Consider the following 55,753-nt stretch of genomic DNA (forward strand, 5'->3'; position numbering starts at 1 on the left):
TTTCATCCGTATGATGGGAAGTTGACACCAAAAACATCCTGCCATTTGTTAATGGACGCTCTGTGGTTATTTTGACTTTCGTAATTACGGGCTTCCGTTGCTTTTCCTTGGTCAAGATAACAGCGGATAGATATCTTTAATTTATCATCATAACTAAGGTTGTTTATGTTTCCTTGTATGCCTTTGTGATCGTATACCGGACTAAATATAGCAGAGGCTAAGTAACCTAAAACATTGACAATCTCTAAATCGACCCATTGATAACATTCTGATCGACCGTTGAAGTAGTTAAGTAGCATTGTCTCTAACAAGTAACTACTCATTGAAGGCATGGTGGGACGTTTTTGCCAATATTTTATTACACGAATGACATTTAACATGTTTCCTGAGAGTTTAACATTAAGATCAGTAACTTTTTGCTTGTCAATTCGTGGATCTGTCTTCTTCCAATGACCATTCCCATCTGGTATTAAATAATATGTCTTGCCAAATGAATCTGGAGTAGTAATGAATGCAGGAACTATATCAAAATTCCAGTCATAGGATTTTAGCTTCAGAGTAGCTGCTTCCTGATTTCTTTTTACATCAGCCTTATCATACTGCGGAATTTGATTTAGGCTTGAGATAAAACTGTTTATTATTTTTCTAGAGTTAATAAAATTTGTGCCATCATGCTTATAGTATTTTAAACGAACGGTTCCTTCACGCGCAGTGATTATTATTTTTCCATCACTCTCGCTGTATACACAATCATCACCATCGAGACCAAACATAAGATCTATATCATCTAAAGGGCGAATTTTTGTGCGTCTAGCAAAGGAACCAAAACCTGTATGTATATCAGGGTATATTATGGGGAAATAAACATCATTATTTGGAAAAGTGTTCATTCTGCCCAATAACCAATCTCTACTGGCTCTGGCTCGATCAGTCTGAGAGCTATCTAGATTTACAATATTGCGCTGAAACTCGTTAAACGCAGCAGTCACCGTAAGAGCCATAGCATCCCTCTTCTAACAGCTAAAAGCTAATTTTACCATTAGGTTATAGGCTGTCTCCACATGAATTTACTTCTGCAATCTACTGAGTATTGGAGGACATTTGAACTTTGCCCTGCCCCGGACATCTTAACTTAGCCTTGACAAACATGTGTTAGGACCATTTAGTAATGTCACTTTTTATCCAGATAGAAACGTCACCTTAGAGTAAGCTAAACTGAATGCAATTCTAAGGGACTCAACGGATGTTGGTCACCATGTCAGATAAAGAGATCCACCGTTTGCCGGTAATACAGGCAGTTTGCGAAAAGCGTCTACGGCGTCGCGATGCAGCTTCACAGCTTGGCATCTCGGAACGTCAGGCGCAACGGCTTATCAATCGTTACCGGGTTTCTGGTGCTGAAGGACTTGTCAGCCGTAAACGCGGCCAGCCAAGCAACCGCCGGTTGACCGAATCGCTTAAACTACGCGTCCTCAAACTGATACGTGAAAACTACAGTGACTTTGGACCCACGCTGGCCGCTGAAAAACTCAGGGAACGCCATGATATCCGGCTTTCAATCGAGACCGTCCGCAACTGGATGACGTCTGACGGACTCTGGGTCCCGCATGCTCGTCGCAAGTCACGGGTTTATCAGCCCCGACATCGTCGTGATTGTCTCGGAGAGCTTGTCCAGATAGACGGCTCCCATCATGACTGGTTTGAAGGTCGTGCGCCGAAATGCTGCCTGCTTGTATTTATAGATGACGCTACTGGCCGCCTGATGCATTTGCGGTTCAGCGAGTCAGAAACAGCCTTTGATTACATGCTGGCAACCTGGGAATACATTGAGCAGCATGGGAAGCCGGTATCGCTGTACAGTGACAAACACGCAATATTTCGTGTCAGCGGTCCGGAGAACCGCAATACCACCGTTACCCAGTTCGGACGTGTGCTTTATGACATGGCAATTGAGCTCATTTGTGCCAACAGCTCGGAAGCTAAAGGCCGCGTGGAACGTGCTAATCAGACACTTCAGGATCGACTGATCAAGGAAATGCGCCTTGAAGGCATTACCGGCATTGAAGCCGCAAATGCCTGGCTTTCGAATTTCATCGAAGACTTCAACCGTCGTTTTTCGCGTCCGCCAAAGTTCCCCAAAGATTTGCATCGTCCGGTACAGGAAAGCCCCGATGAGTTAAGAGACATCTTTGCCTGGCATGATGTCCGTACCGTGTCGAAATCACTGACATTCCAGTACGATAAGATCCTTTATCTCATGGACCCAACAGAAGAAAATAGCCGTCTTGCCGGTGAAAAAATTAAAGTACTGGATTATCCCGATGGCACCCTCGCCTTCCACTATGGACACCGGATCCTCAAGTGCCAGGCATTTGATAAGCTGGCCTGTGTCGACCAGGGGCAGATTGTCGATAACAAACGTCTCGGGACTGTACTCAGACTGGCTCAGGTAAAACAGGATGAGCGGGAAAGCGAAGGCAAACGGGAACGAAGCAAAAAATCGCCCAGCCGTAAGGCTCAGGTGCGCGTCCAGGAACAGCTCCGGGCTATCAATCCCGTTCTGGCAGACCCGAGCTTGTTTGTGGCAAGTTCAAAGCGGTAGAATCGACCATCAGTGCTACAAAGTACCGGAACAGTGAGCACCCAAAAGGATACTTGAGATGATTAAATTCCCGACTAAAAAGCGCATTGATTTGTATAAAAATGCTGTCAGTTCTGAGCAATTACAGCTGGATCTGGCTGCGGCTCAGGAGTTTATGTTCGATGCCTGGGAAACTGATGACCTGGACGTTGTGCTGAAACTCATCAGAAAAGCTATCAAGAAATCCCCGCTCTGTGCTGACGCATACTCATTCTACTGCGAGATATCTCAAGAACCTCCTGAGTCAAAAATCGTTAATCTGGAGACGGCTTTGTACGCAGCCAGCATTGCTCTGGGCGAGGATTTTCAGGAATTCGCAGGCCGTTTCTGGAGATGTGTCGAAACACGCCCATATATGAGAGCAAAAGCTGCTTTGGCTGATGCCTTGTGGGTGTCAGGTAACTTCCACCCGGCCATGGCTCACTGTCGCGAAATGCTTAAGCTCAACCCAAACGATAACCAGGGGATTCGTCATTTATTAGCGAACTATTACCTTGAGCTTGAAATGGTGGATGATCTGGCCTTCCTTTTAGACGATTATCCTAGGGATATGCGACCGTTCTTTCAGTATACACGCGCCCTACTCGCCTACCGACAGTCATCCCAAGATGCTGATGATATCGCTAAAGCTGCAATTGATTCTAATAGACACATCCCGGGGTTGTTATCGAAGTGCAGATTGCAGCCCAAATCTAACAGTGGATTTATCACGTTAGGTGGAATGGATGAAGCCATTTATTACGTGAATAATAATATAAAGCCTTGGATTCGCACTCCTGGTGCAATTGAGTGGATAGTTGGATATTAACAACTGGAGCGAAAGAGGGCGTTGCTAATGACAGAGTTGGAGGTGTCGCTAAATCGGATTTATCAAAGTTTTTGGATAATGGAAGGCCTCATTGAAGAAACCGAATCCCTAATCAATAAATCCTTGCGCGACTTCGAAAAATCAGGCCCGAGAATATGCTCTTACGACCACGACTTTGGTAGTGATGAGTATTATAAATTTCGAGGTTTTGCAAGTTATAATTTTGACGAGGTTGTTGAAAATTACGCTACCTTAATGCCAAGCAGGCTTAGAGCCTCAGCATTTTTAACAATGTTTGGAATGTTTGAGTGTAATATTGAATCACTCACACAAGCGATTTTAAAATTCAACGATCAAATTTGGAGAGTTTCGGATTTTAACCAAAAGGGCTTAGAACGTTGTAACTTAATTTTAAAAAAGTTACTTCCCATCACTCATTCAGAATCAAGAAACTTGATATCTTGTATTGTTAAATTAAGAAACCTATGTGCACATAACAATCGGTATGTAAGTGATCATATTTTAAAGGATGGGAACATAAAACGGTTAATTTCAGAAAGCGGATGTATTGATACAAAAAGGTTAAATGGAGAGCATGAGTTGATTTTTAAGAGAAGCTCGCTTCACTTTATTTTAGAATGTTTCATAAACTTTCATAATGAAGTAATTAATTCTTTGAATGGCCCCGGATTTATAATGAACTATAAATTCAGACAGCTTTAAAAAATTAATTTTTAAATGGATATGCTATAAAAGGTTAGATTATGAATAATAAATTCAACCGTGCAATTGAGCACTTGATTAAATCAACTTCCTCAGAAGAGGTCATCAATGCAATTCAGGCAGTGGAAGATCTTTTTAGTTTAGCATGGCTGAGTAAACAAGAAGGACATAGACTACAAAAGTTATGGGCCAGGCGGGATGTCCTGTCCACATCTGAATTATACTCTTTAGGGAAATCTATAATTAATTTGAGTGTTAACAATAAGAAATGGCTTGATGGAACTGCTAAAGAGATAAAGAAGGATACTGATAGTTCACATGGTTTGCTTACCGAAATGATAATAATCGGGTCTTTGTCAACAAGCAACGGGACAGTTTCCCCTTGTCCTAAATCATTTAAAATATACGATTATACAGTTGATTTTGAAACTGGATTTAGACATAAGGTCTCTATAAAAAATTATGACATAACCAAACATGAAAAAGACTTCAATACAAGAAGTGAAGTAATTCGGTCCACGTTCAAAAATCATCTTAAAGCTAGGAGGTTGTCTGGAAGATTAACGATTCTACTAGAGCATGATATCCTAACAGATGAACTTACAAGAGAAATATGCTTTTTCATTGCATTTCAAATGAAAGATTATGGTTTTTACCCATTTAGTAATGGAAGCGGAGGTATTGGATTCCATGAAATAACTGAGTTTGATAAGAACAGACTAGTTAGTCCTTCCGATACAATACTTATCATTGCAAAGCACCACTTCAATGAACAGAGGAATATCATCGATAAAATAGATGAAGCAAATGACAAACTCTTATCTGACCCAGACGACTCAAAATCATTAAAACAATTAGTAATTCGGTTGGGTTCGACAGCTAACATAGAAATGATCAATGACCACTTGACCAACTTAGGGGCTGATTGGGAGAGATGTGGGTTTGACATGTACTTTCTGTTTCAACCTCAGGTTGTATCCGATATTGAAAAAAATAGCACAATGATCACGACATCAATTAAGAGTGGGGTCAAAGGTTTTTTTCCTTCAACCTCAGATATTAAAAATAAGCTTGAAAATATGAAATGTCTAAAAATGGAATTTGGCATTGGTGCAATAAGCTCTGAAAGTTCACCCATGATTCTAATGATTAATGATACTCAAACAAATGTTTCGATACAATCACACTATGTATTTCAGAAAGGTGATGTATATCTCCGGGCAGAAAAAAAAGGAAGCGGTTATGAAGGCAGTCTAGCTAAGATGGCTCCAGGTATTATCACACATGCTGTATTTGATAATATGACAATATCTCCAATTTGTTACTCACAAGATGATAGAGTATTAATCATATAAACGAATGTTATGTAACAACAAAAATTAATACTTATTGACAGCGATTTGTGAATAGACGACTTCCAATCTTTAGCAAAGTGCCACTTCTATCTTGCAAATATAGGTGACACTTTAAAACCGCATTGACATATTGATTTATAAGGGTAAGTTGCTCATTTTTACATGAAATACGCACTAATGAATGCGTTTTGAGTGATTGCAGGAAGGCACCTAAAACCTAATAAAATAGCCCAGCCATAAGGCTCAGGCACACGTCCAGAACATAAATCCCGGTCGCAGACCCTGGTTTGTTTGAGGCAAGTTCAAAGCGGTAGAATCGACCATCAGTGCTACAAAGAACTGGGTACACTAAAATTTAAGAGCAATGAATCCGGCCATTGTTAATCTAAGTGCCAGTATGATTAAAATTTACTCGCATGGATAACATCCATTATAAATACAACTAAAGTATGAGATGCATTAACTGCGAGTCTAGCTTCGGCAACTACTATCTGCGGAGGATTTTGACCACGCCCATGAGCACTCCCTATATGTGACCGGAATGCGCCAATACCGTCGATTAGTGATGAAATTCCTTTTAAAATTTTGTGCTGGTCACCCGCTAAAGTGGGATCGGAATTAAGGTCCAAGTCTGGCTGTACGACAGACCAAAGTGGTGCAACATTCAATTTTTGTGGCATAGGTAAATTGAATTTTTCTATGTAGCATTTTAATGCAGATTCAATTATAGCGCATGCGGCAGTGACTGATGCATGTGGATCGGTTTGAATATTCTCCACTGCACGAAGAAACTCATTTTCAATGGATGAATAGTCACCAGACTTTAGATAATCCTCTAACGTCTTAGAAATCGGAGTAGACCCAGACTTAGTTATAAATCCATTGAGTCTGTAGACTAATTGGTTCTTGGATAAAGCATCAATTATTCTTTTTTGTCCACTTTCGACTGTAGACCCAGCTCCTGCCCTAGAGAATGAATTTGGAGGTAAATCCATATATTTTTGGATAATTATCCCCAGTACTGAAATTGCATCTACTGAGTCATCTTCATTGCAAGCTTTAAGCCAATTGCTGCATTTTGTTTCACAGTTTCCTAGAGGCACCTCACCAGGTGCGCCCGATTCCATAAACAGTGAATTTAAAGTTGAATGGCTAAAATAATGCTCACCCAGTACTGAAGACACCGCGCCAATTACATTGTTAGGTATTTTATTATTCATTCTTTCCTACGGGATTATTCTATTGTTAATTTCAATTAATTATTATAACCGAAAAATGAGGTACGATAAATGCCTGGTTTTTTACATAACCACATTGGCAAGCTGTTCCTGATAATTAATGCTCTGGACAAGTCCGATTGTCAGGTGGGGTTTGAGTACCTGGGCAGTCATATGACCGCCCAGGATTTGTTTAGAGATAGCCGAGGTACTTCGTAACAAGAGTCAAAAGACCAGTAATGGACACAATGACCGCCGCTACATCCACTTTTATCTCAATTTTCAGATCGATATTCATCGCTTATGCTCTGATATGATCTGGGGCCCCAGACACGTAATATCTGGCGTATTTATACTGCCGCAGCCTTGGACAGTTCGTGGTTTACATAACCGGTATTGTTCCCACGTTCCGAGTTTCCTGAAACGCTCTTTAACCCTCACCATCAGCCCTGCCAATGATAAGTTTGCCCACAGGGCAGTCTCCGAACGTCTTTTCGACCCATCAGCAACTTATGCCTAAGTCACCGGAGGCGTGCGAGCCACACATTGAACATTACAGATCTATTAGCAGCTTGTCACCGGGTGAAGATGTAAAGGTTTTGTATTAGTTCGAAGAAGAGGTTTTGATCATGAAAAGATTGGTGGCTGGCGAGGACTCGAACCTCACATCCCCTTCCAATAGATTCAGTACCTAAACCTATTGGAAGGCCCTTCAAAATTGCTTATGAAGGGACCCAGGGAGCTCTACCAACTAAGCTAACCAGCCATTAAATGCATTCCGGATTCTATCAACCTCATCTTTATCTTGCAAGTAATTGTTGATTAATGTCTTTGTGATTGCATTGTCTTTACGAGGACCAGTAAGGTGTTTATATTTTATGCAAAGTGATTTTGCGATTTTTTCAATGTCCAACATTTTTTGGCAGATATGGTGGGCGACCTGTTGGCATACCTGAGAATACAGAATTACATCACGTATTGTTAATTCAGCTTCTTTATTAACTTCATGCTTGTATTTTTTACGCATTTTAATTAAGTCAGATTCTGAAAACATTTCTTCCCAAAGATTAGTGTTTTCTCGGCTATGTGCGTTAATATTACGAACAAGTCTAAAGTAATCCAATAATTTTAAATCAAGTTCATCTATGTAAATTGACAACTCATTATGGTTTAATTTAGGATGCGTAATCTTACCATTTATTTTGTTCACATGAGCATGGTGAATTGCTCTACGTAGTATGTCTACATTATCAATATTGAATGACCGTTCATCACTATATATTTTTTTTGACAAGGAAATGTAGTCTTTCAAAAATGATTCTAGGCAGCTATATATAAATGCAATGTGACTTTGTGTTACGTAGAGAGATGTTTTGTAAATCTCTAAATGTGCAACTTTTAGTTTTGCATTTTTATGCTTTTTAGTTACGTCTTCAATTCGATTAATGTTAATGCGGCCAGATTCATCTTTGCAAAGGAGTTCCTTTACTGCTACATCAATCAGAATTAAATGTGGGTTTACTGTCCCTAAAAGTTTTCTGAATTTTGTCTCAATAGATCGTGGCTGCATATCTTCTGTCATAGGTAACGCCTCCTGTGTTGAGATTGATTTTATAAAATACACGGCAAAGATTAACTATCACTTTGATAGTCAGAGACCGTTTAAGCGAGTTGTGGGCTAAAGATAAATTATTAATGGTCTGAATCCTCAGGCCATTAATATTCAACGATATCTTGCTTCACGGAACTTAAATCAATCTCTGGCTGTAAAATCAGGACAGTATAACCCATACTCACAGGCAATTTCTCAGTTTTGAGCCCGCACTGCTCCAATAATGGAAATATCCCGTCTGGAACGCCAGTTACACGCACCTCAAGTGGCAATATAAGATTTCCTGATTCTGTAAATGAGCTATGGAGTTGAGATTTCTGTGTATACACAGCCGATACATCTGTACCGCATTTCCAACCATCCTGCCACTCGGTATCGGATAATAGGTGATCCTGCCAGCCCATTGAACGTAGCGTGTCAATCATGCAGGTGAATCTAAACAGCGTGCTCTGATTGGCTAACTCACCAGAGCTTGCCAGCCAGATATACTCCACCTTGCTGTAAAGCCGTGCTGATGGCCCTTTCAGTTTCCCTTGTTCCTGTAACCAGATTATGTCAGGCGCCAGAGATTTAGGAAAAACCTTGCGTTTCTGAGCTGTTGAAAGCCACTGCATTATGAACATGTGTGTTTGAAGAGACGTGAGAGATCTTCCCTCTTTCCGTGCAAGCTTTACCGCTACGATGATGCACCAGGCGAGATGAGCTAGTTCAGTATCAGGGCGCTTAGTAGTTAGCTCAGTCAATACTTTCTCCACGACTGTTAAGGAAAATTTTAAGGCCGGAGATTATCATGAAATTGGTTGTTGGCGAACCGGCGAAATGAGGTCAAGTTTCGAGTTTCGAAGTAGGTAGGGATGAGGTGTATGAAGCCAAACCGGCGCGTCTTCATCATTACCTGGTATGTCTAACCCAAAATCTATTTTTGGTTGTTTGACGTGGCCATGATGTAGGAGTTATTCAGTTGCCTGAGCTGTAGATCTGCCCGGTTGAGCAGGTCTCGGGACAGCGGTTGATCCTGCGGGGAATTTTGCAGTTGCCGGATTAATTCTTCAACTGGCACGCTTTCGTTTAAGGACTTTGATATAGAGAACACAGCCGTTTTAAGCTCACTAACGGTCAGGTATTTGCCCTTCTTCTCATCGAGTTGATTAAGTCTGTCCTGAAGCGTCTGAAGCTCAGATACTCCCCTGTACCAACCTGAGATGGTGGCATTGGGCAAACTGTTGGCTTGCAGCTTTGATCGCCAGTCCGCCGACAACTCCTCTGCAAATTTGGCGTTAGGGTAAAGATGGCGAGTTTGTTCTACCAACTGATTACCGTATTGCAATGGCCAATACGGTGAAAGAGTGCTCAGTTCGTTCAGACGGGAAGTTAATTGTTTGGCGTAGGTATCACTGGATTCAAGCCACGTCGGAGCGTCCTGGCGTAGCTGATCGACAGCCGGAAGAGGCATGCTGGTCGGTAAAGCTGCGAGAGAGTTGTTCAACGCATCTTCTCCGGGGTGGCTGAATACTATTGGCGTGAAAATATAGGTGACTATGCCCAGTACGGCAGCTGTTAAAATACCGCCGAAATAAGCCACTAATGGAGTGACCCTTGAGGCTGATTTTCTGATTACTTCAACTTCAACTGCTGGTTCAGAATTCACCACATATACCCAGCGCTGACTATTCTGCCTTTCTGCCTTAACCGGTAGTGCTACGTCAGTTAGATTGCTATCCGTCTGGCTTGACGTGACATCACTATTTTCCAGCCTGATAATTGTGTTTTGCAGCATCTGACGAAGCGGCTCAAAACCACTTGCTCTGTGCAGTTCGAGCCGTTGCAAGGCTTCACCAGTTGAGCTCAAAAGCCTTATTCCCTGGTTCAGGCCTAAATAGCTGCGCGGAATAGTAGATCACTGAAAGGGAACTCAGCCCGGATTGCGCGATCTGATCATTCGCCAAACCAACCAAAACCACCAACCGGACTGAGCGATGCCGATCATAGCACCAATACCCCGTGGCGAACGACGCCTGATGCAGAAAGCTATTCATAAAACGCGCGATAAAAATCATGCCCGCAGACTCACGGCCATGCTGATGCTTCATCGGGGTGAACGGGTCAGCGATGTTGCCAGAACTCTCTGTTGTGCCCGTTCATCCGTTGGTCGCTGGATTAACTGGTTTACGCACTCAGGTATTGAAGGCCTGAAATCCTTACCCGCAGGGCGCTCCCGACGCTGGCCTTTTGAACATATCTGCACCCTGTTACGTGAGCTGATAAAGCATTCTCCCGGCGATTTTGGTTATCAACGTTCACGCTGGAGCACCGAATTACTGGCAATAAAAATCAATGAGATAACCGGTTGCCAGTTACATGCAGGAACCGTTCGCCGCTGGTTGCCATCTGCGGGGCTTGTATGGCGCAGGGCCGCGCCAACTCTGCGCATCCGTGACCCACATAAAGATGAAAAGATGGCGGTAATCCACAAAGCGCTGGATGAATGCAACGCAGAGCATCCGGTATTTTATGAAGATGAAGTGGATATTCACCTTAATCCTAAAATCGGTGCGGACTGGCAGTTGCGCGGACAGCAGAAACGGGTAGTGACGCCGGGGCAGAACGAAAAATACTATCTGGCCGGCGCACTGCACAGTGGCACGGGTAAAGTCAGCTACGTGGGCGGCAACAGCAAAGTTCAGCGCTGTTTATCGCTCTGCTGAAGCACCTGAAAGCCACTTACCGGCGGGCGAAAACAATCACGCTGATCGTTGATAACTACATTATCCATAAAAGCCGCGAAACACAGCGCTGGTTGAAAGCAAATCCCAAGTTCAGGGTAATTTACCAGCCGGTTTACTCGCCGTGGGTGAATCATGTGGAACGGCTATGGCAGGCACTTCATGACACGATAACCCGTAATCATCAGTGCCGCTCAATGTGGCAGTTACTGAAAAAGGTCCGCCATTTTATGGAAACCGCCAGCCCATTCCCCGGAGGAAAACATGGTCAGGCAAAAGTGTAGCGGTATTAGGCGCAGCTATTTAGTAAATCCGCCCTATGGAGGGATAAAGTCCGGAACAGCTGCTGAAGACGCTTACTCAGGCTGCTGAGTATTTCTATTCTGGCATGTGCAGAAGCGGGCCACATTGCTGACCATTGATAGCGTATCAGGGCATCCAGAATCGCCATACCTTCATTGAAACCCTGTATACCTGCCTGTTGTGCCCTTGCCAAGGTATACCACGCCGCCGTCTGAAGCTCGACCCCATTGATATCGAAAAGGTTTAACGCCAGTTTTTCAACATTCCCCCAGTTCACATCCGGACGGGCAGGATGGGTGAGTTTAGCTAGTTCTTCACGTAATGATGAATAATCAGGCATTGAGCGCGGATCGTTTCCAGTCTTAAGATGGCGTTCGGTAGTGTAGGACATTGTGAAATCCGTATCGAATGAGGGTATGAGTTGATTAGATAAATTGATGGTTTTCCAGATGCTGCTGTTGTTTCAAGTGCCTGATCATCACTTTTCCCTCTGGCATAAACTCGGTCCCATACCGTACAAGTCCAATACCTCTCAGTTCCGCATCGATGGCGTAACGCAACTCACCTGGTACTTGCTGTTCAAGTAGGGTCACATTGAGTGACTGCAAACGAGGTTCATACTTGAGCAGGACACCGGCCAGCATTTCGATCAGCTCGTGGGCTGTCCCGGGCATGCCTTGCAGAATTTTGGTCATATCCGGCAAACCATAATCTGGTAGATGGGATACGGTACCGGCCCGGGCGTTCAAAATTCGCTGGATGTTATCCAGTACAGATAAAATGACCGGGTCTTCTTCGTTTACAACTTCAAGGGGAAGATCTCCTGTAAAGTTGCCAGTAAGAATTTCATATAATGAAGGTGATTTTCGGTCCATATTGATTTTTTTCCACACTCTATGCTGGTAATGGATAAGGCAAATCAATTTCGGGTGCGTCTGGTAACCAACGGCCTGATTTTTTCATTAAATACCCCAAAATCTCATCATTAGTTAAATTGACGTCAGACATTGAATCAATTTTGAACCAGTATTCAGGATAGTAGAATAGGTCTGAGGCACGTGGCTCTGAGAAATTCAACTCTATCAGGCTAAGAGCATAACCTTGTATCCTCGATGTCTTCAACGATGACTTTGGCATCGCGAAGCGGGTGTGAAGCCTGGAGATCATCGCCCGGATCGGTCATCTCGGTCACCAGACCTTTCACCCAGGTATTGAGCTCCAGCTCAAGCAGGCGACGGTCTTTGGTGGTACCGATATTTTCACGCTGGATGAGCTTCAGGTAGTGCGCGATACGTGACAACAGGAAGATGTATGGCAGACGGGAATTGATGCGGCTGTTGGCGGTCGCATCCGCAGTGTCGTACAACGCAGGCTTCTGGGCGGAGTTTGCGCTAAAGAAACAGGAATAATCTCTGTTTTTATAATAGCTTAGCGGAATGAATCCCAGATTCGAGAATTCAAACTCACGGGTTTCCGGTATCATCACTTCGGACGGGATTTTTACCTGATTACCGGTACCGAGGTCGTACAGATGGATAGGCAGATCCTGAACTGCACCGCCAGCCTGAGGGCCACGAATCTGGACGCACCAGCCATTATTGATAAAACTTTTCACCATATTGGCAGCAAAGGCAAAGGATGCATTCGTCCATAAATACTTCTCGTGATCAGGTCCCTTCACTTCCTCCACATAATTGAAACTGCGCACCGGGACGGTATCCGGACCATACGGCAAACGGCCCAACACACGTGGCATAGTCAGCCCAATGTAGCGGGAGTCCTCAGAGTCACGGAACGCTTTCCATTTGATATATTCAGCTCTGTCAAAATAGTTACCGATGTCTTTGATGGCCGCGACTTCTTCCATGCTGGATTTATGGAAGAATTTTGGTCCTACAGAACCAATAAACGGCATATGAGCGGCAGCTGAAACTTTTGATATATTACGGAGTAACGCTACATCCTGAGCGGAGGAATCGAACTCATACGACGAAATGATTGCGGCAATGGGCTCTCCGCCCGGTTGATCGTATTCCATCGAATAAGTATGGTGATAAAGACCGCTCTGGATAATCTCCGGAGCGTCTTCAAAATCCTGACGCAGATCGTCTTTAGAAACATCAAGTATTTCTATTTTTACATTCTGGCGGAAATCTGTGCGATCAACCGTGTGCTTAAGCCCGCGCCAGAGTGATTCTACGCGTTGAAACTCCGGGTGGTGCATAACTTCATCGAGCTGGCGACTGATTTGATAATCAAGCTCTGCGATATGCGAATCAAGCAATGATTTATCAAGCTTCTCAACTTTTTGGCCTGATTTTGAAATAACCTGCATAAAAACCTGAATGGCTGCGGTCACTCGCTCATCTGCCGAGGCATCGGCCATGACGCTGTCGTCTTGATATTCAGTAATGTCACCCAGGCGAGAAACTGGATTCAGATTAATTTTTTCAAACAGCGAGGCATACACGCTGTCTGGGTTATTCTCAAGTACAGTAGTGTTCCCCTGCACCGATTGTGTTTCAGTATTCACAGACATCAGCATCCTCTCTGTTAATCCATTAAAAAAACATTTTGCTGTTATTCGGCGGGTGCAAGGGCATTCAGCTCTTGTCTTAATTCTTCGCTCAGAGCCGGGTCTTTCAGTATGGTTTCAAGAGATCTGCGGAACTCGGCGTTATCCAGGAGGTTAGACTTTAGGTCTCTAAGGAGATTGCGCATGGCTAACATGGCACGAAGTTGAGGAATTTGCTTTGCTATTGCTTCAGGCTCGAAATCTTTCATTTCAGAAAAGCTGAGTTTGATATTTTCTTCAGAACCATCACCTCTCAGGGTGTTAGCAACATCAATGCTGACCTCTGGGTTAAGCTCGGACAGAACGCTATTAAAGTTGTTTTTGGAAATATTTAACTTACTGCGTTCAGAAAGCGGGAGGGTTTCTTTGCCGTTACTGAAGTCTCCCAACGCGAGAAGTTTTAAGGGCAACTCGACTTTCTTTTGGGCGGAACCCGTGTGCAGGTCAAGCTGGATGTTGACACGTGCTTTTGGCACTTCATTCTGGAAGCTGGAATCTGCCATATCATTCCCTTTGTTGGACAGTGGTGATAGTTACCACAAGGTATCTTTACAAAGCGATGATAGAACATATTGCTCACATAGATCAACTTTGCAGATCAAAGATCTGCAATTGGAATTTTATTAAGAGTTTTCCTCTGTTTTGTAACAGGGTGCACCTCTAGGAATTGGGGAAAAAGTGATCTTGACCCGCCATTTCCGGACAGCTTTTGTATCTTAAGTTAACGATGCCCGCTGCCGCCGGTATTCTCTCGGAGAGTGATATCCCAGCGCACTATGCGGGTGATTTTCATTGTAATGCGTGAACGCCGCTGCAAGGTTTCGCAGGGCTGTTCTCACATCCGGTTTCGGCATGAACGCGATATAGTCTTCCTTCATCGTCTTCACGAACCGTTCGGCCATGCCATTGCTCTGCGGGCTGCTCACCGCTGTTGTACATGGCTCCAGATTCAGCTCTTTGGCGAACCTCCGCGTTTCATGCGCGGTATATGCTGAACCGTTGTCCGTCAGCCACTGCACCGCTGTGTCGGGCAGCCTGTCGCCGAAGCGCTTTTCCACCGACCTCAGCATCACATCCTGCACGGTCGAACTGTCATAGCCTCCCGTGCTTGCTGCCCAGTCTATGGCCTCACGGTCGCAGCAGTCCAGCGCGAACGTTACCCGCAGTTTTTCGCCGTTGTCGCAGCCGAACTCGAAGCCATCTGAACACCAGCGCATATCGCTTTCTGCCACCGCTATCTTGCCCTTATGTTCACGCTTCGGTCGCTCTGGTTTGTGATGCAACAACAACAGGTTATGCTCGCTCATTATCCTGTAAAGCCGTTTGGCATTCACAGGTGGCTGTCCCTCTGTGCGACGTTGCTTGCGCAGGATGCCCCACACGCGTCGATAACCATAACTCGGCATATCGCTGATAATGTTGAGGATAGCCGACAGTATTTCTGCGTCTGCTTCTTCATTACGCCGGTTACAGCGCCTGTCCTGCCAGTCGGCAGAACGGTTAATCCGCAGTGACAGTTGCGCACGCGACACGCCCATGGTCCGGCTGACCATGGCTATTCCCCGTCCTTTGGCAACAAGGGCGCGTGCGCTATCCATTTTCGCGACTGACCGTACTCCACGGCTTCTTTCAGGATCTCAACTTCCATCGTCTTCTTGCCCAGAAGGCGCTGAAGCTCCCGGACCTGCTTCAGAGCAGCAGTAAGCTCAGAAGCAGGAACGACTTCCTCTCCAGCCGCAACGGCGGTGAGGCTGCCTTCCTGATATTGCTTCTTCCACTTAAACAGCAGGCTGGGCTGGATACCATGCAGGCGGGCGACATGGGAGACATTCATACCCGGCTCCATCGTCTGCTGGATAATGGCGATCTTCTCCTGAGGAGTTTTACGTTTACGGACTTCTTGCCCTAACAGGATCCCGGTCATCTCAAAATTGGTGTTAGTGTTAGACATATATTCAAGCCTATCTCTTATCTGGAGATACAGCTACTGTCTGGTGTTTCAGGGGGCTACATCAGAATTGGGGAAAAAGTTGTTTTGTTAACTGCTTATGTCGTCATTTGCAGGGCTATTAACTATAAGTAACTGTCCTGATGGTTGAATGTTGCATATGTGATCTTTTATTGACTTAGATCAATGCAATTGGTGTGGTCCCCACCTGGTGCGGATGTGTGCATTTGTACTGATAACTAACTGTAACAGTTACATTTTTTGTTACATGTCGGTGTGATGAAAAGTCCGAAAACTGACTTATAGGAAAAACATTTTAAGTAATGGAGTGGGCTTTATTTTAAAGATAATTAAGTGTTAAGAGTTGTCTGTCTAACTACCCATGGGTTTTGGCGAACAAAATCACGTACTCCACTTATACATGCGCTTGAGATGATGTCAAAATTCGGGTGATTTGATGAGACCATATTCCCGGTATTATCAAGAAGCATAATAGTACCCAAAGACCGAACCAGTTGATATTCATTAAACTTATGCTTTAGCATAGTTTGTAATCTATAAATTGTTTCACCTGAACTGTTACCTTCTATACCTACAACGGAAACAGTGCAGTTAAGTTCCGCACTATCAGATTGATTGTCGTACCAGAAATTATCGTTATAATTGGTTTTCTTTGCTAAGTCGAGTTTACCAGGCCATTTTACCCAAGCAGAAGAATTATTTTTTGACCGGAAGATTTGCTTCAACTGTTCTATTGGTGCGATCTGTTCAACAGACCATGAAGAATTAAATTCGTTAAGCAATAACTCTGGATCAATAACAGCAATAAAATCAAATTCCTCTTTAGTAATAGAGCTAGCTCGATCTTTAAGATAAAAAAGGCCCAGTTTATAACCCTTGTCACTTTTCCAGTTTGCCCCTACAGGCTGATAGTCTGTATTTATAAATGGCTTAAATGTGTGTGTATCAGGAGAAAAAATCACTGATGGTGCCAGAGTTCGCCCTCGGTTTCGGATTGGACTTACATAAATTTTTTCTCCATCACTTAACATTTCTATGATTGCTTTTGTCACAACTACTGAAATAGAAGGAACACATTTAGTTTGATTTTCGTGCCCGACATGCGACAACCTTCCATCCTCACTCTTCAGTACCTTTGCAAGGCAAGTCGGGCAATACTGTTGGTCTCTATCATGAACAGGCATAGCAAGACGACCGGAATCGTTAAGTACCAACTGAAGTAACGGATGATCCTCTTTCATCATGGTCATTTCTTCTCTTTCACCTTTCTGGGCTTTTCGTTTAACTGTCTCCATTGCCATGGAGGGACAGGGTTGGGGTCTGCCCATAACCCCTTTGCATCCTTGCGTGCTGCGGATTCATACTTGAGGTAGCTCGGGACAATGGCGTTATCTTCGAACCGATATACCCACGCATATCCGCTGTCCACCATAGAAGCGTTAATGTCATAACCATCTAACCAAATGGTCCCTAACATTCGGCCATAGATATCTACACCATGGTCGTTCACGGTAATGATTTTGGTTGCAATAGCTGTGGTTAAGGCCTGCTTTGCTTTTTGCCCAAAAGCTTGTTTGGATTCAGGAGCGTCTATACCATACATCCGTATTTTGATGGTTGTATTTTGAGCATCCAGCGCAGTTATGGTGTCACCGTCAACAATCTTAACCACCTTTGCCTCAAATGTTGTTGAGTTCCCCCAGGACGCCGCAGGGAATACAACGATCATGATTGGCAAAAGTAACTTTTTTAGATAACCCATCATTTCACCTGAATTTGTTGAGTGCAGACATGTATACACAAGGCAATTCACAGGCACTATTTTAACAAGTCATAAATTCCTGGACGGGCTAAAAACATATCATTTTGCAACTTAAAGCCAGAAAAATCACAATGAATTTAGAACCTGTACCAAAAAACAATCCAAATTAAGAGTGTTAATCTATCTCAAAGATATTATTCCTGAGAGAGTTTGGATGAAACGTAACACTCATGATCAAGAAAAAGACCTGAAAGATGTGGGTAAAGCTCCATCTTTGATCCACAAAACATTGTTAATAGCATCGACCATTTATGATCTTAAATATCTGGCTCAGGTTTTAAATGATGAAAATGGCAGTAATTGGTCCCGTGCCTCGCTTAAGCGTCAGGTTAAAGGAAAGCCTGAGCATTGTGAGCTGAGTATCACTGATGGACGTTATCTACAGTCTTTAATTCCTTCCCGACCTACTAATTACGAGGACAGGAAATTTAGCTTTATCGATTTGTTTGCAGGGATAGGTGGACTACGAAGCGGATTCGATGCCATCGGTGGAAAATGTCTTTTCACGAGTGAATGGAATACTTATTCCAGCCGTACTTACCGGGCGAACTGGTATTGCGATGAGAACGAGCACCGCTTCAATTCAGATATCCGTGACATCACGCTTAGCAACCGGCCCGAAGTTTCTGATGAAGAGGCATACAAGTTTATCGATACATCTATCCCGGATCATGATGTACTTCTTGCGGGGTTTCCGTGTCAGCCATTCAGCATTGCCGGTGTCAGTAAAAAGAACTCTTTGGGACGCAAACACGGTTTCGAGTGCGACACTCAGGGTACGCTCTTCTTTGATGTGGCCAGGATCATCCGGGCAAAACAACCGGCAATTTTTGTTCTGGAAAACGTTAAAAATCTGAAGAGTCACGATAAGGGTAATACTTTTAACATCATCATGAAAACGCTGGAAGAGCTTGGCTACGACGTCGCAAACAGCGAAAGCATGGGCGCGGATGATCCTAAAGTCATCGACGGCCGTCATTTCCGACCCCAGCACCGTGAGCGTATCGTCCTTATTGGTTTTCGCCGCGACCTGCGCCTGAAAGACGGTTTTTCTCTAAGAGACATTAAAGACTTTTATCCGGACAAGCGCCCTTCTCTCTCCGATTTACTGGAACCGACGGTAGATAGTAAATACATCCTCTCCCCTAAACTCTGGGAGTACTTATACAACTATGCAAAGAAACATGCTAGACTGGCCCCCTGAATCTCCAGACAGTTGGTATCACTTAAGTTAGTGATAGTCTTAATACTAGTTTTTAGACTAGTCGTTGGAGTCCGAATGATTGATGTTTTAGGTCCAGAGAAGCGCAGACGGCGAAGTGTTCAGGAAAAAATCGCCATTGTTCAGCAGAGTTTTGAGCCCGGAATGACCGTGTCGCTGGTCGCCCGTCAGCATGGCGTTGCTGCCAGTCAGCTGTTCCTGTGGCGTAAGCAGTATCAGGAAGGCAGCCTTACAGCCGTTGCCGCAGGAGAACAGGTTGTGCCCGCGTCGGAGCTGGCATCTGCGATGAAGCAAATTAAAGAGCTGCAGCGCCTGTTGGGCAAGAAAACCATGGAAAACGAGCTGCTAAAAGAAGCCGTTGAATATGGCCGACAAAAAAAGTGGATAGCGCACGTGCCCTTGTTGCCGGAGGATGGCGAATAAGCCTTGTCAGTCGTTGCCTCCGGGTCTCACGTGCGCAACTGCATGCCATGGCCCGTCGGTCGAAGGACTGGCAGGATCGTCGGTGCAAGCGCAAGCCTGATGATACTGACGCGCTGGCCCGTATCCATACCGTTATCGGCGATCTGCCCACCTATGGTTATCGTCGGGTATGGGCACTGCTGCGCAGACAATCAGAAACTGACGACATGGCGGTGATCAATGCCAAACGCGTATACCGCATCATGCGTCAGAATGCGCTGCTGCTTGAGCGTAAACCGGAAATACCGCCATCGAAGCGGGCGCATACAGGGAAAGTGGCCGTTGGAGAAAGTAACCAGCGGTGGTGCTCTGACGGCTTCGAGTTCAGCTGTGATAACGGTGAAAAACTGCGGGTCACGTTCGCTCTGGACTGTTGCGATCGCGAGGCACTTTACTGGGCGGCCAGTAACGGTGGATATGACAGTGAAACCGTGCAGGACGTCATGCTGGGTGCCGTGGAGCGTCGCTTCGGTAACAGCCTGCCGACATCCCCAGTTGAGTGGCTGACAGACAACGGTTCAGCCTACCGTTCTTATCAGACGCGTCAGTTCGCCAGAATGGTAGGACTGGAGCCTAAACATACGGCGGTACGTAGCCCGGAAAGCAACGGGATGGCAGAGAGCTTCGTGAAAACGATGAAGCGCGATTACATCAGCATCATGCCGAAACCCGACGGGTTAACAGCGGTAAAGAACCTTGCGGAGGCCTTCGAACATTACAACGAATGGCATCCGCATAGTGCACTGGGGTATCGTTCGCCACGGGAATATCTGCGGCGACGAACCAGTCATGGGTTAAGTGATAAAAAGTGTATGGAAATATAGGGGCCAATCCACATGCAGCAAAAGGCAATGGTTTTGGTTTTGGGCTTGTAGATCCTTCCAATGTTAATAGTGTCACCAGAACCCTCTCAAGCCGCTATATGAAAGACGGATCTGAAATTCTTATTGATCGGGGTTGGTCCCATGAGCTGGGAGAGTCTGATTTCCATAACCCGGACAATATGGATCGTCGGCCACGCATGCTAACGCCACGTGAATGCAGCAGGCTTATGGGCTTCGATAAACCCGGGGAAAGTGTTTTCCGTATACCTGTGTCCAATACACAGGCTTACAGACAGTTTGGGAACTCAGTGATAGTTGATGTCTTTGCAGCCGTCGCTAAATTGTTGAAGTCACGAATTGATTATGTTGCTTCCTTGCGATTGCGGAAGTCATACGATGAAGTGTGCTGAACTAAGCTCATTTATCAATTTAAATGCTTAAGATTGTTGTAATAATGTCAGAGGTCAACCATGACGTATTTCGAATCAGCTGAAGGTGAGACGGTATCTAAAGAACGAGCATTACAAGAACTGTCCAGGCATTGCGTTCCCGAAACAGATTTCGAAGAATTCTTTAGCGACATGGGCGTAAAGGAACAGTATGACGCTCAGGAAGTGTTGCTCTGGTTGGGATATTAAACTTCCTGTTTAGGAGACTACTATGAGCCAAAAATTCGCAGTGATGATTGCTTACGACGACGATCCAAACGTCAAAAGGTATTCACCTGACTTTCAAACGCAGGATGAGTTTGCTAAAGGGTGGCAGTCGGCTCTTAAAAAAGCACACCACACCTCAGGTCAAAAATCAGTCATCACCTGCGGATGTCGTGGAAAAGGAGAAAAGCGACTTTATGTTCGTGCTTTACCGAACGGTGATGCCTTTATTCTCGTCAAAGCCGCTAACACGGGCATTGAGCATGATCCTTCCTGTGTATTCTTCTCCCTTGATGCCCGGCATACCGGCCTGAAAGGATATGCGAGTGGTGTGGTCCGGATTACAACCGAAGGTGATATGGCTGTAAGGCTCGGTATCGGTATGACAGAGAAAGATCCTCCTGAAAAATCAGAAGTGCCTCCCCTGCCCCATCTTCAGCGACCAGAAGGTGGTCAGGCCTCAATGACCCTCCTGGGCTTGCTTAGTCTTTTGTGGACAGAGTCTGGTCTGAATGTCTGGTACCCGAAAATGGCAGGGAAACGTAACGATTCACTGGTACGGTATCGTCTGCTTGAAACCGCTAAACAAATTCGTACCGGCAGAGCCTGCATAGGTGACCATTTATTCATTGGTGTACCTGACCCGAAACAACCTGTCGCTCAGTCGCAGATTCAGCGTCTTTCATCACAGGCGATGAGTGATAAACGTCTCATGCTCCTGTCAGTTTTACCTCGCTACGATGCTGAAAAGCATGAGAAGCCACTTAAATTTTTACCCCTGCGGAATTTTGGGGGGCTACCGCTGATTTTTTTCAATTCAGAAGGCCATTGGGACAGCGTAAAGAAACGATTTTCATCGGAGTACGCAGCATGGAAATCCGGAGCGAAAATAGTTGTCTTTGCGTTGACGTCACCAGCTGCGGTAACCGGCAGAGGCCCTTCTGTAAGAGCTCATCAAATTGTGCTGATGCACGTTAGCGAGAACTGGATACCTCTGGACTCCTCCTATGAGGCGGTTGTTGCAGAAAAGCTGGATGCAGAGCACCGGCAGTACGTTAAGCCCATGCGTTATGATGCGAGTATTAGTGAGGTGTTCCCTGACTTCTACCTGCTCGACACAAAAAGCGATAAGCCGTTCCCGATGGAAGTATTTGGTATGGCCACTCCTGCTTATCTGGCCCGAAAGCAACTCAAAAAAGATTATTACAACCGTGAATATGGGCCTTATGGATGGTGGCACTGGGATGCGACCACAGCATCTGAAACTATGGTGCTGCCTCATTTTCCAGATTCACGCAAACCTCTTTCAACTGACACACCTGCTTAAAATGGAGAAAAAATGTCCTACATGCTTTCGCTAAGCGAACAGACAAAACTGAACGCTTTCCTGTCAGGGATCCTAGATGATTACAAGACTGGGGTTATCACTCAGATACAAGCTGTTGGTAAAATCGGTAACGTGTTTTCTGCTCTGGAAAGTGGAGACTCAAAAAAGGTAGTGCATTTGTTGACTGAAGGACGAAAACTCCTGCCGACGGGCTGAATGTCCGCAGAAGTTCTACTGTGCCAGGGGATACAGAGAAGTGTATCAACCTGGCTTCATTTATCATGATGTTTTTCTGCTACGCGGCTGTTTTGACTTTCCAGTACCTCCCCCTGCCATTGCACCAGTCAATGTATCAATGGTGCCTTTTAGGGATTCTGAGATTGTTTTCTCCGCCTCCAGGGAAGCTTCCAGCTTCATTACTTTGGCCTGGAGCGTTTTGAGTTCATTGATTTGTTCAGCCACTTCCGCTTCATAGCCCTGGCTGACCAAAGTTACTTTATTCAGGTCGGCGCTCAGCGACTCGTTTAGTTTATGGAGTTCAGTAAGCTCGGCATTCACCGCCACCAGGTCACCCTCCTTCCCGGATAGTGCACTTTTCAGCTCAGAACAAAGGGTCTGTGCAGCAATAAATTCCTGTTCAAACCTGTCCCTCTCTGCCTTTGTATCTGACACTGTCTGACTTAACTGGTCGCATTGTCTTAAAAGACCAGCATTATCAGAACGCTGAGAGTTGATCTCTTCGTTCAGTTTTTTTTGATATTCAAGGTGACCAGCGATCTCTGTTTTACGTTCAGCCAGTTGCTGGGAGAGTGAGTCATTAGACTGCTGTGCGAGGCTTAATTCATGCCGTGTGCTATCTAACTGGTGATGGCAGGTTTCGAGTTCTGCTTCGGCAACATTCAGCCTTGTTTCTAACTCCTTGACGGTACTGTCCCGGATCTCTAATCGACCCTGTAGCGCCTGATTCTCAAGTTTCAGCTCATCCATATCGGTAGCGCTTTGCTCAAGCCGCTGTAACAGCTGCGTTACCTCCTCCTCCAGCTGCATGCTACGTGCTTCAGCTTTTTTAACACTATCATTCTGTATTGCGGTATAGCTTCTACGGTAGTGCCAGGTGATGTACGAGATAATATCGCCGAGTGCAACCTTTACCTCATCGGGTATATCCAGGTAACGGGCCTCTTCAGGAACCTCTTTAACATACTTCTGGTACTCCGCGAACATCTCCTGTGACCTTGCAAACGAGCCGCCAACAGCGTTTCTGAGCCAGTGAACTTTGAAGCTCAGATCGATATTTTCCGGGTTAATTTCTTTCTCTTTGCACAGACGTTCGATTGCATTGAAGTAATCGATCATCGCGATAGATGAGTGCCTTGAACGACCCATTTCCTTTGATTTTTCAGTGGATTCGCTGCGGATGTCATTCTGCACCTCTGGCGGGGTAGCATCGTTCAGGCTTTTTTCTTTATCATTTTCGATCATCATTTTTTTCCTGCGGCCGGAAGCTGGTTTGCAAAATAAATGCTGATAAGATCGTTCAGAGCATTCAGAAGCGAGATACTGTCGATGCAAATGTGAACGTTTCCATTCTCAAACAGGCGACACCGCCAGCCATTCTCATCACTGACCTCGCCTGTGAATTCTGTATTTCTCATGGCCGTCAGCCTGTCGACCATACTCAGCCCACCGCCGGTTGCAGGTGTTGGAGTATCAGAACAGATGCATACAATATTCTCAAAGTCGCGTAAACAAAAGTGATTGTCCTGCGAGAAACCGTTGTACCTCAGCACTTTCACACCAGGAAAAATCCCCCGAAGAACAAGCTTTTTTGGCATTGTATATTGCCTGGCATTGCTTTTGAAACTTCGGTCTAGCTTGTTGAGAACATCAACGAAACCTTCTGCAAGCGTGTCTCGTCTGTTAGCCAGTGCATGCTGTAATGTTCCCTTAACAATCTCCAGGGAAGCGACGGGCGGATCCGTACGTAGGGATTCGTTAAAGGCTTCTTTTTGCTTATGGTTCCAGTACCGGTCCATACCTGTTTCTTCAAAGAGCCTTTTCCACGTTTTACGGTCAATTTCCTTACGCCCCTCCTCGATGGTGCGATCCAGTGACGACGGAAGACCAAATGCGTTGGGCTGCATAATTCTGCTGGTGAAGAGAGAGAAACCGCACAGTTCCGACGCTTCCGAGATTAACCGCATCCCTTCTTCGAATTTCTGCATGGCCATATCCCGGGCGCTGATGAGCCGCCCTGTCCGGCTCGCCGGTACTGGCTCAGAACCCTGGTTATGAGTCATTTTACACTCCATTTTGGTATGTTAGAACAATTTGAATTGAGCAAAGGTAGTTACCCTCTAAAACCTATAGAATTTACGTAGAAACGCGTTTAGTAAAGTCTTTACTAATTACTAATGACTAACATATTAGCACTTTCAGATATGCCAGCAACAACCCCAGCCAGTGAAATAATGTGATGAGCCCATTAAATGGGTGTAATCATTCTATCTGGTTGATATTTAAAGTTTTTAATTGTCAGCTTTATGTATGCCTGTGGGATTTACTCCTAATTAAATCCCATAGTATGAAAATTAGGCATTTGTAGGCTTTTACGACGTGACGTTGTCACGTATATCAATGGAATTTAGTCACTAGTAAAGAGTTAACTAGTGACAATCTGTCTGATCGGTGTGCTTGAACGGTGCACTCCAGGCCGGATATAAAAATTGATGAGAGATATACAGAAAATGATGGACTGGCTTAATAAGCCAACCTTTCTTGCGAGGATTGATGCTGTTGAACACGCTATAAAGCGAAAATGCTCCTTTTTAACCTATAGGTAGGGCACTATGAGTAAGATACAATCAAATCGCCAGACAGATGGTTATTACATGATGATCAAAGCGGGCTAATACATGCGTTATCGCTGAGACGAGGCTTCAATGACAAATACACTTGACCCATCACTCGAGCAAATCGAAATGTGGCGCAGAGCTACCGGTTCCGAAGGTGGACTCAACGAATACCGCAACTGGATTCTGGAAAACAGAATGAGATTTACAGCATACGGTATTCATACCGTTATCGTCGAAGGTGAGGCGAAGCATATAACAGCGCTTGATGATGTTACCCTCTGTAACGAGTGGGCGAAGCTTAAAAGAGAAAACAATAGGCTTTACGCAGCAAATGAAAAAATTTGCTCTGGCTGGCGTGGTTTTGTGTTGCGTTTGTTAGGAATAACACTGCCATGCAGAAAACCGGTCATCTTACTGGGGGCAGATGGGAAGAATCAAAATGATGCCGTGAAAGGGGCTGATTTGTAATTTTCAGGCGAACCCACCGTTCTTAGAAAGCTGTTCTATGGGTATGTAAGGTAGATAATGATCTCTGAACGCTCAGTACACTTAATCACTTCCTGTACAAAGGGCAAGAATCATCAGGGCCACGTCTGGTCGACATTGGACATAGATCCAAAACAAACTCCGGACGACGCAGCATATGCCTGGAGTAACATTGTAGACGACGCCAGAAGTAATCAGGCGGTACCGGCGTTGTCCTTGTATTCAGGTAATCACTGGTCTACGGCAAAGGAAATTTTAAACTCAACCAGAAATCTGGAGTTGTGGATAATCTCTGCCGGGATGGGGTTTTTAAATAGTCGAGATCGGGTGCCCTCTTACGAGGCGACATTTCATCAAGTACCATTCAGGCATGATCTCTGGTGGAAAGCCCTTACAAAATCACTAGGAAAGCATAACCGTTGCGCAACTATAAGCCAGTTAATGCAGTCCAGTCCGAATGATGAATATTTGATTGCGGCTTCGCCTGTTTATATTGCTGCCGTCCAGAATGACATCCTGAAGGGCATCGAGAGTTTGACTCATCCTCTTACGCAACTAACGATCGTGACATCAGGGGCATATGCTGGCCCACTTGAAGAATACTTAATTAAGAGTTCTTCAAGAATGATGAAAGACCTGGAGTGCAATATGGTGTGCCTGAATATAAAACTGGCTCAATACATACTTAAAAGTGGTAGTCGTTAGAACTAGCCTGTTAATGATACAATTCTCCTGTATTTTTAGGTTTATAAAAGGTCTTAAATATGTTCAAAAACAGATTCTCTTTCTTGTGTCTTACTGTCGCATCGTCACTTGCGCTTACTGCCTGCGATGTAGTTGATGCAGCTTATGACGAGACTTTCAATGATAATGCACCCGAAATTGTAATAGCTGGAGGATTCAAAATTGATATCCAAGGTAATGCAGTTCCGGTTGAGGGATATGATAATTGCTCTTTGAATACTCTTCAGGGAAGCGTTGATACGGATAAATCAAATTGTATTGTTCTGGATAGAACGCGTAAAAAAGTACCGGTTCTAGTTCATTTGTCATCCGGTCCCGTCAAAGAAGAATGGAAGATCGAGTACCTGGTTGAAAAAAACAAATCCGGAAAAAATTTCATCCAAACTCGTATGATTAGACCTGACGGTAACTTTGTAGTGCCTGCATCCTCAGAACGAGGGATCTTTAGTGGCAAGCATTACAGTCAAGCCAGCTAAGTCAAGTCTGTACGTTCAAACAGAAAAAAGGTTTCTTAAAAATGACGTTATCTGCTGCGTTGCAAGGCACTTTTAAAGAGATGAGGAAAGACAATACAGTAGGCATCTCAGTTCAAACTTGTTCTGATATTTTTGACAGCAATGTTCCTCCGGCTTATGTTTTCTGGCTTTATCGTCTCAAAGCGGGAGAAACTTTGCCGCGCGGAAGGTTTTTCAGAAAAAGAAAGCCAATCATCAATGTCATGGCAGTTGTTCATGATACTGCATCCGAAAAATAAAGGCGCTAGCAGAAAAGTAACTTTTATGAACGTAATTGCAGCTGGGATTTTTTGCTTTATTTTTTACCCTTCAGCTTTCGCTTATGCTTGTTATAAAAAGAGATGGCTAGAGTGGATTTTTCTTACTTTAATTATGATTTTTGCTTCTGCCATTTCGATTCAACAATACAATGATGCGAATTTTGTAAGTGAGTTAAATTACCCTGTGTTTATCTCCTCCATATATGGACTGTCACTGGCATGGTTTCCTTTTCCGGTTGCTTATATTGTTCTGCGCTTCCTTCTTGATGATTTACAGCATGAGTACCCTAAACAGTGAGCAGATTTTAAGACTCATGAACAACATCGAATGCACGAATCAGTCTGCAAAAGGAAGATAAGGAGTATTCTTAGCAAGATATCTTTGTACCTGAAGACATAAAGCTGGCATCTTTTTCCTTATAGAGTGTATTATGATTAAGTAAATCCTTATCAAAGAATTAGAAAGTGAGGTCGTATGTCTGAAGCACTCAAATCGTTAAACAATATTCGTACTCTTCGCGCCCAGGGCCGCGAGCTGCCTTTAGAAGTACTTGAGGAAATCCTCGAAAAGCTTAATGTCATTGTTGATGAGCGTCGTCAGGAAGAATCATCCAAAGCTGCCGAACTGCAAGCTCGTCAGGAGAAACTTGACGCCCTGCGTAAGTTAATGGAAGAAGATGGTATCAACCCGGAAGAGCTGCTGGGCTCATTCCAGGCCAAATCTACGGCTCCCAAGAAAAGCCGTGAGCCACGCCCGGCCAAATACTCATTTACTGATGAAAATGGCGAAACAAAAACATGGACTGGACAGGGCCGTACCCCCAAAGCTCTGGCAGAACAAATTGCAGCCGGTAAAAGTCTTGATGATTTCCTGATCTAACTTTTGCCACCAGTTTTGAGAGAGGCCACTTCGGTGGCCTTTTCTCATACGGAATCAATTTTCAGGTACAGAAAATATGAAAAATTCAGAACCTAAGAGCTGTGATCCCTATGTGGACAGTTTGATTAGAAATGCAGATGCAAAGGAAGCCCGGTCATTTCTCAAAATATTGAAGCCCTTACCATTCCTTATCGTTATCATCGCTGTATTCTTTTTTTGTGTCTCGTTTTCCCGTTTATTATCCCAGGTCGCGTAAAACCTTTTTAAAGACTCTTCTTTACCAGATACGCTCCCTCACCGGGATGGTTTCAACCTCTTCAGTTTCCCATATTGGCAAAACCGTCAGGAAATAAGACGGTACCCTCCACGCTTTCCATTAAAGCGGGATGACGACGCCCAGTTCTTACGACCAGACTCCACGTTTTCGATTAGGATGCCTTTGGGCCCTTCTAACGAGGCCACCTCAACAACTCGCACTTTCCGGATCAGTCTTGGATCCACTTCTTCCCAGATCTGGCCAACTGTAATTTCTTTTTGGGTTTGCATTTAATCTCTCGCTGTCATTTAGTGAACAAGACTAATCCTCGCCGTGGTTCAGCTTATGGCTTTATTTACGCTGACGATCCTTAGCCTTAAATTTTTGCCATCGTATCCGAAGGTTTTCGATGTTAACCGGAACTTGCATGCGTGTCGTCTCTATCTCATTCCCATGCCATTTCAGGAGATCATCATCCAACTCCCGAGCCTCCCGGCTGAAGTAAATTTTCATAGTGTCAGGGTTTATGGCGCAATGGTCATTGTCGAACAGTGTATGGATATCACGGCGAAGTAAAATTCCGTTCGTTACGTCGGGAATGCCTTCTTCATGACGGGGCGTTAAGTGCGCGGCCTCAGTACGCCAGGGGGACCTTACGCCGGTGACAACACATCGCCCGTAGCAATTCAACCTAACATCCCGGGCGAAAGGGCCTTGGTCAGGACTGGTGACAGAAGTACATTCCTGGCCCTCTTTGTAGATACGCTTCGGGAAGTCGATAGTGGTTTGAGCTGTTTGGGAAAGTGACACATACGTAACCCCTTTATATCTCCTAATCCCCCCATTAAAAGTGGTAGGAATCGAGCTAGTTATGGCCACCAGTTTCACATCGCCCATTTCGACGATCTTTAGGCTCTTATTAGCGGCTACATGTAACTGGATGAATTTACCTACGAACACATCATGGTTCTCATCTTGTCTTTCAACACACAAAACGACATGGTCGAAGGTTCTCTTGTCAGAGATTACCCAGTTGCCGGTTTTCACACGGCCTGCTTCACTCACCCCTGCGGTAAGATCGGGTATGAGCGTCCCCTGCATGCCGTCAGTTCGAATTGAAAGAATTTCTCCCGATAAACCCAGCTCTGCAAGCTCACTAATAAACGGTCTTTTCTTCCGGCTTACCGGTTTTGGCTTCGTCATTTTCATCTTTGCTGTAGCACCTCAGTACCCCATTGCTCGTTCCTGGCGGGACAGCCGTTCATCAGCTGCCTGAAGACGCTCATCACGCCGCCGTGCTGCCAGAACCCGTCGTTCTGAAAAAGACATAGCCGCTACGTTTGGTACGCTGAGCTTACCGTCACCGGCACAAACGTCACAGCGAACATCAAATGCTCCGGCAAAATACTTTTCACGCATTTCTGGCTCCCACTCAGCCATTTCTGATTGGGTGAATCCATTTTCAAAGGCCGGGTTTTCCATGGTCCCGTGGCCTTCGCACTGGTGACAGATTATGTACTTAAATTTGCGCATGTAACGCTCCTGTATATGATGGATGAACCACTCTCGTTCAGGGTTATGGCGAAATGTTATCGCCGCAGCGAGAGATTCACTCTTGCTATCAATATTCCTGAAGGTTGTCCGCCTGATTTCAGGGTAAGCATTCATTCACTGGCCGGTTCTACCTTATTATTCATGCAGATTAAAGTAGTTGTGCATGCTACTGCTGTCACCTTCCTTGACAAAGTAAGCAAAGTTTGAAAAATTTAACACCGACGAAAGGCCATACCTTCGTTAGTGTGCGAAAGCCGCTTGCGAGCGACGGAATAGGTGAAAGCTTTAGTCAGGGTTAATTACCCTGTCTGCGGTGATGGGATGGCTCAGGCGTATATCATCACTCCTTCCAAAGTCCGTACACACTCTTTTAGCCTTTGCAGAAATGCAGGGGCTGTTTCATATCAGACAAGCGCAATGAAATTTTCAAATGCTTTCCAGAAATTCAAAGGCCTTAAGCTTTATCTGTATCTTACGGTCCCCGCACGGAAAGTAACTTTCCTGAACAGGAACCGCATCGCCAGTCTTAACTTTCGAAACGGTTAAAGTTACACCAGGCTGTAAATGGTGAAACGGTTTTTGAAGCCCATGTAACACCGCTGTCAGAAAGATAACTAGCCCCAAGACGTCTAACCTCTTTTTGATGAAGAGCTAATTCTTTCGGATCGGCAATATCCTCCACCACACTCATCATGGCCCTCTGAACTCCGGGAGATGCCATTGAATAAGCTGTCGAGCTTACAACTGCATTTTTCAGGATTGCCACTCTTTCTTTTTCTGGTCGTCCATTGTCAGACGTATTCGCATAAGTTGTACCGGCAATCAACAACGGAAGGCTGGCATTGGCACAGAAATGCATAACGCGTTTTTGCTGGAGCTGTAATTCAGTGGCTGCAAATGCTTTACCACATCCGAGGATCCCGATAATCATCACTAACGCTGCTTTATTCATAAAATTGAAACCGTCCTTATTAAACTTTAAATGTTGCGGTTAACACTGTGTGGAGATGTATGGACTGGATAATACTCACACGCCTGCGCCTGCCAGTATACGGGCTCAGGTATTAAACCTAAGAGATCTGGTGCACCGGTTTTTACCTTTTCATTTCGGTTTTATCTTGAGCCTGGCTCTTGAGTTTAAATTTATAGGTATGGCGCATGCAGGTTTCACTGACGGGTTTTCTCCCATCCTGGTTGTAACCATCATTGTTCCTGAGCCAGGCCCTGGTATCCTGCCCAGCGTACGGCCAGCCGCTCTAAGTCCAGATCGTACACCAGCGGTGTGATTTTACGGCCTTCGAACAGCTCGCCCAGCTCAATGCCTGGCTTAAAATGAACGGTCAGGGTGGCCGGATCTATGCCCATGAGATCGGCATCAAACAGCGCATGCATTGTCGGTGTCATCAGGATGCCGTTAGACGGATTGTACCGGGTTCCATGTTCAATGTGTGCCGCATCCAGGACACCGCCATTAACCCAACCGGTTACCGCACAACGGCCCGCGAAATTCTCGATGAGCAGAGCTTTGAATTTACCCTGTGCCACGCCACTACGTTGCGTCACTATACGCTCGCAGTGCTCACCCATGATATCTACGTCAGGTTTACGCATCGGCTCGTTGGTGGCCGTCTCAGCTTGTTTAAGGCTGGAACGTGGATAGGCCAGGTTATATGCTGCGCCTGTGGTCATTTGCTCGATAACCGCAGGCGCATATCCTTCGGCTTCGAGCTTACGATATGCAGCCCGGTAGTCTCTTTGGGTTTTCAGCGGGTAAATGTTTCCGCCTTTACCATCGAAAGCGATAAACCAGAAATCGTCCGTGCCGGTTTTCAGATTTCTGCAACGTTTCAGATGCCATCCGCCTTCTCTCGCCCAGATGGTACGGTTATTTCTGGCATTCGTTTTGTCATAACCGTTCTCGTCAAGCCAGCTGTCAAAGCTGGTCAGCCCCAGATCCTGAACCTCCAGAGAAGGCACTCGAATGACCTGCAAGGTATGGCGGGGTCTTGGCTCTCTCATCTTGATCTCTTCCTAGCGCTGGTCTGGGAAATACGGATATTGCGGGCCATATTCATAGTCATGCGGGCCTGGCTCAACTTCCCAGAATGGACGGCCGCTAATTGTCTTTGGACCGCGCTCGTTTACGATGTCTTCTACATCCTGAATATTAAATGGCATCGTTGCCAGTAACAGCTGATCTTCGGGTGTCAGCGTCACAGTTGCACCGTCGATACGGCTGTAAAGGTCGGCAAACTGTTTACCTGCACCGTGCAACCGGTGCTCCGCTACACTTCTGATTGCGTGTAAGTCCAGCTCCGCCGCTTCCATGCGATCCACGTATAGTTTCATTTCTTTACGCAAAGCGCTCAGCTCACGGGTTTTAATAAATCCGTAGGCGTACCCACCCAGGGCGATAACTGCAATGATTGCTAAAATAGCCATTTATTTTCTCTTACGTTACTGCGGCCGCCGCTTTAGTCTTAATGTGAAGCCTGGGAATTCGCTGAATGAAGAATACGTTTTCACCCCCAGACCGACAGCTGTTAAGGCGCGATCCCAACACTCCATTTGTAAGTATCAGGCCCATCTTCTCCGCTGGTGGCATCAGCTACAATTTGAGCATAACGTTCTCCAGCCAGTTCTCTTACCATCTGATCCACCACCCATTGCAGATGATGCATTTCATCGGTTCCGCCGTAACGACAAGCCAACTCAATAGCCCGCTCTATTCTTTTTTGTTCTTCAGTCATACTGAATCCTCACGCTTACATCAGCTATTCTGAAAACATGCCCACTATAAATTGCGGCTGTTATTTCTCAGCCAGGCGCCTGCATTGCTGCCTCATTCCATCAAAAATACTTTCCGCAAGCTGCTGGGGGAACTGGTCCGGAAGAAGCCCGCTAACACGTTCAATGACACCTGGGGTTCTGGCGATGATTTCCTCTATCATCGCCTCTGTCTGCTGTTTACTCAGGCCGGTTATCTCACCATGTCTGATCCAGTGGCGTCGTTGTATTCGATATATCTGGTAATAGTTGCTACTGCCACGTACGGCCATCGCCAGTTTGCACTTCTGCCAGGATATCTGATTGTTCCCATGACCGATCACCGGCCATGCCGACAACACATCATAGAGTGGTGTTAGGTGATATCGTCCCTGTGGCCCAATAGAAATACTGAAATTTTTAGCGTGGCCATCTGTTGCGGCCATCATCCAGAAAATTATCTGCGCCATAAAAAACTGCGCTTTGTCATGCTCAGCGCGGTCTGAATTACTCAGAACTTCCATAATTTCCGATATACCTGGCCCGCCGTCCGCCTGATATTTTCGTAATGGCGAAACGCCCAGGGCCTGACACATATCTTCCTGGGGTAAACGAATGATCCATTGTCCGTCTCCTGACCATTTTCGGTCAAAACGTTCTACCACCAGCGCTTTCTGATCTTCAAAGTGAGCAATCTGCGTTCTTGCCACGGGGAGCCCGTACTGTTCGAGAAGTACCGAGCAGAGCCATTCATTTTCAACCGACGAGCTCATGTCGGCTTTCATGTTCCCCACAAGTCCGAGCGGTAGCTTGAATATATGCGTCGTTGGTGTATTACCCTCCGGCATACACCACCGATCTTCATGCCACAGTAGGGCTGTTTTCTCCTGAGCACCGGCAATCGATAAACGTAAGTCGTCGTTATCTTCTGGCCTGCCCGGTAGCAATGTCTCCGTGGTATTACGCAAAGTTGCCGCAATTTCTGATTCAGTAAGAGGGTGATACTTCACGGAATATAAATCTGTGGGTTCGTCTCCGTCATGAAGCAGCTGTATCGCGCCCACGCAGTCTTTTCCCAGCTCCGTCAGCAGATCAAAAGGCTCCAGGCTATCGGCCTTGTAACGCATTGCCAGACGTCTGCGTATGCCTTCGCTGTCCGGGAGTAAATTATCAAAATAGTCACGTACCACATTTCCACGCCAGACCTGGTTCCCGGGAGTAAAAGGAATGGACAATGACAGCGGCCTTCCCTGTTCGTCAGCACTCCATTCAGGAAGGTATTGTAAGCTGTCAACCCCTTTACTTTTTTCCCAGTATCCGACTTTGATTCCGTTCATCCAGATTGCCAGACGCTGCTGTTTACGGCTCATATCGTTACCATTTCTCCTGTCGTGCAGGTGAGTTTGATTTAAGCGTTTCTTCCGTCTGCTTACTATCTGAAGAGGTGGCCGTCGAGGAGAAGCTGATTTTTACACCTAGGACGGAAAACACCTTGAATAGCCGTTCAATGCTCGCACTGGCAGGGTTGGCTTCCAGACGTGAGTATGTCTGTTGTGTGACGCCTAACCTTTCGGACAGGTCTTTTTGCGTCAGGCCATTCGCCTTGCGAAAACCAATGAGCAAGGGACGCAGCTGGTTGAGCGTGTTTAACGGGTATTCATTATTGATCATAAGCTGGCCTCGGTAGTTTCCTCTGATACACCTTGCAGGCTGTTTTCTAAACATACACCCTAAAAGCTGTAATATCAAATTAACAGCCTAAAAGCTGTAATATCAAATTAACAGCCTAAAAGCTGTTAAATATAGAATACAACTTTTAGGCTGTTACTAAGTGGCAGCATAGATCTTTATGACGTTTGATATGAGAGAACTATCGATAATAAGCCGTTACGCTCGAACAGCATCCGGTAAGAGAGCTGACAGGTCAGGTTCATCGGTAAACGAGAAGCGGAGTATCTTATGGCCCCTGTTGTTAGCTGTATAAGTAACTATGACCTACTCTCTGCCTCGGGGAGGAGGCAGAGAGAGAATTAAAAGCAAATGCAGACATTTTTAGCAGCTGGTGGGCTATGGGGTTCCAGAGGTGCTTCGGTGAATGTTACTTGACTGGCAAGTTTCCTGCTCTGATGGTCAATGCCTCGATGCTGTCTATATTGTTCTGAAGCCGTTCCAGTTCCGCCTTTTCAATACCGGCCCAAAGCTTTAAGTGTCGCTGATAAAGGGACCACTTGAGTGAGTGAAAACCATTCCAGGCTAACCCCATCCAGGAGGCGTAATTCGCATTGAGAATATTGCCGGTAATATACATTTTACCTGCGTTAACAGCACTGGAAGTTCCATAACCCAGGGCAAGCATCATCCGGAAGCGCGGATTTAGCCGCAAAGGCATGGTATCCAGTAAGGTCTCCCCAAAAGCTCCTTTTCCCAGCGATACCTGTTTCGCCACATAGAAAACCCGCATCAAAACTTCCATTATGGTCATCGGAATACTTGTCACGATAAACTGACGAAAGTCATACCCGTTGACATACATGTACTCTATTTGTTTGCCGAAGTTAGAACTCCCCACAGGGATCCCCTCAAGCATACGAAGTAACCCCATAAAAGGAGCCGGTAAACCCATGCCACGGTTTCCTTTTGCTGAGGGGGCATTAACATCCGATGCCAGGTGTCCAAACATTCTGGCGATGAGCCTGAAAATATTGGTTTCGTCGGTAACGCCTTTACTGGAAGGATAAACCACGATCTGTCCATTCTGAACCACCGTACAGGTCCCGTTCAGCATATCCTTTATGCCGAAAATAATGCCCAGTATGGGGTCGTGTGATAAAGCTCTTAAGCGGTGATTTGTGGGAGACAAAACGCCACCGGCTGCACCCACTAAATCGCTGCTGATCGAACTGTCTGGTGCCCCTATAGGGAACAAATCTGAGAGTTTTGTACTCAGGTCCTCCGGCAAAATGGCATTGAAGGCTTTCTGCACCTGTTTATTGAAAATACCATCCACTTCTGTCGTAAAGCTCACCGTAGGTTTTGGCGGGGCTCTGACGCAAAGTAAATCCAGCATGGATGCTATGAGCCCGCATCCGCAGGCAATAGCATAATCCCAGGCGTCGAGTGCGTAGCGATCATTAAATTCTTTAATATGATTCTGGATCCGGGCATCTACGACAGCCAGGTCATCCGTGGAGAGTATTGTGGCCAGTCCAATATCACCGCATACACGCTGGTTAGCCTCGCTATATATGGTCTTGAGACCAGTAGAATGCATGGCAGTATCTGAGGGGGTCATTTCTCGCAGATGATGTTCTTTAAGCGCCAGATGCTCCGCTTCATCAAGTTCAGTGCCGCTGATTAGCCCGGTCAACTGTGCCTTAAGGCTCTCTATATCACTGTTAATTGTCTCGTGAGCGTTCGTGATATCCTGACCACGGAGCTGAATATAACGGATGGCCCTGAGCTCATCATCATAAGGAGACTGACTCATGTGTTTACCTCACCGCGACCAGGCTACCTTTTGGAGCTTTCTTAGTAAGCATGTCGATTGTTGCCTTGATCCCAGCAATTTCTGCCTTAAAAAACTCCGCATTCGACATTAACCTTTCCTGTACTTCATAGAGCTTTTGAATGGCCTGACTGAGGGCGGCTGTCAGTTTCGTATTTTTTTTGTGTTTCACTATCGCGTACCCGCCAATCCCTAACACAGCTACAGGTGCGGCCAATACCGCAATGCCTGCAACCATACCACCACCGACGATAGACCCTGCTGTAGCGAGCCCGGAGGTTATGCCTGCTGCTGACACTCCCGTTGTACCAAGCGTATAGAGAGCACCGAAGGAAGCCGCAGCGCCTACGCCTGACCCCGCCAATGCTGCTGCGCCCTCAGTAATACCCGGGAACTTATTTTCAAGCGCCTGAAGAGCACTTGTAACTTCATCCATTGCCTTCTTGCGAATTTTTTCGAGCTCTTCAGTTTCGGTAGCGTCCATTACAGGCCTCGTATTCATAACTTGCTGTGTGGTAGGTGAAAAAAAGCACCATAAAAGTGATGAAGAAATCATGACTTACTATTGGTGCACTTTCCAGTTCACGGTGGTCAGATTCAAAGCGTTTTGCTGATAGTAAATGCTGACACCGCATTGCCCGGCCCCGAAAATTATCCAGCCGGGCACCGTCGAAAACTGGTAGTGCTAAAAATCGGTCGATGACTGAACTGACAGGGTTGGAGGTGGACCTGGATGAATTTCACCAATGAGACTACCTATAACATAATACTCACCTTCATCAGATATGATATAGGGCCCCCCTGAGCATCCTTGCTTGTTGTAATGCGAAATTTCAAAACGAGATGTGCAATGCTGGTTAGAGTGTTTAGCGCAGTAGCAGGAAGTGACACTTTGAATTTTCCCAAGGACCGTTGAAAGTGCAGTCTGGCCCAATGGATATCCGACCCCAAATGTTTGCATGTTGCCGACGGGGGGACGGCGTTTAAAATAATGTGATACAGGCTGTTTCATTCCAGATGGCAAAATCATTTTCGCACTATCTACAAACGGCATATTGCCTTGAAAGTTGCTTTGGTCATTACAGTCCTTAAGAATGAATTCAACAGGTACTGGGATGGTGTTTACTGGTCCGAGATGATTGTGGAATATTACGTAAAGCTTTTGGTTGTTGCTGCTGGGGTATTTCTTGCCAAGAACATCCGTCACAACATGGGCTGCGGTGAGAAGGTGTGCACTCGTACCGTCATCGAAGCCAAATGCCGTTGCTTCGCGAAATGAACTAGGGTTTGAATTATCACTCACATAGATTTTGCAAACGTAGTTTTCAAGCATTTTAACTTCTCCTTCAGAAGGCAGGTAACCACCAGGTCATACGACCGAAGTTATGTCTGCTGAACAAGTCAGGGCAAATAAATGCGCTGGGTGATTTCCCGCCAATTCGATTAGTCTGACCCTCTATGGTACTGCCGCTCCCCCGGACGGGTATGCACAACAGCGTAGGTCAATGACGCCCTCTATTTAGAGAGCAACAGACAAAATTATCGGCAATGTACATGAAATCATTAATCCATTTATCGGTGTACCTGGCTCAACGTATGATCTTGAACCAACCGGCGAGGGCAACGGAGTGCAAACAGAGTAGTAACCGTAAATCAGGCAGTCAGACATTCGTCAGGTCCATCGACAACAAATTATCTTCCTTCCCTGTCTGTCACTAAAATCCTCAGCTATCTATTTACTCAGCAAAGTTCTATATATTCAATTAGTTAAATCTTTGAAGAGCTGTAAGTATACAACTTTAATGTCACGACACGAAAATAGCGATACAACTTTAATGTTAGCGATACAACTTTATTGTCTCATCGCTCCTCCTTGCAATCAGATGCATACGATCATAAGTGACACAACTTAAATATGACGCGACAACCATCTGAGCAACCTCCGTCATTTCATATAGTTATCTTATTTGCATGTCCTCATCCCATAAGGGGTGGGGCCTACCCCCGGCATCGAGCAAACCTGACCACCCTGCCCTCATTAAGACCCCACATGCGGCAATGGTGCCCTGTCCACGCCGCCCGCGATTTTTGAGGAAATGGGGAGGAAATAAAAAGAAAACAATAAGTTATCGGCTTAGGTACCGGCGCAGATCGGGAATCAGGCGAAGCCTGACAGCACGTTGAGGCCTGGCAGGGGGCTTGAGGGATGAGGACATGCAATTGTGATAACCTTCCCGCCACGGGGTCGGTTAAATTCGTATCCTGCCGGTGCAATTCCAACGGCCGCGTTACCAGTTCGCCGGGTAGCATGGCCAGCAAAGCCAGGCATCGAGCACCCGGGTTTCACTGACGGCCGCTGCATAGACGCCGGTATCCGGGAAGAAATAAACCGGGGTGGCGTTGTTCAGCTGGTCGCCTTCATCGGCCAGAGCGCCGATCACCTCATGAGGCTTAAGCAGCATATCCGTTAAATATTCATCCGGGTGGATGGCATTCAGCGATATGGCCATCTCCAGAAATTCATCCAGGGTATGGCGGGTACGATACCCCCGGAAAACCTCGTATGAAGGCGTGACGCATTCACCATCCAGGGAACAGGCATCGTAACCGGCCAGCTGCTCTTCGGTGAGTCCGGAGGCATGCTTTGCCACAAGATTCGTAAATTGCTCTTTATCGTCCATCACAATCCTTACGCTGTAGGGGCCTGTTTGTGTTATCACTGCTTCCGGTTTTTACTTCGCACAACCCGGCAGGTATCCGGTCGCCCGGGCGTCCTTTGCGGTCTTGTTCGCCCTTCGCCTGAATTACGTCAAATCCCTTTCACTACCCGGCCGCAGGGTGACACCTCCCCTTTTCTCCGGAAGCGAAAGAGGAAGAACAGTTTAACAGCCCGGATCCTCAATAATTTTCGCGTAACGGACTAAATAACCGGTTTATGCAGCTTCTGATAACCACAGACCGCGATAGAATAAAACGTCTGGTGAGGAACCGGAGTGTTATGTAAGCGGGGGGTTTAACTGGGTATCTGTGTAGTCCTATTTAGCCAGATATCCCGAATAAAAACCTCAACGATTAGGTAAACGAAATGGATGGATTCTGGTCGATGTTCTGTTTGTTTGTCGTGGTAGTTTCACTGCATAAAGCCCTTTCTGTAGCAGCAGCACGAGCAGACGCAGCAAAATTAAATATGCTTCTCAGAATGAGAAAGTTTAAAAAGTAGCTTTCAAGACATCTGAGAATTCTTTTAAATCCTCAGAGGAAGTTATATGTTTAGGCTATTTGCAAACTAAGGTTGGAATTCCATCATTCTAGCCTTAGATCTTTGATCAAGTGAAGTTGCTCACTTGGTTGGATTTTACCGTTTCCTGACGGCTTTTCAGAAGCGAGGGCTGGTTGGAATGCCTTCCAGCTAGAAGTCTTGCAGATGCTCTCCGGGCATTAACTCATTGTCGAATCTGCACCAGTATCACTAGGTTGTTGAGCGGGCGATTAGCTTTTTCACTGAGCCGCTGTACACTCGACTGCTTCAAGAAGCACTACTTACCATTTGCCTGCCGTAAGGTCTGTTCTTAGCTGGATTTTTTTGGGAGGATACGCAGTCATGACAACTCAATCCAGCTCAATACAATACGCTTACGCGCTAGACGGCGAGGGCACCCTCACGCACATTGGCGCTGCCCTGCGCTCACATACTTACACCTGCCCAGGTTGTAAGAGCCCCCTGACCCCGGTAATGGGCGAGTTCAACGCTAAGCACTTTCGCCATTCGGAAGAATGCTGTGCCCTTGAAACCTATCTTCACAAGTGCGGCAAAGAAGCATTCTTCTATCGCTACCAACAAGCTCTCAGCCGTGAAATGCCTATTAGCCTTGAGCTGGAGCGCCGGGTTGCCTGTAATGGTTCTCGTTTAGCCTTGGTTAGAGACGAAGCACGTCAGTGCGTAAAATCCGTGCCTGCACGCTACAACTTGACTCAATTTTTCGATCAGGCAGAGCTGGAAAAACACGATAAGGTCACAGGGCTGCGACCAGACGTGATGTTGTATGATACGACTGGCGAAAGGCGTTGCTACGTAGAGATTTGTGTCACACACCCCTGCTCTCAAGACAAGATCGAAGCCGGTATCCCGATTCTTGAGTTTAAGGTCCAATCTGCCTCTGATATTCAGATGTTGCTTACCGGGGCCTACTCGATCAAGGAGAAGATCCTGAGAGTATTCAACTGGCTTCCCCCGTTTCAATCTGTGGACACCTGTAGCGGCGTCTGCTCAGTAGGTAACGTGGATATGTCTGTCTGGAGTTTAAGTGGTTCCGGCCGACTCAACGAACAAACGATGCCGCTCGCTGAAGTGGATTTAACAATCAATTCTGACGTGAACACATGGCCTAGATCGTTAGGGGCCGCTGAGCTGGCTGATAACTTACGAGCTTTTATCCGTCACGCCGATCCTCATTCACTATTTCCCAACTGCATTATGTGCGAGCAAGCAGGCCGATGGGAGGATGGCTATCTGCAATGTCACAGTAAGGCAAAGATCGTTCCCTACACCGAGGCCCGTCAGTGCGCCAATTACAAGGTTAAGGCATGACCAAAAGACTGACTTGGGAGCAGAAAAGTATTGTCAGCCATGACACCGGACATGCGTTGGTAAAAGCCGTACCTGGTAGCGGGAAAACAACCACACTTGTAAAGCGCGTTGAGCGGCTGGTCAAGACGGGAACTGATCCTCGCTCCATTCTGATCCTGATGTACAACAAGTCGGCGCAGGTGAGCTTCACGGAGAACTTGAAGACGGCACTGATGTCGAGCGTGATTCCAGAAATCCGCACGTTCCACAGCTTGGCCTTAAAGATTGTTGGTTACGGAGAACGCCAACAGATAATCAAGAAGAAAGACCTCATTACTCCAAGCGACTACCGCTATGAGCAACTGGTAAAGCAAGCCTACCGCTATGGCTTTGACCATGAGGCGAATTATATTGACCCCAATGAAATTGAAAACTTCGAGCTGTTTATTGCTCGCTGCCGGGCGGCGGCCGTAACTCCTGTTGATGCTGCCAATGATCCAACGTTCAGCAACATCAAACGGGAGTTTATTCACGCCTATGGCCGCTATTGTGAGCTGCTGGAGGAAAACAGTCTGCGAACCTTTGATGACTGTTTGATTGAGGCTGTCGCACTGTTGCGTAATGACAGCAGCCTTGGTGCCCACTTCAAGCACATCATTGTTGATGAATATCAGGACGTTAACCTGATACAGCATGACATGACCCGCTTGCTATCTAAGTCGGATACGTCGGTTATGGCTGTTGGTGATGTTAACCAGTGTATTTATGAGTGGCGTGGTGCTCGACCAGACTTTATCGGCGGACTGTTTGAAAGGCACTACCCGAATACGAAGGTGTTTCAACTGTCATGCACGTTCAGATTTGGCCATGAGCTTTCCTTGATGGCTAACTCGGTAATTCGGCGCAACTCTACAAAGCTGACCAAGCTTTGTGTCAGTCATCCTAGCACCCCCAAAACAGAGGTCAGATTGCACTTTGATAACTGCCTATCCAAGGTGCTATCAAACCTCTCGGTGAGCAGTGGAACACAAGCCATATTGTCCCGCACTAAGGCGAACCTTGCTGAGGCGGAAATTGCTTTACGCCTGTGTGGGCTACCTTATCGCTACCTCAATGGTTCAAGCGCATTACACACCCGCACCGAAATCGGGATACTGGTAGTTGGCGTCTTGCTGTCTGTGTACGGCGATCTGCGGCTACTGGAAAACCATCCCAACAAACAAGCGATTGTTTACGGCTTTCTGAAGGAGGCTGGTTTTAGATGGCAGAAAGGGCAATTCAAAGCGGCGCTCAGTGGATTGATGGCTCCGCACGCCGACCTATGGTCTGCTCTAGGTCAGTTATTCGAGGGCGCACAATACCAAAAAGATCGGCTGGGCAGGCTCGCCACTATCTGCCAGAAAGACGGAGAGGAAACGCCTGCTATCGATGTGTTACGACGCCTGAGTATGGAGGGTTTCATTGATAGTGTTGGCTCTGAGGGTGTAACTCGCACTGGATCGAACGACCAGCAACGAGGGGTCGTGAGGATCGGGGAGCTACTTGACTCCAGTAAGATCGATTCCCGCACGTTTTTAAACCTTATCTTGAATCCAGGCGAGGCTGCTACTGACTGCGATCCCTTCATCCTTTCCACACTGCATGGTTCCAAGGGGCTGGAGTGGGATAACGTAATACTGATCGGGGTCGTCTCAGAAAACGGAATCTATGGTCACTCCCGTTTTTGCAACACCGATTTTGACGACAAGTTGGCTTGCTTGAATCTATCCGGCGTCTGAATGGGATTTTATTCCCGCGCCTTGATGAGTTCCGCGCCTGATGAACCTCCAGAAAATATACGGCTTCAATGAGCCTTTCCGTTTTACAGGTTCCTCAACAGGCCGGTGGGCCGTTAGTATCATCAATATCAGTATTCGCAAAACCAGATCAGTAATTCTTTAAACCGGTGTATTTCTGCCGTTATGCTACATAAGTTTGCTGTCGTGCCGTTAGGGCCCAGGCTATTCTGGCCAGCTTGTTTGCCAGAGCACAAGTGACGACAAAGTTGCTTTTCCGGCACAGTAAATCCCTGACCCAATCGGCCAATTTGCCAGACTGGTGTTCCAGTTTTTGTATGAATACCCTGGCACATTGAACCAACAAAGTTCGGATCTTTTTATTACCTCGCTTACTAATTCCCAGCAATGTCGTCCTACCTCCCGTGCTGTACTGCCGAGGTACAAGCCCTGTTGCCGCCGCAAAGTCACGGCTGCTGGCGTACTGCTTCCCGTCGCCAATCTCAGTTGAAATAGTACTCGCTGTCAGTGTTCCGACGCAGGGAATGCTCAGCAAGCGCTGTCCAACCTCATCTTCGTCCAACTTTCGTTTCAACTGGGATTCCAAATCTTTAATCTGCTCAACAAGATAGTGATAATGCTGTTGTAATTTCAGCAATAACTGGCTGAGGTAAAGAGGCAAACTATTATCCTCAAGAATGGTACTCAGTCGGCTAATAACGGCAGCTCCTCGGGGAACGCTAATGCCAAATTCCAGCAGAAAAGCATGCATTTGATTGGTTGTTTTTACCTTATCCTGAACCAGGGATTCACGGACACGATGCAGAGCCCGCATTGCCTGCTGAGATTCCGTTCTGGGCTGCACAAAACGCATAGACGGACGCGATGCAGCTTCACAAATAGCTTCGGCGTCGACAAAGTCGTTTTTATTGCTTTTAACGAACGGGCGGACAAATTGTGGTGATATCAGCTTTGGGGAATGCCCCAACTCTTCCAACTTGCGTGCCATAAAGTGAGAACCGCCACAGGCTTCCATTGCGATGGTTGTAGCGGGGCATGTCGCCAAAAATTCGATCAACTTTGGCCGGGTAAATTTTTTACGGTAAACAGCCTTCCCGCGACGATCCTGGCAATGAATATGGAAAGAGTTTTTACCCAGATCGATACCAATGAGCGCAATGTTTTCCATGATAGTTCTCCGAATGAAAGCCTGTCCTCAGCATAGTACCGGGAAGGAGGGAGTGACCATCTCATTAAATAAAGCACGCTAAGCGTGCGTGGAGGCTGGCACCCAGCGGTACAGCGTCGGAATGGACACGCCGAGGTTCTTGGCCACGTCCTTGGGCGGCACCCCGCTGGCCAGCAGCTTCTTGGCCGACTCGATCTTGCTGTCGGTCATCTTCGGCTTGCGGCCGCCTTTGCGGCCGAGCTGCTTGGCGACTTCCAGCCCGGCGCGGGTGCGCTCGACGGTCAGCTCGCGCTCCATTTCGGCAAGGCTCGCCATGACGTGGAAGAAGAACCGCCCGGATGGTGTGCCGGTGTCGATGGAGTCGGTGAGGCTCCTGAACTGGACACCGTGCTTGTGCAGATCGCCGACCAGATCGACCAGTTGCTTGACCGACCGGCCCAGCCGGTCGAGCTTCCAGACGACCAAAGTATCGCCTTCGCGCAGCATTTCGAGCGTCTTGGCCAAGCCAGGCCGGTCTGCCCGCGTGCCACTCACCTTGTCCTCGAAGACCTTTTTACATCCGGCCTTGCTCAAGGCTTCGCGTTGCAGCTCCAGGTTCTGATCCTGCGTCGAGACGCGCGCATAGCCAATCAACATGGCTTGTCTCGCGCCCGGTCGATGCGTTCCTGCATCGCCTGCATCACTTCTTCGTGGGTGTACGATCTGGCGTTGGCGTCGGTGGCTTGCCGCAGGGCTTCCTCAACCTCGCGCGTCATCCGCTCGTAATCCTCCGGCCACAGCGCTTGCTCCATGCGCAGCGACGCCTGACTCAGCAGGTGCAGCAGGCTGAACAGCCGCATGTCGTTGGTGGCGACGATGCGCTCCCGAATCTGCTCCTGAATAGCTTCGCTAGCCCGATGCGCTTGTGGTGTGGCAGTCCCCTCGTAGTCAGCGGGGAATTCCGCTTCCTCGGCAATCCTTGCCCAGGCGCTGGCCAGCGCCTCGATGGTTGACGTGCTCATTTCCGCCGCTCCTGTGCTCTTTGGCGAATCAACCGGCCAAGGGGCCTCGACGCGAAAACCAGCAGCATCACGCCTATCGGATACCAGGTCGAGAAGACCACCAAGGCATCGAAGGCTGGCCGTCCGGTGTTGGTAGGCAGTACGGCGGTCACAGCCATCAACCCGCCGACCGTCCAGATGATGCGCCACACGTAGGGCATCACGCGGGGCACGTAGCCGTCATCGAAAGCGGTCTGGTAGTAGCGGCGCAGGCCGCGCTCGGCAAGCGCCTGGCGCTGCCGCTCCGACAGCGCATCCGTCCGGCCATACCAGCGCCGGAATGGTGGACAGCGCAGCAGCAAAGGGGTGAAGAGGATCATCACCGCCACGATCGCGACACCCCACGCCATGACGGCGCCGGCATCGGGCCGCTTGGCGTTCTCGATCACGGGCGCGAAGACGCCCGGAGCACCGATCATCCAGAACAGCGCAATGTGCTGATGGAAGGAGAGCTTCATTTGCTCATCCACTTGCGCAGCAGGCGCTTTTTCAGGGAGGCGCGTTCTTGCGGGTTGCGTCCCTTGTGATTGGCGATGCGATCCGCCGTGGCGGCCTGGCGCTTGACGGGCCAGTAGGAGCGGCCATCCTTGCCCATCGACCAGACGCTGCTGGCCTGGTTTTCCAGCAGGGGCAGATGGGCGCTCAGGGCTTCGGGCGACGCGCTGGTCAGCGCCGTGCGCTCACGGGTGCGCCAGCGCTGATGCCAGAGCTTCTTGTCCTCGCGCTCGCTGCCGCAGGTCGTGTGCCCGACGATGGGTGTTTTGCGGCGGCTGCGGCTCATAACGTAGTGGTCTCCAAGAACATTCAGGACTGATCCCAGGCGTCGATGGTCAAGACCTGATCGGCAGGACAGGCGGCTACGCGGTCGGGAACTGGATGGTGTTCAGTCTCATGCCGACCCCATTCGATTGATCGCGTCGCTTGCGGCACGCTGCGACGCAAGGAGGTTTGCGACCTGGTTTAGCAGCCGTGTCCGCTGCATGTCTGTTACCTATCTCCCCGACCGCTCATTGGACCAACTCCAGAGATTGGGCTCTATCGCTCAGCCAATACGAAACCGGCATTGGCTGATGCCACAACCGAGACGAACACAAATGGCTCGGTACCTGTATTTCGCGCCCCGTGCACTTGGCCCGGTCTTGCCACGGCTATCTCACCTTCCCTGAGGGCACGAACAATCCCATTGCCCTGAAAGTAATCAGCCATTCCCGACAAAACAGTCCACGTGTCTTGGCCGTGAGGATGAATGTGAGCCGCAATTTCCTGCCCGGGATGGACATGCCAAACCACGATAATTGAGTCTCGGGTTTCAAGCACAACGGAACGAATAGGCTCGCCTTCGGACGGCTGAACATACTCGGCTACAGAAAATATTCTCGATTCAACAGTCATCGGAGATCCCTCTTTCACAGTTGTCGTTACGGTCTTCATCGTCGGCATCCTGACGCACGGCGGGCAATTGCTGGAGCAACGCCGGCAGCCATTCCTGTACCGTCTCCCACACCACATCGAGGTTGATGTCGAAATAGCCGTGAGCCATGCGATTACGCATATTGCGCATGCTGCGCCACGGCACGTCGGCATGCGCCTGGGTGAACTCGACGTAGCCATCCATCACCTTTGTGGCCGCCTCGCCGATGACGATCAGGCTCATGATGACGGCCTGCTGGGTGCGCTTGTCGGCCAAGAAGTCGTCCTTGGCCATCCCTTCCACGAAGCTGCGCGCATCGGTTGCGGCCTGCTGAATGTGGTCGAGGTAATCGGGCAGGCGGTTCTCGCTCATATCGGTTGCGCCTCCGCGAGCACCTTGGCCCGGAACTTCGGCGGCAGGTCGCCGGGAGTCAGCAGATCGACGTCAACGCCGAGCAGCGATTTCAGTTCTTCTTCCAAATCGCCCAAGTCCAACAACGTGGCACCGGGCAGCGCATCGACCAACAGGTCGAGGTCGCTGCCATCCCGGTCGGTGCCATGCAGCACCGAGCCGAAGACGCGCGGGTTCGCGGCGCGAAAGCGGCCTACCGCTTCACGCACTGCGCTTCGCTTCATGTCAAGCACAACAGACGGTCGCATGCGCATCCTTTCTTATCGAAACTCGTTGAGATGATATGCAATCAAGAATAGAATTTCAAGAACTATTTTCGAGAATCGCAATGCCTTGATTCCCGTGCCGCGCTGTCGTTTTCAGAAGGCGACTGCACGAAATATCAGGAGTCGGCTGCACTGCCAGAACTGGCCGCCTGCAAGGCAGCGTAGAGAGCGGTTTTTCCTACCTTGAGGCGTGCGGCGGCCTCGCGGACATTCAAGCCGTTGGCGACAAGCTCCCGCGCTCGTTGCAACTTGTCGGCAGTGACAACCGGCTTGCGTCCGCCTTTGCGCCCGCGTGCGGCGGCAGCGGTCAACCCGGCCTTGGTGCGCTCGCGGATCAGGTCGCGCTCGAACTGGCCCAGCGCACCGAACACATGGAAGATGAGCCGTCCGCCCGGCGTGGTGGTGTCGATGTTTTCAGTCAACGAGCGGAAGCCGACGCCCCGTGCTTCCAGCTTGCCGACCGTCTCAATCAGGTGCGGCAGGGAGCGGCCAAGCCGATCCAGCCGCCAGACGACCAGCACATCGCCATCGCGCAGATAAGCCAGCGCATCGGCCAAGCCGGGCCGGTCTGCCTTGGCCCCGGATGCCGTGTCCTCGAAAACCCGTTCGCAGCCTGCATTGCGCAGCGCATCCGTCTGCAAGGCGGTGTCCTGTTCCGCCGTCGATACCCGCGCATAGCCGATGAGTGCCATTTCCGCCCATTTGTCCGTTATACCGTCCGCCTATCTTATTGTCCGTCATCCCGTTGCGCAAGATGTTTTCGGACAGGCGTCCGGTTTGGCCGCCTAATGATCGTTTGGCGGACAAGGCGACTGGCATCAGCCGAACAGCTCGCTATGGGAGCCAAGCCGCGCCAGTCGCAGGGTGTCGGCGTCGGACTTGCGGTAGATCAGCAGCAGGTCGGGCTTGATGTGGCATTCGCGGTAGCCCGCCCAATCGCCGGAAAGATCGTGGTCGCGGTATCGCACATCCAGGGGCTGATCGGTCGCCAGCGCGACCAGAACCGGCTTGAGGTCATCATTCGTGCAGCGGACTCCTGATACTGTTCGTTCAATAGACGACTGCACAACAGCCTTCAAACCGCGTTGTCTGGTGCAGTCGTCTTCTGAAAATGACAACAGCTGCACACGTCGGCTGACGGTGGATTGCGATATCGATAGGCGCTCCGCCGCTCGGCGGAAGCTGCCGGCCTCGGCGACCTGAACGGCGTACTTCAGGTATCGGAGATCAAGAGTCAGGTCGGGCATGAGACCCGTCCTATCATACCGGCGGTCTCATCGGCGAACCGCCTGCGCCCGGTGAGCGGCACCCATGCACGTCCACTTTCATCGAGCCCACCCCCGCTAGCGCCTGGGGAACGAGCACGTCCGTTGATCTCAGATGTGGAATCCGAGCTGAGCCCCTCAATGAGCATGACCATGTCCGAATCTGTCATAGATGCATGCGGCGGTCATACATTTTCACACGCTTGAAGTCTATGCGCGAAGCATATATTCTTGCGGTATGGAGCCTGAGGTTGCCAAGTACCATTTAGGTGCACTCGCGTTGGCCGTTGCAGACAGCATCGCCAGTGTCTCGGCCTCGTTTTCACCAAGCGGCCCGGGGACCGCCGTGATGGTGTTACTCAGCATGGAGCCCGGACTGCCGATCAGCGTTTTGGCTACCTCGATCGGGCTTTCTCATGCCGGGACGGTGCGATTGATCGAGTGAGGCAGCGAAGCGCGAGCCAGCCGCTCGACATATCTCGCTTATTAGTATATGCGTCGCGCATATACTGCAACGCCTGCCCGAAGCACGTAGACGACGTTCGTGACGTTCCCACGGGACCACTGTTGAGGAATTTTAGATGAGCATTTTCGACCGTTATGAATTTCTTGTCCCCGAGCACGGTCGGAGGGATCTTGGCCTGCTTAGATGGGCTCTCGTGATCGTATTTCTGTGGTTCGGCGCGATGAAGTTCACAGCGTACGAGGCCTATGGTATCGCCCCGTTTATCGAACACAGCCCGATCATGAATTGGCTCGGCATGTTCGGGACGCAGGGGCAAAGCTATTTCATCGGCGTTATCGAGTTATCGACCGGTCTCGTTCTGATCCTTGGTGCATTTCGTCCACTCTTCTCTGCGCTAGGCGCACTAATGTCAGCAGCGACCTATCTGATCACGCTGACCTTTTTCATCACCACTCCAGGTGTCGCGGAGCAGACTGCCGGCGGCTTTCCTGCGATTTCGGCTGCACCAGGGCAGTTTCTACTGAAGGACGCAGTTCTGCTAGCGGCGTCCCTCGTGCTGCTGCGTGCTTCGGTCCGCCACAGAGGGGCGCTTGTGCTCTCGTGACTGTGGTCCTCTCGTGACGGCGGGCGTGCAAATCCTGCAGAACCTCCGCGGGGCATGGATGCTCCGTCGCGATATCGAGCCCGGAGGCGCTCAGCTGCATGGCGACGCGGTCTTCGCCCGTTTCGCCGCAATCCCCGACGTCGTGGAGCACGGACTGTTCCTCAATGGGATTGATACAATCGTGATCGCGCGCGGTGACACGATGGAAGTGCGACGCCGGGGGCAAGCTAGGTCTCGCTGATCTGCACCTGCGCGGCCTGGATGACAGCGCTGACGCGGAGTGATTCTCGGGCGCGACCTACGGCGATTCCGAGCGAAAAGGCTTGCCCTATAGCCGCCAGGTATCAACGGTTCCGCGGCCTTAACGAGCCGGACCCGTTTTTTTCGGCGCGCTCGATCAGTCGAAATCCTCCGAAACCCTTCTAAAACAGGACATTTTCCACAAGCCGCGCGGAGGAAGAGGACCACGGTATGGCTTGCTGTCTATGCTCCGCGCACATATAGATGTGGCAATGGATGGACCTCGAGATCGAAACATTTTCGGGGCGTTCGCACTCATGATCAGCGACGACATCGTTCGCGCTAGTTCATCGCGGGCGCCGGAAGCTGGACCCGCCGCCTCAGCGCTGGCGTTGCTCGCGCACAAGCCCGGGCTCTCGATCCGTATGCTTGCGATCGGGGTGGGCCTTTCACATGCTGGAACTGTTCGCCTGGTGGATAGATTGGTAAGCGAGGGATTGATCGAGCGTAGGGAGCATTCGACAGACGGGCGCGCGCGATCCCTCTATCTTACTCCAACTGGCAAGGTCGCGAGCGACGAGGTCCTGGCCTCGCGCGATCAAGTGATTGCCGAAGGGCTATCGATCCTTAATCCAGACGAACTGAAAACCTTATCGGACATCGCTGAACGCGTTCTCCGAAATCGCTTGGAAAACCTCGAGCAGTCATACCGCATCTGCCGCTTGTGCTGCTACGAGGGCTGCACGAACTGCCCCGTCGATGCCGAATTGCATGAGCGAGGTGTGGACCGCGAGAAGAACGACGACGCGTAGGAGACTCGCAATTGCGGCAGCTCAACGCTGCTCAGATGGCGGGGCTTCATAATGTCAGCGAGCCTACCATCAGCCGCATTCTTTTGGCTACGCGTCAAGCCGGCCGATCGGGCATGGCGGTCTCATTCTAATATGTCGGTGATCGCCCCACTTTTAGCCGCTCAATTGATCGGAACGCGGTTTCGGAAGCGGCCGTTCAAACCACTCGCTGCATTCCCATTTCTCTATGTCCGATAGGTAGTTTCGGGGAAAAGCAGTCGGGAACAGGTTTCGGGAACGCATGCTCCGGCAGGAGCGCAGCGCGCGTCCCAAACGCGTTTTCCCGGTAGAGCTTCCCAATCGGCAAAGTGCGGGCCACCTCAGACTGCGAACGCGAAAAACCGCCTGGCTGGTCACTCAAGGCAGGGTAACGACGATTTTCGCTGCGGATACACCCGCCTTCAGGGCTTCCAAGGCAGCCTGGAGCATTTCAAGGCCCTGGCCCACGATCTTCGCCGGAGGGGCGGGGACGAACGTGCGCGCCGCGAGAGCCTGCGGCAGGAATTCGCGGTAGATCATTGGACCAACCTCGTCATCCTTGAGGCTCGTCCCGGAGATGTGCGTCGCCTCGACTCCAAATGAACGCTCGTCGGGCGGGGCCAGCGTCGCTGCCACCCGGCGCGAGCCCTCGCATCTCGCAACTACGGCAAAACAGTCTTTCATGTGACCGGTCGCGTGAAGCGTTCCAGCGAGACTGCGCCCGCGCATTGCCTCAATCACGTCTTCCACGATGGCTGGACTCGAGTGGTCAAGAACCTCGCTTGCACCCAGCTCCTTCAACAGGCCGACGTTGCGCGCCGAAGCGGTGGCGACGCACCTGTAGCCCGACGCCACCGCGAGCTGGATGGCGTTGCAGCCAACGCTCGACGATCCACCCCAGACCAGAACGACCTCTGGACGCGCGGTCGGCGAGTGTAACGGTGGCGCGAGAGCCAACTGTGTCCGTCCGTAGAGCCCGCTTGCGGCGGTGCCAAGGCCAAGCGGGAGGACTGCCGCATCAGCGAAGGCAATGTTGTTGGGGATCGGCGCCGCCATGTGGTCCAGCACGATCGTGTGGTGCTGGAACGCACCCTGCGCAGGTTGATTTACGGTTGTCCCGACCGCCTGTCCGATGACTCGATCGCCGACCTTGAACCGCTCGACCGCGCCACCGACCGCCGCGACCTCACCGGAGACGTCGCTGCCGAGAATCGCGGGATAGTCGAGCCATGGCAAAAGCGCGACGTCCTGCAGAATCCAGTCGAGTGGGTTGATCGCGATGGCCGCGTTGCGGATCAATATCTCGTTCGCCGCCAGATGCGGCAGAGCGGTGACACCGATCCTCAGTGGCTGCCCCGGCGCTTTCTGCCAGGCGGCCTGATTAGTCACGGTTTCGGTCATCATCAACTCTTTCTGTCAAGTATTACAGCTGGGCGTTCGTCTGAGCGGTCCAACCGCCAGGTCGGGCGCACGAAGTGGCAGCTATAGCCCCCAGGATAGCGCACCAGGTATTCTTGGTGCTCTGGCTCCGCCTCCCAAAAGGGTTCTTCTGGGTTGATCTCCGACACGACCGGGCCTGGCCAGCTTCCTGATGCCTCGATTTCCGCGATGGTTGTGAGGGCGACTTCCTTCTGCACTTCGGTGGTGTAGAAAATCGCCGATCGATAGCTCGGACCGACATCGCTGCCTTGTTGCTCGTAGGTCGTGGGGTCATGTATCTGGAAGAAGAGTTCCAAGAGCGAGCGATAGGCGAGAACGGAAGGGTCGAAGGTCACTTCCACTGCTTCCGCATGGCCGTAATGTCTCGCGTAGGTCGGATCAGGCATTTCTCCGCCTGTGTAACCGACACGCGTCGAAATGACTCCCCTGGCTCGGCGCAGCAAATCCTCCATGCCCCAGAAGCAGCCGCCTGCGAGAATTGCTCGCTCTGTCGCGGCCGCCCTATTGCCGGTAGGCGATTGGCTCACAGTCCGTTCGCCCTCCTCCGTGTGCGCCACGGTCAAGCCAGCCTCGCGGGATCCGCAGCCTGACTGGCGCTCAAGAGCTCGGTCTGCACGTCCGAACCCCGGATGAGACTCAGATCGACGGGACACCGATCAGCGATCGCGAGGATCCGAGCGCGCTGATCATCACTCAGCGGCCCATCGAGGACAATGGTGCGGGTGAACCGGTCGGGTGGCATCATGTCCGGCACCTTCTCGTGCTGCACGGTCGTGCTCGCCCGTTCGAGCGGAAAGCCCTTGCGGTTCGCATAGAGACGCATCGTCATCACCGTGCAGGCTGCGAGGCCGGCAGATACGAGTTCGTAGGGAGATAGTCCGGTCCCGAGGCCACCGACCGATGCTGGCTCGTCGGCGAACAGAGTGTGCTCGCCGCTGCGGACCTTGAGCTGGAACGTCCCTGCAAGAGTTTCGGTGGAGACGACGCCCTCCGCAACCTCGACCTGCGGAAGATCCGCGCTGAGTGGTGGGAGAAAGCGGCTCGCCCAAACCGCCACCATGGCCGCGGCGTAGTTCGCGTCCGCGACGTCGGTGAGAAGGTGATCCGCGTTGTCGAGCGAGATGAAGCTTTTAGGGTGCCTGGACGCGACGAAGATGCGCGACGCGTGGTCGATGCCGACCACCTGATCCAGCGGAGAGTGCATGACCAGCACCGGCCGTCGCAGGGAGGCAATGGCCTTCTCGACGTCGATCCCCTCAACCGCCTCAAGGAACCCTCGGCGAATGAGGAAGGGCCTACCGGCAATCTCCACCGAGGCCTCGCCCTCGCTCGCGATGGTGTCCAGATCATTCGGTCCGAAGAGGCGCAAGATATGCTGAAGGTCGGCCGGCGCACCAATCGTCGCTACCGCCGCAATATCAGGCATGTCGGCGGCGGCTACGATCGCAGCGGTGCCACCCAGGCTGTGCCCGACGAGGAGGGACGGTGACATGCCCGCCGCCGCCATCGCATTTGCGGCGGCCCGAAGGTCCTCGACGTCCGACGCGAAGTTCACAGGTTCTCCCGTCCCACCGCCGATCCCGGTCCCGGCGAAATCGAACCTCAAGACCCCGATGCCCGCACGCGACAGCGCGCGCGAGATGTGAACAGCGGCGCGACTGTCTTTCCCGCACGTGAAGCAGTGGGCGAAGATCGCCCAGCCCCGCGGCGTCCCTTCCGGCGGTTCGAGGTGCCCGGACAGCGGAGAGCCAGCCCCACTGACAAACGTAAATGATCTTCCTGCCATGTCCATCAAACCTCCAGCACGCGGCTTGGCGGTTGCGCTCTCAGAACCTTCGACGGAGCTGAGCGGAGCGCACCGCCAACCGGTAATCGTCATCTCAGGCTATCATTTATATGTCTGGCGCATATAGACAAGCCCCTATACCATGATTATATGCGCCAAGCATACTTCTGCGACCTGCTTTCCAAAGGCGGTCTCACGGAAGAGGTATCAGTCAGGCGCGTGGGCCAAAGGACTATGGAACTCAATCAAGTCAGCTATTTCATCAACTTGGCCGAGACGCTGAATTTCACAGCGGCCGCTCGCTTGAGCGGTGTGTCACAGCCAAGTCTGACCCGCGCGATCCGCCGCTTGGAAGATGAGCTTGGCGGGCCGCTGATCTATCGCGACGGGAAGAACAGCCGCCTGACTGGCCTTGGCCATGACGTCGAGGCAGAATTCCGGCGCATGGTGGTCGCGATGAAGAGCGTTCGCAATCACTCGGAGCACTGGGCGATGGGGGGGCACCGCGTGCTGGATGTCGCCGTCGCGCCCACCGTCGGACCAAAGGAATTTACGGCATTCTTCGAGAGCGCATTGGCGGAGATGCCATCCATCGAAATCAAGCTGCACTCGCTCCAGTCGAACGAGGACACATCGGAGGTGCTTTCAGGAAAATACCACGCGTGCATCATGCCGCGTGAAACAAGACCGGAACGCAAGCTGGATGTGCATCCTCTATTTCGGGAGCGCTTCGTGCTCGGCTGTTCTGCAAACCATCCCTTGGCTGCCAACGAGATCGTGCGCGGCGAAGACCTGCTCGAGTTTCCTTTCGTCGATCGCCTGAAATGCGAGTTTCGCGATCGGATCCTCGATCACTTCGCGCGACGGGACTTGCTCATGCGACCTCGCTTTCGATCAGATCGCGAGGACTGGGTGCAACGGGTCGTCGCTGACGGCCACGCCATATGCATTCTTCCGGAACGATCGCCGACCGTGCAAGGCCTCGTCACTCGGCCGATCGACGGATTTGTCTTGGAGCGCGAAGTCGTGATCGCGACAGTATCCGGCTCCACGGCAACGGTCGAGATACGGAACATCGCGCAGCTGGCAGCCCGGTATGAGTGGAACTGAATCACGACGTGAAGAGCTTCGGCGCTATGGAAACTATACGCGCAGCGTATTGGATAAATCTGGGGCGCACTGCTATAGTCGGCGCAATGACTGCAAAGATAAATGACAGTGTGTCGAGCTCTCTAGATTAATTATTGGAGACTATCATGAAGTTTGAGAAGTCACAGGCAGCAGTTGACCGCCTGACCCCCGAGCAACGCCGGATTACCCAGGATTCGGGGACCGAAAGGCCCTTCACGGGTGAGCACAACGACAACAAGGAGCCTGGCATCTACGTCGACATAGTGTCGGGAGAGCCGCTGTTCGCTTCAACGGACAAGTTCGATTCGGGTACTGGCTGGCCCAGCTTCACCAAGCCGATCGTTCCGGCAAACGTGAACGAGGTGCGGGACAGTGCACACGGCATGGTCCGGACGGAGGTCAGGTCGGTACACGCCGACAGCCATCTGGGCCACGTTTTCCCGGACGGTCCTTCCGACCGCGGCGGTCTGCGCTACTGCATCAACTCTGCGTCCCTTCGCTTCATCCCGCGCGACGAGATGGAGTCCGAGGGATACGGTGAATATCTCGATCAAGTAGAGGAGGCTTAACATGCATCAGCGCGCTGTTCTCGCAGGAGGATGTTTCTGGGGCATGCAGGATCTGATCCGCAAGCGGCCCGGCATCATCTCGACCCGTGTGGGTTACACGGGCGGCGATATTCCGAACGCCACGTATCGTAATCACGGCACGCATGCCGAGGGGATCGAGATTGTCTTCGACCCGACAGTGACGAGCTACCGGCACATCCTGGAATTCTTCTTCCAGATCCACGATCCGACGACGCTGAACCGCCAGGGCAATGATCGTGGGCTCTCCTACCGGTCGGGCATCTATTATGTCGACGAGGAGCAGAAGCGCGTCGCCGAGGATACGATCGCCGATGTGGATGCCTCGGGGCTGTGGGATGGCAAAGTGGTGACCGAGGTCCAGCCGGTCGGCGAGTTCTGGGAGGCCGAGCCCGATCACCAGGATTATCTGGAGAAGCGGCCGGGCGGCTACACCTGCCACTTCGTCCGTCCCGACTGGGTTCTTCCAAAGCGGCATGAGGCCGGCGATGTGAGCCCTGCGGCCGGGGCTGCAGCGGAATAGGCTTCGCTGCCGTTAGTGCCGCGCCGATCCGGTTCGCAACCTCCGACGACCGCGTCAATCGACGCGGTCGTCGAACCCGGCCTTGAAGCAGATCATTCCATTCAGCCGCCGTCGCAGTGCCAGGATCCAGATATGACAGACCTCTCCTCCTTTCCCATCACGCAG

Annotated in this window: 60 protein-coding genes, 1 tRNA gene and 5 pseudogenes (1 of these 66 cut by a window edge); 25 read left to right on the top strand and 41 right to left on the bottom strand. The window is 49.2% G+C overall.

Annotated features, from left to right (window positions below):
- Positions 1-2: 2 nt before the first annotated feature.
- Positions 3-1,001, bottom strand: a complete 999-nt coding sequence (locus FHN83_RS01180) for a hypothetical protein (RefSeq protein ID WP_008786703.1) — start codon at positions 999-1,001, stop codon at positions 3-5.
- 254 nt (positions 1,002-1,255) lie between these two features.
- Here FHN83_RS01180 and FHN83_RS01185 point away from each other — a divergent pair, with 254 nt between their 5' ends.
- Genes FHN83_RS01185 through FHN83_RS01200 form a run of 4 tightly spaced genes read left to right on the top strand, consistent with a single transcriptional unit; the run spans position 1,256 to position 5,527 of the window.
- Entirely contained in the window at positions 1,256-2,602 is a 1,347-nt protein-coding gene (locus FHN83_RS01185) for an ISNCY family transposase (RefSeq protein WP_080398136.1), read from the top strand.
- Positions 2,603-2,660: 58 nt separating this feature from the next.
- The gene (locus tag FHN83_RS01190) at positions 2,661-3,449 is read left to right on the top strand and encodes a tetratricopeptide repeat protein (protein WP_008786705.1); all 789 of its coding nucleotides are present in this window, start codon (positions 2,661-2,663) and stop codon (positions 3,447-3,449) included.
- A gap of 27 nt (positions 3,450-3,476) precedes the next feature.
- On the top strand, positions 3,477-4,172 hold the full coding sequence (locus tag FHN83_RS01195; RefSeq protein WP_020996173.1) for a hypothetical protein: 696 nt from the start codon (positions 3,477-3,479) through the stop codon (positions 4,170-4,172).
- A 41-nt stretch (positions 4,173-4,213) separates the two neighbouring features.
- Positions 4,214-5,527, top strand: a complete 1,314-nt coding sequence (locus tag FHN83_RS01200) for a hypothetical protein (protein ID WP_008786706.1) — start codon at positions 4,214-4,216, stop codon at positions 5,525-5,527.
- Positions 5,528-5,928: 401 nt separating this feature from the next.
- Here the strand turns inward: FHN83_RS01200 and FHN83_RS01205 are convergent, their stop codons facing one another.
- The 5 genes from FHN83_RS01205 to FHN83_RS01220 all read right to left on the bottom strand — a co-directional run bounded on the left by FHN83_RS01205 (position 5,929) and on the right by FHN83_RS01220 (position 10,184).
- On the bottom strand, positions 5,929-6,747 hold the full coding sequence (locus tag FHN83_RS01205; RefSeq protein WP_008786707.1) for an abortive infection family protein: 819 nt from the start codon (positions 6,745-6,747) through the stop codon (positions 5,929-5,931).
- A 636-nt stretch (positions 6,748-7,383) separates the two neighbouring features.
- Positions 7,384-7,510 (bottom strand) — tRNA-OTHER (locus tag FHN83_RS28110).
- The gene (locus FHN83_RS01210; protein ID WP_008786708.1) at positions 7,496-8,326 is read right to left on the bottom strand and encodes a hypothetical protein; all 831 of its coding nucleotides are present in this window, start codon (positions 8,324-8,326) and stop codon (positions 7,496-7,498) included. The genes FHN83_RS28110 and FHN83_RS01210 overlap by 15 nt, the downstream gene beginning before the upstream one ends.
- A 134-nt stretch (positions 8,327-8,460) precedes the next feature.
- On the bottom strand, positions 8,461-9,099 hold the full coding sequence (locus FHN83_RS01215; RefSeq protein ID WP_008786709.1) for a DUF2913 family protein: 639 nt from the start codon (positions 9,097-9,099) through the stop codon (positions 8,461-8,463).
- Positions 9,100-9,272: 173 nt separating this feature from the next.
- The gene (locus tag FHN83_RS01220) at positions 9,273-10,184 is read right to left on the bottom strand and encodes a VasL domain-containing protein (RefSeq protein WP_226856280.1); all 912 of its coding nucleotides are present in this window, start codon (positions 10,182-10,184) and stop codon (positions 9,273-9,275) included.
- 148 nt (positions 10,185-10,332) lie between these two features.
- Here FHN83_RS01220 and FHN83_RS01225 point away from each other — a divergent pair.
- Positions 10,333-11,363, top strand: a pseudogene (locus FHN83_RS01225) (IS630-like element ISEc33 family transposase).
- Positions 11,364-11,386: 23 nt separating this feature from the next.
- Here the strand turns inward: FHN83_RS01225 and FHN83_RS01230 are convergent.
- The 7 genes and pseudogenes from FHN83_RS01230 to FHN83_RS01260 form a co-directional block, all read right to left on the bottom strand.
- Positions 11,387-11,773, bottom strand: a pseudogene (locus FHN83_RS01230) (type VI secretion system ImpA family N-terminal domain-containing protein); the annotation flags it as partial.
- 34 nt (positions 11,774-11,807) lie between these two features.
- Positions 11,808-12,257 carry a type VI secretion system baseplate subunit TssE gene (tssE, locus tag FHN83_RS01235; RefSeq protein WP_008786711.1) on the bottom strand — a complete coding sequence of 150 codons (450 nt, stop codon included), beginning with the start codon at positions 12,255-12,257 and terminating at the stop codon, positions 11,808-11,810.
- Between the two features lie 212 nt (positions 12,258-12,469).
- Positions 12,470-13,927 carry a type VI secretion system contractile sheath large subunit gene (gene tssC / locus FHN83_RS01240; protein WP_008786712.1) on the bottom strand — a complete coding sequence of 486 codons (1,458 nt, stop codon included), beginning with the start codon at positions 13,925-13,927 and terminating at the stop codon, positions 12,470-12,472.
- A 35-nt stretch (positions 13,928-13,962) separates the two neighbouring features.
- A complete protein-coding gene (gene tssB, locus FHN83_RS01245) occupies positions 13,963-14,460 on the bottom strand; it encodes a type VI secretion system contractile sheath small subunit (RefSeq protein ID WP_047748139.1) in 498 nt (165 codons plus the stop codon).
- A gap of 213 nt (positions 14,461-14,673) precedes the next feature.
- Positions 14,674-15,881, bottom strand: a protein-coding gene (locus FHN83_RS01250) for an IS3 family transposase (protein ID WP_087776199.1) whose coding sequence is annotated in 2 segments (ribosomal slippage) — positions 14,674-15,560 and positions 15,560-15,881 — 1,209 coding nt in all. Because the reading frame shifts where the segments join, the coding sequence is not laid out codon by codon here.
- A 374-nt stretch (positions 15,882-16,255) separates the two neighbouring features.
- The gene (locus tag FHN83_RS01255) at positions 16,256-17,170 is read right to left on the bottom strand and encodes a hypothetical protein (RefSeq protein ID WP_058687698.1); all 915 of its coding nucleotides are present in this window, start codon (positions 17,168-17,170) and stop codon (positions 16,256-16,258) included.
- A 2-nt stretch (positions 17,171-17,172) separates the two neighbouring features.
- Entirely contained in the window at positions 17,173-17,688 is a 516-nt protein-coding gene (locus FHN83_RS01260; protein ID WP_058687699.1) for a thermonuclease family protein, read from the bottom strand.
- Positions 17,689-17,902: 214 nt separating this feature from the next.
- Here FHN83_RS01260 and dcm point away from each other — a divergent pair.
- From dcm to FHN83_RS01285, 6 genes and pseudogenes are all read left to right on the top strand, one after another.
- A pseudogene (dcm, locus tag FHN83_RS01265) lies at positions 17,903-18,937 on the top strand (DNA (cytosine-5-)-methyltransferase); the annotation flags it as partial.
- Between the two features lie 90 nt (positions 18,938-19,027).
- Positions 19,028-20,256 (top strand): IS3-like element ISEc36 family transposase gene (locus FHN83_RS01270; protein ID WP_110129298.1). Its coding sequence is split into 2 segments (ribosomal slippage): positions 19,028-19,343 and positions 19,343-20,256, totalling 1,230 coding nucleotides; the frame shifts between segments, so codons are not numbered across the junction.
- A gap of 2 nt (positions 20,257-20,258) precedes the next feature.
- Positions 20,259-20,666 (top strand): annotated as a pseudogene (locus FHN83_RS01275) (DNA cytosine methyltransferase); the annotation flags it as partial.
- 60 nt (positions 20,667-20,726) lie between these two features.
- Positions 20,727-20,894, top strand: coding sequence for a hypothetical protein (locus tag FHN83_RS28115; protein WP_000220758.1), 168 nt, complete (start codon positions 20,727-20,729; stop codon positions 20,892-20,894).
- A 22-nt stretch (positions 20,895-20,916) separates the two neighbouring features.
- Positions 20,917-22,236: a DUF1173 family protein gene (locus tag FHN83_RS01280; RefSeq protein ID WP_058687701.1), complete on the top strand. Its 1,320-nt coding sequence runs from the start codon at positions 20,917-20,919 to the stop codon at positions 22,234-22,236.
- A 12-nt stretch (positions 22,237-22,248) separates the two neighbouring features.
- Entirely contained in the window at positions 22,249-22,452 is a 204-nt protein-coding gene (locus FHN83_RS01285; RefSeq protein WP_058687702.1) for a hypothetical protein, read from the top strand.
- A gap of 63 nt (positions 22,453-22,515) precedes the next feature.
- On the opposite strand, the gene FHN83_RS01290 is transcribed toward FHN83_RS01285, so the two are convergent.
- Both FHN83_RS01290 and FHN83_RS01295 read right to left on the bottom strand, forming a co-directional pair.
- The gene (locus tag FHN83_RS01290) at positions 22,516-23,721 is read right to left on the bottom strand and encodes a hypothetical protein (RefSeq protein ID WP_058687703.1); all 1,206 of its coding nucleotides are present in this window, start codon (positions 23,719-23,721) and stop codon (positions 22,516-22,518) included.
- Positions 23,718-24,536, bottom strand: a complete 819-nt coding sequence (locus tag FHN83_RS01295) for a DUF4942 domain-containing protein (protein ID WP_058687704.1) — start codon at positions 24,534-24,536, stop codon at positions 23,718-23,720. The genes FHN83_RS01290 and FHN83_RS01295 overlap by 4 nt, the downstream gene beginning before the upstream one ends.
- A gap of 642 nt (positions 24,537-25,178) precedes the next feature.
- Between FHN83_RS01295 and FHN83_RS01300 the strand changes: the two genes are divergently transcribed.
- The 6 genes from FHN83_RS01300 to FHN83_RS01325 all read left to right on the top strand — a co-directional run bounded on the left by FHN83_RS01300 (position 25,179) and on the right by FHN83_RS01325 (position 27,976).
- A complete protein-coding gene (locus FHN83_RS01300; RefSeq protein ID WP_049827792.1) occupies positions 25,179-25,559 on the top strand; it encodes a hypothetical protein in 381 nt (126 codons plus the stop codon).
- Positions 25,560-25,616: 57 nt separating this feature from the next.
- Positions 25,617-26,282, top strand: coding sequence for a hypothetical protein (locus tag FHN83_RS01305; protein ID WP_139563071.1), 666 nt, complete (start codon positions 25,617-25,619; stop codon positions 26,280-26,282).
- 59 nt (positions 26,283-26,341) lie between these two features.
- Positions 26,342-26,797, top strand: a complete 456-nt coding sequence (locus FHN83_RS01310; RefSeq protein WP_020833816.1) for a hypothetical protein — start codon at positions 26,342-26,344, stop codon at positions 26,795-26,797.
- A 41-nt stretch (positions 26,798-26,838) separates the two neighbouring features.
- Positions 26,839-27,075, top strand: a complete 237-nt coding sequence (locus FHN83_RS01315) for a hypothetical protein (RefSeq protein ID WP_024143026.1) — start codon at positions 26,839-26,841, stop codon at positions 27,073-27,075.
- Positions 27,076-27,100: 25 nt separating this feature from the next.
- Positions 27,101-27,394 carry a hypothetical protein gene (locus FHN83_RS01320; protein ID WP_024143027.1) on the top strand — a complete coding sequence of 98 codons (294 nt, stop codon included), beginning with the start codon at positions 27,101-27,103 and terminating at the stop codon, positions 27,392-27,394.
- 177 nt (positions 27,395-27,571) lie between these two features.
- Positions 27,572-27,976: an H-NS family nucleoid-associated regulatory protein gene (locus FHN83_RS01325; RefSeq protein WP_020833818.1), complete on the top strand. Its 405-nt coding sequence runs from the start codon at positions 27,572-27,574 to the stop codon at positions 27,974-27,976.
- A 607-nt stretch (positions 27,977-28,583) separates the two neighbouring features.
- Here FHN83_RS01325 and FHN83_RS01335 read toward each other — a convergent pair.
- From FHN83_RS01335 to FHN83_RS01395, 12 genes are all read right to left on the bottom strand, one after another.
- Positions 28,584-29,441: an HNH endonuclease signature motif containing protein gene (locus FHN83_RS01335; RefSeq protein WP_020833820.1), complete on the bottom strand. Its 858-nt coding sequence runs from the start codon at positions 29,439-29,441 to the stop codon at positions 28,584-28,586.
- Positions 29,442-29,456: 15 nt separating this feature from the next.
- Complete coding sequence (locus FHN83_RS01340; RefSeq protein ID WP_001224686.1) at positions 29,457-29,765, bottom strand: hypothetical protein; 309 nt, start codon at positions 29,763-29,765, stop codon at positions 29,457-29,459.
- A gap of 547 nt (positions 29,766-30,312) precedes the next feature.
- Positions 30,313-30,738, bottom strand: coding sequence for a hypothetical protein (locus FHN83_RS01345; protein ID WP_020833821.1), 426 nt, complete (start codon positions 30,736-30,738; stop codon positions 30,313-30,315).
- 251 nt (positions 30,739-30,989) lie between these two features.
- Positions 30,990-31,805, bottom strand: a complete 816-nt coding sequence (locus FHN83_RS01350) for an HNH endonuclease signature motif containing protein (RefSeq protein WP_024143028.1) — start codon at positions 31,803-31,805, stop codon at positions 30,990-30,992.
- A gap of 12 nt (positions 31,806-31,817) precedes the next feature.
- Positions 31,818-32,228 (bottom strand): hypothetical protein, encoded by a 411-nt coding sequence (locus FHN83_RS01355; RefSeq protein ID WP_000985911.1) that lies wholly within the window; start codon positions 32,226-32,228, stop codon positions 31,818-31,820.
- 101 nt (positions 32,229-32,329) lie between these two features.
- Positions 32,330-32,536, bottom strand: coding sequence for a hypothetical protein (locus tag FHN83_RS01360; protein WP_000134171.1), 207 nt, complete (start codon positions 32,534-32,536; stop codon positions 32,330-32,332).
- Positions 32,537-32,596: 60 nt separating this feature from the next.
- Positions 32,597-33,922 (bottom strand): type II toxin-antitoxin system HipA family toxin, encoded by a 1,326-nt coding sequence (locus tag FHN83_RS01365; RefSeq protein WP_020833823.1) that lies wholly within the window; start codon positions 33,920-33,922, stop codon positions 32,597-32,599.
- Between the two features lie 4 nt (positions 33,923-33,926).
- Positions 33,927-34,220, bottom strand: coding sequence for a helix-turn-helix transcriptional regulator (locus tag FHN83_RS01370; RefSeq protein ID WP_024143029.1), 294 nt, complete (start codon positions 34,218-34,220; stop codon positions 33,927-33,929).
- 430 nt (positions 34,221-34,650) lie between these two features.
- Entirely contained in the window at positions 34,651-36,039 is a 1,389-nt protein-coding gene (locus FHN83_RS01375; protein ID WP_008786875.1) for a hypothetical protein, read from the bottom strand.
- A gap of 4 nt (positions 36,040-36,043) precedes the next feature.
- Positions 36,044-36,541 carry a membrane protein gene (locus FHN83_RS01380; protein WP_008786874.1) on the bottom strand — a complete coding sequence of 166 codons (498 nt, stop codon included), beginning with the start codon at positions 36,539-36,541 and terminating at the stop codon, positions 36,044-36,046.
- Between the two features lie 201 nt (positions 36,542-36,742).
- A complete protein-coding gene (locus FHN83_RS01385; RefSeq protein ID WP_008786873.1) occupies positions 36,743-37,390 on the bottom strand; it encodes a hypothetical protein in 648 nt (215 codons plus the stop codon).
- A gap of 955 nt (positions 37,391-38,345) precedes the next feature.
- A complete protein-coding gene (locus FHN83_RS01395) occupies positions 38,346-38,738 on the bottom strand; it encodes a hypothetical protein (RefSeq protein ID WP_000341066.1) in 393 nt (130 codons plus the stop codon).
- Between the two features lie 920 nt (positions 38,739-39,658).
- Here FHN83_RS01395 and FHN83_RS01400 point away from each other — a divergent pair.
- Positions 39,659-40,645 carry a hypothetical protein gene (locus FHN83_RS01400; RefSeq protein WP_000211823.1) on the top strand — a complete coding sequence of 329 codons (987 nt, stop codon included), beginning with the start codon at positions 39,659-39,661 and terminating at the stop codon, positions 40,643-40,645.
- Complete coding sequence (locus tag FHN83_RS01405) at positions 40,642-42,402, top strand: ATP-dependent helicase (protein WP_031942310.1); 1,761 nt, start codon at positions 40,642-40,644, stop codon at positions 42,400-42,402. Before FHN83_RS01400 ends, FHN83_RS01405 begins: the two co-directional genes overlap by 4 nt.
- A 181-nt stretch (positions 42,403-42,583) precedes the next feature.
- Here the strand turns inward: FHN83_RS01405 and FHN83_RS01410 are convergent, their stop codons facing one another.
- From FHN83_RS01410 to FHN83_RS28125, 11 genes and pseudogenes are all read right to left on the bottom strand, one after another.
- Positions 42,584-43,588, bottom strand: coding sequence for an IS110-like element IS4321 family transposase (locus FHN83_RS01410; protein ID WP_000427623.1), 1,005 nt, complete (start codon positions 43,586-43,588; stop codon positions 42,584-42,586).
- Between the two features lie 78 nt (positions 43,589-43,666).
- Entirely contained in the window at positions 43,667-44,224 is a 558-nt protein-coding gene (locus FHN83_RS01415; RefSeq protein WP_003100847.1) for a recombinase family protein, read from the bottom strand.
- Complete coding sequence (locus FHN83_RS01420) at positions 44,218-44,589, bottom strand: hypothetical protein (protein ID WP_021243030.1); 372 nt, start codon at positions 44,587-44,589, stop codon at positions 44,218-44,220. The genes FHN83_RS01415 and FHN83_RS01420 overlap by 7 nt, the downstream gene beginning before the upstream one ends.
- A complete protein-coding gene (locus FHN83_RS01425; protein WP_003100856.1) occupies positions 44,586-45,086 on the bottom strand; it encodes a hypothetical protein in 501 nt (166 codons plus the stop codon). The genes FHN83_RS01420 and FHN83_RS01425 overlap by 4 nt, the downstream gene beginning before the upstream one ends.
- A complete protein-coding gene (locus FHN83_RS01430) occupies positions 45,083-45,409 on the bottom strand; it encodes a hypothetical protein (RefSeq protein WP_003100858.1) in 327 nt (108 codons plus the stop codon). Before FHN83_RS01430 ends, FHN83_RS01425 begins: the two co-directional genes overlap by 4 nt.
- Before the next feature lie 254 nt (positions 45,410-45,663).
- Complete coding sequence (locus FHN83_RS01435) at positions 45,664-46,020, bottom strand: cupin domain-containing protein (RefSeq protein ID WP_003465043.1); 357 nt, start codon at positions 46,018-46,020, stop codon at positions 45,664-45,666.
- Positions 46,010-46,411, bottom strand: coding sequence for a DUF86 domain-containing protein (locus FHN83_RS01440; protein WP_001293886.1), 402 nt, complete (start codon positions 46,409-46,411; stop codon positions 46,010-46,012). The genes FHN83_RS01435 and FHN83_RS01440 overlap by 11 nt, the downstream gene beginning before the upstream one ends.
- Complete coding sequence (locus tag FHN83_RS01445; RefSeq protein WP_001247892.1) at positions 46,408-46,698, bottom strand: nucleotidyltransferase family protein; 291 nt, start codon at positions 46,696-46,698, stop codon at positions 46,408-46,410. Before FHN83_RS01445 ends, FHN83_RS01440 begins: the two co-directional genes overlap by 4 nt.
- Positions 46,699-46,832: 134 nt before the next feature.
- On the bottom strand, positions 46,833-47,408 hold the full coding sequence (locus tag FHN83_RS01450; RefSeq protein ID WP_001173919.1) for a recombinase family protein: 576 nt from the start codon (positions 47,406-47,408) through the stop codon (positions 46,833-46,835).
- A gap of 126 nt (positions 47,409-47,534) precedes the next feature.
- Positions 47,535-47,783 carry a type II toxin-antitoxin system YafQ family toxin gene (locus tag FHN83_RS28120; protein ID WP_012585400.1) on the bottom strand — a complete coding sequence of 83 codons (249 nt, stop codon included), beginning with the start codon at positions 47,781-47,783 and terminating at the stop codon, positions 47,535-47,537.
- A 99-nt stretch (positions 47,784-47,882) separates the two neighbouring features.
- Positions 47,883-47,963, bottom strand: a pseudogene (locus tag FHN83_RS28125) (hypothetical protein); the annotation flags it as partial.
- A 599-nt stretch (positions 47,964-48,562) separates the two neighbouring features.
- Between FHN83_RS28125 and FHN83_RS01465 the strand changes: the two are divergent.
- Together FHN83_RS01465 and FHN83_RS01475 are read left to right on the top strand one after the other, a co-directional pair.
- Positions 48,563-49,051, top strand: a complete 489-nt coding sequence (locus FHN83_RS01465; protein ID WP_004099027.1) for a YkgB family protein — start codon at positions 48,563-48,565, stop codon at positions 49,049-49,051.
- A 557-nt stretch (positions 49,052-49,608) separates the two neighbouring features.
- Positions 49,609-50,103 (top strand): MarR family winged helix-turn-helix transcriptional regulator, encoded by a 495-nt coding sequence (locus FHN83_RS01475; protein WP_004099028.1) that lies wholly within the window; start codon positions 49,609-49,611, stop codon positions 50,101-50,103.
- A gap of 396 nt (positions 50,104-50,499) precedes the next feature.
- On the opposite strand, the gene FHN83_RS01480 is transcribed toward FHN83_RS01475, so the two are convergent.
- From FHN83_RS01480 to FHN83_RS01490, 3 genes are all read right to left on the bottom strand, one after another.
- Positions 50,500-51,525 carry a zinc-binding alcohol dehydrogenase family protein gene (locus FHN83_RS01480; protein ID WP_004357654.1) on the bottom strand — a complete coding sequence of 342 codons (1,026 nt, stop codon included), beginning with the start codon at positions 51,523-51,525 and terminating at the stop codon, positions 50,500-50,502.
- Complete coding sequence (gene msrA, locus FHN83_RS01485) at positions 51,525-52,013, bottom strand: peptide-methionine (S)-S-oxide reductase MsrA (RefSeq protein ID WP_045269765.1); 489 nt, start codon at positions 52,011-52,013, stop codon at positions 51,525-51,527. Before msrA (FHN83_RS01485) ends, FHN83_RS01480 begins: the two co-directional genes overlap by 1 nt.
- Positions 52,014-52,120: 107 nt before the next feature.
- Positions 52,121-53,353 carry a bifunctional alpha/beta hydrolase/OsmC family protein gene (locus FHN83_RS01490; RefSeq protein ID WP_004357650.1) on the bottom strand — a complete coding sequence of 411 codons (1,233 nt, stop codon included), beginning with the start codon at positions 53,351-53,353 and terminating at the stop codon, positions 52,121-52,123.
- A gap of 228 nt (positions 53,354-53,581) precedes the next feature.
- On the opposite strand from FHN83_RS01490, the gene FHN83_RS01495 reads away from it, so the two are divergent.
- The 4 genes from FHN83_RS01495 to FHN83_RS01510 all read left to right on the top strand — a co-directional run.
- Positions 53,582-54,457 (top strand): LysR family transcriptional regulator, encoded by an 876-nt coding sequence (locus FHN83_RS01495; RefSeq protein ID WP_011191349.1) that lies wholly within the window; start codon positions 53,582-53,584, stop codon positions 54,455-54,457.
- A gap of 146 nt (positions 54,458-54,603) precedes the next feature.
- Positions 54,604-55,047, top strand: a complete 444-nt coding sequence (gene msrB / locus FHN83_RS01500) for a peptide-methionine (R)-S-oxide reductase MsrB (protein WP_004099035.1) — start codon at positions 54,604-54,606, stop codon at positions 55,045-55,047.
- A gap of 1 nt (position 55,048) precedes the next feature.
- Complete coding sequence (gene msrA / locus FHN83_RS01505; RefSeq protein WP_004099036.1) at positions 55,049-55,588, top strand: peptide-methionine (S)-S-oxide reductase MsrA; 540 nt, start codon at positions 55,049-55,051, stop codon at positions 55,586-55,588.
- Between the two features lie 132 nt (positions 55,589-55,720).
- A protein-coding gene (locus FHN83_RS01510) for a glutathione S-transferase N-terminal domain-containing protein (RefSeq protein WP_004099038.1) crosses the window boundary here: on the top strand, positions 55,721-55,753 show its 5' portion. The gene runs 672 nt beyond the window's last position; the window shows 33 of its 705 coding nt (coding positions 1-33); its start codon is at positions 55,721-55,723; the stop codon falls past the right edge of the window.

This window comes from Leclercia adecarboxylata (assembly GCF_006171285.1).
Taxonomy (GTDB): Bacteria; Pseudomonadota; Gammaproteobacteria; order Enterobacterales; family Enterobacteriaceae; genus Enterobacter; species Enterobacter barmai.

Bases quoted from the DNA above. Each gene is read 5' to 3' on its own strand.
- FHN83_RS01325 (WP_020833818.1), top strand. From the start codon at position 27,572: ATGTCTGAAGCACTCAAATCGTTAAACAATATTCGTACTCTTCGCGCC.
- FHN83_RS01405 (WP_031942310.1), top strand. From the start codon at position 40,642: ATGACCAAAAGACTGACTTGGGAGCAGAAAAGTATTGTCAGCCATGAC.
- FHN83_RS01305 (WP_139563071.1), top strand. From the start codon at position 25,617: ATGATCTCTGAACGCTCAGTACACTTAATCACTTCCTGTACAAAGGGC.
- FHN83_RS01190 (WP_008786705.1), top strand. From the start codon at position 2,661: ATGATTAAATTCCCGACTAAAAAGCGCATTGATTTGTATAAAAATGCT.
- FHN83_RS01280 (WP_058687701.1), top strand. From the start codon at position 20,917: ATGAGCCAAAAATTCGCAGTGATGATTGCTTACGACGACGATCCAAAC.
- FHN83_RS01345 (WP_020833821.1), bottom strand. From the start codon at position 30,738: ATGAATAAAGCAGCGTTAGTGATGATTATCGGGATCCTCGGATGTGGT.
- FHN83_RS01315 (WP_024143026.1), top strand. From the start codon at position 26,839: ATGACGTTATCTGCTGCGTTGCAAGGCACTTTTAAAGAGATGAGGAAA.
- tssE (WP_008786711.1), bottom strand. From the start codon at position 12,257: ATGGACCGAAAATCACCTTCATTATATGAAATTCTTACTGGCAACTTT.
- FHN83_RS01320 (WP_024143027.1), top strand. From the start codon at position 27,101: ATGAACGTAATTGCAGCTGGGATTTTTTGCTTTATTTTTTACCCTTCA.
- FHN83_RS01180 (WP_008786703.1), bottom strand. From the start codon at position 1,001: ATGGCTCTTACGGTGACTGCTGCGTTTAACGAGTTTCAGCGCAATATT.
- FHN83_RS01340 (WP_001224686.1), bottom strand. From the start codon at position 29,765: ATGCGCAAATTTAAGTACATAATCTGTCACCAGTGCGAAGGCCACGGG.
- tssB (WP_047748139.1), bottom strand. From the start codon at position 14,460: ATGGCAGATTCCAGCTTCCAGAATGAAGTGCCAAAAGCACGTGTCAAC.
- FHN83_RS01355 (WP_000985911.1), bottom strand. From the start codon at position 32,228: ATGGCTATTTTAGCAATCATTGCAGTTATCGCCCTGGGTGGGTACGCC.
- FHN83_RS01285 (WP_058687702.1), top strand. From the start codon at position 22,249: ATGTCCTACATGCTTTCGCTAAGCGAACAGACAAAACTGAACGCTTTC.
- FHN83_RS01425 (WP_003100856.1), bottom strand. From the start codon at position 45,086: ATGAAGCTCTCCTTCCATCAGCACATTGCGCTGTTCTGGATGATCGGT.
- FHN83_RS01385 (WP_008786873.1), bottom strand. From the start codon at position 37,390: ATGCTTGAAAACTACGTTTGCAAAATCTATGTGAGTGATAATTCAAAC.
- FHN83_RS01210 (WP_008786708.1), bottom strand. From the start codon at position 8,326: ATGACAGAAGATATGCAGCCACGATCTATTGAGACAAAATTCAGAAAA.
- msrB (WP_004099035.1), top strand. From the start codon at position 54,604: ATGAAGTTTGAGAAGTCACAGGCAGCAGTTGACCGCCTGACCCCCGAG.
- FHN83_RS01445 (WP_001247892.1), bottom strand. From the start codon at position 46,698: ATGCGACCGTCTGTTGTGCTTGACATGAAGCGAAGCGCAGTGCGTGAA.
- FHN83_RS01335 (WP_020833820.1), bottom strand. From the start codon at position 29,441: ATGAAAATGACGAAGCCAAAACCGGTAAGCCGGAAGAAAAGACCGTTT.
- FHN83_RS01375 (WP_008786875.1), bottom strand. From the start codon at position 36,039: ATGAGTCAGTCTCCTTATGATGATGAGCTCAGGGCCATCCGTTATATT.
- FHN83_RS01410 (WP_000427623.1), bottom strand. From the start codon at position 43,588: ATGGAAAACATTGCGCTCATTGGTATCGATCTGGGTAAAAACTCTTTC.
- FHN83_RS01205 (WP_008786707.1), bottom strand. From the start codon at position 6,747: ATGAATAATAAAATACCTAACAATGTAATTGGCGCGGTGTCTTCAGTA.
- msrA (WP_045269765.1), bottom strand. From the start codon at position 52,013: ATGGAGGATTTGCTGCGCCGAGCCAGGGGAGTCATTTCGACGCGTGTC.
- FHN83_RS01290 (WP_058687703.1), bottom strand. From the start codon at position 23,721: ATGATGATCGAAAATGATAAAGAAAAAAGCCTGAACGATGCTACCCCG.
- FHN83_RS01450 (WP_001173919.1), bottom strand. From the start codon at position 47,408: ATGGCACTCATCGGCTATGCGCGGGTATCGACGGCGGAACAGGACACC.
- FHN83_RS01255 (WP_058687698.1), bottom strand. From the start codon at position 17,170: ATGATGAAAGAGGATCATCCGTTACTTCAGTTGGTACTTAACGATTCC.
- FHN83_RS01395 (WP_000341066.1), bottom strand. From the start codon at position 38,738: ATGGACGATAAAGAGCAATTTACGAATCTTGTGGCAAAGCATGCCTCC.
- FHN83_RS01310 (WP_020833816.1), top strand. From the start codon at position 26,342: ATGTTCAAAAACAGATTCTCTTTCTTGTGTCTTACTGTCGCATCGTCA.
- FHN83_RS01430 (WP_003100858.1), bottom strand. From the start codon at position 45,409: ATGAGCCGCAGCCGCCGCAAAACACCCATCGTCGGGCACACGACCTGC.
- tssC (WP_008786712.1), bottom strand. From the start codon at position 13,927: ATGCTGATGTCTGTGAATACTGAAACACAATCGGTGCAGGGGAACACT.
- FHN83_RS01365 (WP_020833823.1), bottom strand. From the start codon at position 33,922: ATGAGCCGTAAACAGCAGCGTCTGGCAATCTGGATGAACGGAATCAAA.
- FHN83_RS01300 (WP_049827792.1), top strand. From the start codon at position 25,179: ATGACAAATACACTTGACCCATCACTCGAGCAAATCGAAATGTGGCGC.
- FHN83_RS28115 (WP_000220758.1), top strand. From the start codon at position 20,727: ATGACGTATTTCGAATCAGCTGAAGGTGAGACGGTATCTAAAGAACGA.
- FHN83_RS01475 (WP_004099028.1), top strand. From the start codon at position 49,609: ATGATCAGCGACGACATCGTTCGCGCTAGTTCATCGCGGGCGCCGGAA.
- FHN83_RS01490 (WP_004357650.1), bottom strand. From the start codon at position 53,353: ATGGACATGGCAGGAAGATCATTTACGTTTGTCAGTGGGGCTGGCTCT.
- FHN83_RS01295 (WP_058687704.1), bottom strand. From the start codon at position 24,536: ATGACTCATAACCAGGGTTCTGAGCCAGTACCGGCGAGCCGGACAGGG.
- FHN83_RS01200 (WP_008786706.1), top strand. From the start codon at position 4,214: ATGAATAATAAATTCAACCGTGCAATTGAGCACTTGATTAAATCAACT.
- FHN83_RS01360 (WP_000134171.1), bottom strand. From the start codon at position 32,536: ATGACTGAAGAACAAAAAAGAATAGAGCGGGCTATTGAGTTGGCTTGT.
- FHN83_RS01185 (WP_080398136.1), top strand. From the start codon at position 1,256: ATGTCAGATAAAGAGATCCACCGTTTGCCGGTAATACAGGCAGTTTGC.
- FHN83_RS01480 (WP_004357654.1), bottom strand. From the start codon at position 51,525: ATGATGACCGAAACCGTGACTAATCAGGCCGCCTGGCAGAAAGCGCCG.
- FHN83_RS01465 (WP_004099027.1), top strand. From the start codon at position 48,563: ATGAGCATTTTCGACCGTTATGAATTTCTTGTCCCCGAGCACGGTCGG.
- FHN83_RS01400 (WP_000211823.1), top strand. From the start codon at position 39,659: ATGACAACTCAATCCAGCTCAATACAATACGCTTACGCGCTAGACGGC.
- FHN83_RS01350 (WP_024143028.1), bottom strand. From the start codon at position 31,805: ATGAGAGAGCCAAGACCCCGCCATACCTTGCAGGTCATTCGAGTGCCT.
- FHN83_RS01435 (WP_003465043.1), bottom strand. From the start codon at position 46,020: ATGACTGTTGAATCGAGAATATTTTCTGTAGCCGAGTATGTTCAGCCG.
- FHN83_RS01420 (WP_021243030.1), bottom strand. From the start codon at position 44,589: ATGAGCACGTCAACCATCGAGGCGCTGGCCAGCGCCTGGGCAAGGATT.
- FHN83_RS01195 (WP_020996173.1), top strand. From the start codon at position 3,477: ATGACAGAGTTGGAGGTGTCGCTAAATCGGATTTATCAAAGTTTTTGG.
- FHN83_RS01380 (WP_008786874.1), bottom strand. From the start codon at position 36,541: ATGGACGCTACCGAAACTGAAGAGCTCGAAAAAATTCGCAAGAAGGCA.
- msrA (WP_004099036.1), top strand. From the start codon at position 55,049: ATGCATCAGCGCGCTGTTCTCGCAGGAGGATGTTTCTGGGGCATGCAG.
- FHN83_RS01415 (WP_003100847.1), bottom strand. From the start codon at position 44,224: ATGTTGATTGGCTATGCGCGCGTCTCGACGCAGGATCAGAACCTGGAG.
- FHN83_RS01495 (WP_011191349.1), top strand. From the start codon at position 53,582: ATGGAACTCAATCAAGTCAGCTATTTCATCAACTTGGCCGAGACGCTG.
- FHN83_RS01440 (WP_001293886.1), bottom strand. From the start codon at position 46,411: ATGAGCGAGAACCGCCTGCCCGATTACCTCGACCACATTCAGCAGGCC.
- FHN83_RS01260 (WP_058687699.1), bottom strand. From the start codon at position 17,688: ATGGGTTATCTAAAAAAGTTACTTTTGCCAATCATGATCGTTGTATTC.